Raw genomic sequence first — 57,671 nt, 5'->3', positions numbered from 1 at the left:
GGTAATACCCGTTTCTTTTGTGGACGGATGGGTTCAGAATACTCTGTTTTATTTTGTGATAAAGGAATATTTCTTGGTTTGTTTTTCGCTTTCATATTCTCAAAAAATTAAAGTCTACAATTTCTCTGCAACTCTCAATTTTGCACTTCTAGCTCTTCTATTCTGACTAATTTCCTCTGAAGATGCTACAATAGGTTTAGTAAAGTTTGGCTTTAAAGGTCTAATTAAATTTCCGTAGAAATCTTTTTCTGGTTTACCTTCAAAATTCCCAAACTTCATAAAGTTTTTGACAAGTCTATCTTCCAAAGAGTGATAAGACATGACAACCAATCTTCCTCCTGGCTTCAATACTTCTGCACACTGAGAGAGCATTTCTTCTAACACTCCCATTTCATTATTCACTTCGATTCTTATTGCCTGAAAAAGTTGGGCAAAATAACGATTCTCTTTCCCTTTAGGTGCACAAGAAGAAAGTATACGCATTAAATCGCCAGTGGTTTCAATTGAAGAGTTTAATCTTTCTCTAGTAATTATGGAAGCTACTTTACGAGCATTTTTTAACTCGCCATATAATTTGAAGATTTTAATCAAATCAGCTTCATCATATTCATGAATCAGTTCTTTTGCAGATAACTCAGCAGACTGATCCATTCTCATGTCTAATTCAGCATCAAAACGAGTTGAAAAGCCTCTTTCTCCACAATCAATTTGATGTGATGAGATTCCTAAATCGGCAAGAATTCCATCTACAGGAATTTGATTATGTAATCTCAAGAATCTCTTAAGGTTTCTAAAATTGCTTTGAACGAACAAAAATTGTTCATTTTCAATTTTATCTGCATTTTTTTTCGCGTCTTGATCTTGATCAAAAGCGACTAATTTCCCATTAGAGATTCTTTCAAGTATTGCTTTAGAATGACCTCCACCACCAAAAGTCACATCCACATAGGTGTTTCTATCCTCAAGTTTTAACCAATCGAGGCACTCCTCAAGCATTACAGGTATATGATACATCTTATTTTGAATTCTTTTTACTTTATAATAAGGCTATTCATAGAACAAAACAAACTAGAAATTCAATTTATGAATAGCATTTTCATTACTACTCTTATTCTGTCATTTTCGACCTAAGCCCACAAATTTTCTCTTAGATATAGAATAGTGACGACAAAGATAGAAAAAATGCAATTTCTTATGATTTATAAGGAAGTTAATGTTTTAATAAATTGCATAAAAAAAGCGGTATAAGTAAAAACTTATACCGCTCAATATCTATACTAAGCTTTCGCTTAAGTTATTTCTGATGTCAACTGATTACATCATACCTGGCATTCCACCGCCCATACCTGCTGGAGGCATAGCTGGAGCACCACCTTCTTCTTTCTCAGAAGCAACTACACATTCAGTAGTTAACAACAGAGAAGCGATAGATGCAGCATTTTCTAAAGCCAAACGAGTAACTTTCGTTGGATCAATAACTCCGTTCTCAACTAAGTCTTGGTACTCATCAGTTCTAGCATTGTAACCGTAGTTTCCAGCATTTTCCAATACTTTATTTACGATTACTGAAGCCTCAAGACCAGCATTTTCAAGGATAGTTCTCAATGGAGCCTCGATTGCTTTTCTCACGATTTCAACACCAATTTGTTGATCTTCGTTTTCAGTAGAAACACCTTCCAAAGCAGAAGAAGCTCTTAGTAGTGCAGTACCACCACCAACAACTACGCCTTCTTCAACAGCCGCTCTAGTTGCAGCCAAAGCATCGTCTACACGGTCTTTCTTTTCTTTCATTTCTACTTCAGTAGCAGCACCGATATAGATAATAGCAACACCACCAGCCAATTTAGCTAAACGCTCTTGCAATTTCTCTTTATCGTAGTCTGAAGTAGTATTTTCGATTTGGTGTCTGATTTCAGCTACACGAGCTTCAACAGCAGAAGATTCACCAGCACCGTTTACAACTGTCGTATTATCTTTATCGATAATTACTTTTTCAGCAGTACCCAAGTACTCGATAGTAGCATCTTCCAACTTCATTCCTGTTTCTTCAGAGATTACAGTACCTCCAGTCAAAACAGCGATATCTTGAAGCATTGCTTTTCTTCTGTCACCAAAACCAGGAGCTTTAACAGCTGCAATTTTCAGTGCACCTCTGATACGGTTTACAACCAATGTAGCCAAAGCTTCAGAATCTACATCTTCAGCAATAATCAACAATGGCTTACCTGACTGAGCTACTGGCTCCAATACAGGAAGAATATCTTTCATAGCTGAGATCTTCTTGTCATAGATCAAGATATATGGAGATTCCAACTCAGCTTGCATTTTCTCAGTATTTGTCACGAAGTATGGAGACAAATAACCTCTGTCGAATTGCATACCTTCTACAGTCTTAACTTCTGTTTCAGTACCTTTTGCTTCTTCAACAGTGATTACACCATCTTTTCCAACTTTCTCCATTGCTTCAGCAATCATGTTACCAATCTCAGCATCGTTGTTTGCAGAGATAGTAGCTACTTGAGCAATTTCTTTGTTGTCTTGTACTTCGCTTGAGTTATCTTTCAATTGTTTCACCAAAGATGAAACAGCTTTATCGATACCTCTTTTCAAATCCATTGGGTTAGCACCAGCTGCTACATTTTTGATACCTGCAGTAAAGATTGCTTGTGTCAAAACAGTAGCTGTTGTAGTACCATCACCTGCCTCATCTGCAGTTTTTGATGCTACTTCTTTTACCAATTGAGCACCCATGTTCTCGATTGGCTCTGCCAATTCGATTTCTTTTGCTACAGAAACACCATCCTTAGTCACGTGAGGTGCTCCGAATGATTTGTCAAGAATTACATTTCTACCTTTTGGTCCTAATGTTACTTTAACAGCATTAGCCAATGCATCAACGCCTTTTTTAAGACCGTCAATTGCTTCTGTATTAAAGAAAAGTTCTTTAGCCATCTTATAAATATTTTAAAAAAGATTCTTAATTAAATTGATATTGGAATAGGTTAAAGCTAATACTTAAACAATAGCGTAAATATCAGCTTCCTTCATGATCAAGTAGTCTTTGCCTTCTAAAGCTAATTCAGTTCCTGAATATTTTCCATAAATCACTGTATCACCAACTTTCACAGTCATAGGCTCATCTTTTGAACCAGGGCCTACAGCTACAACAGTACCTCTTTGTGGTTTTTCTTTTGCATTATCTGGGATAATAATTCCAGAAGCAGTTTTTGTCTCAGCTGCAGCAGGTTCAACTAGGACTCTATCTGCAAGTGGTTTAATGTTAACTGTTGACATTTTATTTTAGTTTAAAAGGTATTTTTATTAAAAATATAATTTTCAAATCTGTAGAGATTTAAGCACTTCTTATGCCATTTTAAAAAAATCCGAATATTGTCATATTTACTGACACAATGACGCAAATTAACCTAAAACGTATCTGACAAAAAGTAAAAATAATATGACAAATCACTCATTTACCCAAGGGGTGGGACACTGAAGGGTAGAAACACCAGGTTTGTCACTTTTCTTTTTATTCCCAAAGTCAGAATTTCTAGGGATATCGAAACTGAAAGAAATTTCATGGGAACCTCTTCCTTCATTTGTTAGAGAAGAAATAGTATAATCATAACTATAAGCAATATTAACTGACTTAATTTTAAATCCTATCATACCCGATATCGCATCTTGATTAATACCAGACTCTTCAGCAGACTCTATTATTGGAACACCTCTATACCACATACCTATTAATAAAGGTTTCATTAGAAAATAAGCTCCGAGGCTTAACTGCTGTGTACGCCTTTGTCTTCTGTATTCAAATACAGGAGTTAATATTTTATCATTATAATCTTTAATCATTGATCTCCGACCAGTCCAACCAAGGTGAAATAAGTATCCACCATGAATAGATAATCTGGTTGGCAAAATATCATCTCCTGTACCATCAATCACAGCTATATTAGGTTGATTAAGGTGAAACAAAGAGAAACCTGTCCAAAAATTCTTACCAAAAAATAAATAGCCAAATGAAATGTCTGGATAAAACTTTGACCCTGTTTGAAATGACTCGTTTGGGGGATTAATTGTCCCACTACCATCATCATCCACTTGATCAACTAATAACAATCTACTATAATCTATTTGCCTTTGAGTAATACCTACGTTCAATCCAAAAAACATCCCAAACTTATTATTCAACTGCGCGTGATAAGCATAATTGGCTTGAACTTCAGTATTTGCTAATGGAGTACCAATACTAGCTCCTTGTTCATCTCTTTTGAACAACACTCCTATACCACTATTAAAAGACGGAAAGTAATGATCATATGCAGCTGCATAAGTAATATAATTAGATTCTAAATTTGGCCATTGGTTTCTATAAATTGCAGTAAGCCTACCTTGTTTTGTATTACCTGCAAAAGCAGGATTCAAATTAGTAGGAATCGCATAGAACTGGGTAAAATGGCTATCTTGGGCTTTTATTTCTAGGTTAGAAAAAAGCAATAAGATTATAAATGAGGCTAAGACTAAACTTGATGTATATTTGGGTTTCATAGGTATATTTTTATGGTATTCTTACTTGATTAGAACCATCCAAAGTAACAGTTACCGTTTCCTCATTCCCACTTCCATCATCAACTGTAAGGGTAATCTGACTACCGGATTGACTTGGAGGAAAATCTACAGTAAAGGGTCCACTACTTGTCCCATCAGCCTCAGGTTCAGCCGTTCCTCCGCCAAAATTAAAGTCCCAACTTTGAATACTTTCACTACCGACTCCCTCAATTATATATCTCAACAACCCACAATTATCTCTTGCTGGCTGTACGATCAAACCAGCCCAAATATCATCACACCCACTTCCTGTCTGAATTATTCTAGAATAAGAAGATGTACAATAGCTATTTGAAACTTCTAAGGACACTGTATATTTTTCATCTGGCAAAAGGGTAAATTTAGGTTCTACTGAAGAACTTGATTGCTCACCTCCAGATTCATCAACTACAGACCAGTTGTAAATGCCATACTCTAGTTGCATAGATGGCAAAAAAGAAACCTCTTGTGCATTTGAGGAACAGATTGCCGTATCATTAAAAGAAAAAGTCGCTTCTGGATAAGCTAAAACATCATAGATAAGACTATGTACAACTGAGTCTTCATAATCTTGAGAACTTTTAGAAACTACTTTAATAATCTTCTTACCTGGTTGCGTCCAGTATACTGAATCGGGGATAAAACCATCTGAAGACTGTGGAAATGCATCTCCTTCCGCGCCAAAATACCAAACAACTTCTGCTGCTCCTTGGGCAAAACCTCTCGCCTTACTGGTAAAACTAACGCTATTAAATACACAAGTTTTGCCTGAAGGAGAAATTGCAAAGTCACCGCTTTGATCTGATTCCGTTACCACCCTCACATACTGTACAAACTCTGACACGCAACCTTCCGAGCTTTCCCTAGTCAACTTTACAGCATAAAGACCTCCTGTGTCAAAACTATGATCTCCAATTCTACTTTCAGAGGTACTATCTGCTTCTTGGGCAAAAGGATCTCCAAAATCCCACAAATAAGAATTGGCTAAACCTGACTCACCATTAGGTCTAAAACTTATCACAGAGGACGGCTGAACAAAAATAGTATCTCCATCTGTACTCAATTTTGGATTAGCAGCTATAGATATACCATTTTCAGAACCACCTATCACAACCTCTCTTTCAACTGACTCTGAAAGCCCTCCATTTCCGACCACTAATAATACTGACTTCACTCCTGGTGAGGAATAAAAAACATTAATAGGCCCTCCATTATATGCAAAACGAGGATGAGCACCTTCTCCAAAATCCCATTCCCAACTTGTTACACCTTCTGTATTTTCATGTTCAAAAGTCAAATAAGAATCAACACATGAAACGGTATCTGAGATCGTAAAATTGGCAACTAGATCTCCTTCCCCCCCAGCTGAAGTAATCAAAACATCATAACTCGATGAACAACTGCCATTACTTACTACTAACTGCCCCGTATGATTTCCATTGACTTGAATTAAATGCGAAACATTTGCTTCATTATAAACGACCTCACCTTCTACAAGGTCATTTATAATCCATGTGTAACTAAAGCTACTATTAAAGTTATCTGGGGTTAGTTGTACATTTACAGGTCCATTAGATAGGTCGATAGTTTCAGTAAAATCATTTGAAATTGGAGCTTCTACTACACTAACCTCATAGGTGGTTGTATCCGAAATCCCATTGGTAGATACGATCAATTGAATCTCAAAATCTCCCGCACTATTCCATACAATTTCATGTGGCCCCTGCCCAGTTGCTACGCTTGGCGTTCCTCCACTAAAGGTCCACTCCCATGTATCTAAATCAGTACTGGTAGAAAAGCTATTATCAGAAAACAGAATGGTATCGCCTGTACAAATAGCCCCCGTAGGACTTGCTATAATTCTCGCAAATGGATCATCAGCCTTTGTAAATTGTATTTGAAAAAAACATAATATGAATAGCCCATAAGTCCACAGCCTAAGGTATTTACTTTTATTCATGCTGGGTTTCATTAATGATTAGGTTTGGGTTAGTAGTAAAGGTTATCTTTTGTGTCAACTTACAAAGAGTATTCCTCAATAATAGCCTTGTAAGGTTTCAAGCATAAAGTAACGACTTCAATTAAAAAAATCTTTTTCTGAAACGAACTACATTAGAATACTTCAATAAATTGGTGATTGAAATCAAATCTAGATTAGAATCTGAAAAATCTGTAATGTATTAAAGTTTAAAAAAGCTCAACTTTAGATGCAAATCAATAGAAAGTATGTATACTTACCATTGAAATGGTAATTATATAAATATGAATACACATCCTAAAAATATTCTAAAATACTGCCCTAAGTGTGGACATGATCACTTTATATACCAGAAGGATGACTCTTTCCTTTGTAGCTCTTGTGATTTCAGAATGTATATAAATGCTGCTTCTGCTGTTGCAGCAATTTTAAAGAATGACAAAGGAGAAATATTATTCACAAGAAGAAAGTTTAATCCTTATAAAGGAATGCTTGATTTACCTGGCGGATTTGTTGATCAACTTGAAACCGCAGAAGATGCACTTAAAAGAGAAATATTTGAAGAACTCCAACTTAATGTTAGCAGTATAAAATATTTTGGTTCCTTCCCGAATACATATGAATACCAAGATATAACATATTTCACTTTAGACCTCACTTTTGAAATCACAGTGGAGCCTTATGAAAAAATCGTAGCTCAAGATGATATTACTGAAGCTCTTTTTATTGCTGCTGATAAAATTAAGCTAGATGACATAGGTGCCACATCTATCAAAAATATTACAAAAGCATATCTAAAAAGCTTATCCAAATAAAGAGATTAAACATATTAATTTCACTTTTTCAACTTTCACTTATAACATTAATCACTCGTCGTCATAAATCCTTCATTTTAATATTTTGGACTAACCTATATTTTGTAATTTTCATTGAGACACGTATTCAAAGGCTATAAAAAATACTAGCTAAACCTTTTTCGAGGAACAAGACACTTGAATTTCGATGAGAAACAAAACATTGGATCAATTAAGAAAAGCAGAAGATATGATAGACGGATTGAATGTTGTAGACATTCTAACTGGAGAGAATAACCTATTCAAAAATATCCCCAATGCTTTTCTCATTTTCGAGATTGAAAATAATGAAGTTATTTACTCAAATGAACAAGCCCATCAAATTTTAAATACAGATATACCATCTGAAATTTCGACCTTTCTAAATACACACTTACTCCCAGAAACAAGTACAGAAAAGCAATTCTTCTTTGAGCTTTTACAGAAAAAGAAATCAGAAAATGTAAATATTAATCTCATAATCAATGGGGAGAAAACACCTACAAATATTCAATTATTTGAAATAGGAAGTGGATTAAATCTAGTAGGTGTAATGTTTCATACTCAACACACAAATAGTACAGAAAAGCAATTACAAAAAGGATTAGAATTGAGTCATGAAAACTGGATGCTTTTAGACAGCTACGGTAAAATCCTTAGATATAACGAAAACTTTGAAAGAATATCGACTCAAATATTCTCTGAAAATATATACTTTGGTCTAGATCTTAGAGAAAATACAAAATGGAGAAATAGCATTCTGAAAGCCATCCATGGGCAAAAAGTTATAGAAGTTATCACCCTACAAATAGACAATCAAACTCGAAGTTTTGAAGTTGTTATTTCACCATTAATAACATCAAATGAAGTTTATATTGAAGGAATATTATTATTTATAAAAGAAGTCACTAATAGTCTAAAAGTTGAGGAGCTTCTTAAAAACAGTTTCGATGAGATTAGAAACTTTAAGGTTGCTCTAAATAGAACTTCGTTGGTATGTGTGACTGACCCTAGAGGATATATCAATGAAGTGAATGACTTATTTTGCTCTGAAGCGAAGTATTCCTACGACGAATTAATTGGAGAAAATATAAATAAAGTACTTCCTTCCTTACAATTACCGAATATCTACAAAGAGTTATCTTCTAAAACTAATGAGAATTCTTTTTGGCGAGAAGAGGTTCAAAGCACGGATAAAGCAGGTAACACTTTTTGGCTAGACCTAATGTTTAGCCCTGTATCTAATAAAAAAGGGGAAATATATCAGATTCTTTGTATTGGGTATCCTATAACTGAAAGAAAAAAAGGAGAAATCGAGCGTCAACAACTTATGACTGACCTTATTCAGCATAATAGAAACCTTGAGCAATTTGCATTTACTATATCTCACAAATTACGTGCTCCATTAGCGAGGGTAATTGGGTTGGCTGAATTGTTGAAAATTGATGATTACCAGACCTCACATAAATCTTTTGTAGACAAACTCCTTTCAAGTACAAAAGAACTCGACCTACTTTTGAAAGGACTAATTGAAATACTTTCTTTCAGACAAAATTCAAACCTTGAGAAAAAAACGCTTGATTTAAATTATATCATTCAAACAATAACTAGTAGTCTATCTACTGCTATAAATGAAAATAATGCCGTAATTGAAGTTGACCTAGCTGAAGATGCACGATCACTCAGAAGTATAAAAAGCTATATTGAAAGCATTGTTTACCACCTCATTACCAATGCACTAAAATTCCGAAAAAAATACCTATCACCAGTAATTCACATCAGAAGTTCAAAGGTTGAAAACGGAATTTTATTAGAGATAAAAGACAATGGAGTAGGTATTGACTTGAAAAATAATAAAGAAAAAATATTCTCCATGTACCAAAAACTACACTCTAGCCATGAAGGTAAGGGACTCGGATTATATTTAGTAAAAAGTCAAGTTGATGAATTAAACGGTAATATACAGGTCGAAAGTGCCGTTAACCAAGGTACAATCTTTAAGATTTTCATTCCTACAGAATAACATCAAACGTGAGAATTATTCTTTAATTCTGAAGACCTTCCTGTTTCTCATTTTAAATAAATCTCTTTAGTTTCGTGCCTTATGGCACACAGGCAAAGATTTTATTACTTAATCGAATTCCAATATCTAGGGTTTAGATATCATGGTTGGCAAAAACAGCCAAATGTAAAAACCATTCAAGGAATGGTAGACAAAACAATAAACTTCGTTCTAGAACATGACAATTTCAAAACATTAGGTGCAAGTCGTACAGATGCTATGGTTTCTGCAGAACACTCTGCTTTTGAATTATTTTTATGGGAAAAACTAGACACCAAACTATTCTTTGAGAAATTAAACAAAAACCTCCCAAATGATATTAGAGCGATTTCAGTCAAAGAAACTGATGAAAAATTCAATATCATTCAAAACCCAAAGACTAAAGAATACTTATACTTTTTCTCACACGGTGGAAAAAATCACCCGTTTTGCGCTCCGTACATGGTTTATATGCATGAGAATCTTGACATTGAGTTGATGAAAACAGGGGCCAAACTGTTTGAAGGGACTCATAATTTTCAGAAATACTGTTACAAGCCTTCTGATGCTACCATTTTTGAAAGAGAAATCATCAAAAGTGAAATCATTAAAAACGATATTCTTACAGCTAACTTTTTTCCAGAGGAAAGCTTTGTTTACAAAATAGAAGGTAAAGGTTTTCTAAGACATCAAGTGAGATTGATGATGGGAACATTGTTCAAACTTGGTGCAGGAGAATTATCACTAGATGAAATCAAAGAATCATTAAATGGAGGAGACAATCAAGCTCTAGCATTTATTGCTCCTTCATCTGGACTACACCTTCACAGTACTTTATTTCAATTATAGAACCTTTTACAGCGTCTACTTACTGGTTTATGATGCAAATATTAGTTAACAAGCTATTTTAAGTCAATTTGTTAAAGCTCAATTCTCTGATATTTTAAAAAAAACAATAAATTCGTACCAAATGTAAATTCTATGAAAATGAATAAACTTACCAAAAGTAGTCTACTCATTTTGTTCTATGGTTTAGGACTTTTAAACCTTAGTTCATGTGAGCCAGCTAAAACACAATCAACTAAAACTGAAGCACCATTTATTTGGAACGCTGCAAATATCTACTTCCTTCTTACTGATCGTTTTTATAACGGAAATAAAGAGAATGACAACATTATTCCAAGAAACGAAAATGCTGCAAAGCTAAGAGGTTTCATGGGAGGTGACATCAAAGGTATCACTGAGAAAATCAAAGAAGGATATTTCCAAGACTTAGGTATCAATGCAATATGGTTCACTCCTATTGTTGAGCAAATTCATGGAAGTGTAGATGAGGGCACAGGAGAAACTTATCCTTTCCATGGCTATTGGGCAAAAGACTGGACTAAGATTGACCCTAACTTTGGCACAAAAGAAGACCTTGCTGAACTTGTAAAAGTTGCGCATGACAACGGCATCAGAATTATACTTGATGTTGTGATCAACCACACAGGCCCTGTAACTGACCAAGACCCAGTATGGGATAACAATTGGGTAAGAACTGAACCACAGTGTACATATGATTCATATGAAAACTTCGTAAACTGTACGTTGGTAGAAAACTTACCAGATGTTCTTACAGGTAGTGATGAGAACGTTGAAATTCCTACTCCACTTGTTGAAAAATGGACTAAAGAAGGTCGCCTAGAAAAAGAACAAAAAGAGCTTGATGAATTCTTTGCTCGTACGGGTTACCCGAGAGCTCCTCGTTTCTACATCATCAAATGGCTTACAGATTACATTCGTGAATTTGGCGTTGATGGCTTCCGTGTTGACACTGTAAAACATACAGAAGAAAGTGTATGGGGTGATTTGCACAAAGAAGCTATTGCAGCGTTCAAAGACTGGAAAAAAGCAAATCCAGACAAAGTTCTAGATGATAATGATTTCTATATGGTTGGTGAAGTATATGGCTACAATATCGGAAATGGTAGAAATTTCATGAATGGAGATAAAGAAGTTGACTATTTCGATGAAGGCTTCAATACACTAATCAGCTTTGGCTTGAAATGGGAAGCTAATGAAAAGTCTTATGAAGAAGTATTCGCTTCTTATGATAGTATTTTAAACAATGAATTGAAAGGAAAAGGAGTTGTCAATTATGTATCATCTCACGATGATGGGCATCCTTTTGACAAAATGCGTGAAAAGCCTTTCAAGGCTGCAAACTTCCTATTCCTTGCTCCAGGTTCTGCTCAAGTTTATTATGGCGACGAAACGAACCGTTCATTAGACATTGAAGGAACTGTTGGTGATGCTACACTTCGTTCATTCATGAACTGGGATGAAATCGAAAAGAATAGTGAAAGAAATGGTTTTAAAACTAAAGATGTTCTTTCTCACTGGCAGAAGCTTGGTAAATTTAAAAGCTTACACCCTGTAGTTGGTATTGGTAGACACCAAATGATTACAGAAGCTCCTTATGTATTTAGTAGATCTATTAAATCTGATAAATATTCTGATCAAGTAGTTGTTGGTCTTGATCTTCCAAAAGGGAAAAAAGATATATCAGTTGCTAAAGTGTTTGAAGATGGTCAAAAAGTAAAAGACTTCTATTCGGGTACTACAGCAACTGTAAAAGGTGGTAAAGTAACGATTGACACACCAAATAATATCGTGTTATTTGAAGCGATCTAAACTATCATATAATACAATGAAAAAAGCCATCAATTACTTGATGGCTTTTTTTATATCTATTAGTTAGAATTCATTACTCTACAGTAACTGATTTAGCCAAGTTTCTTGGTTGATCCACATTACAATCTCTCATAACAGCGATGTAATAAGACAATAATTGTAGAGGAATTACAGAGATCATTGGCATCAGCATTTCATGAATATTTGGTACTTCAATAACATGATCTACCATTTTAGGGATAAGAGCATCTCCTTCAGTTACAATTGCTATAACTCGACCTTTACGAGCTTTAACCTCTTGAATATTTGACACTACTTTATCATAAGAACTATCTCTAGTTGCAATGAAAATCACAGGCATTTCCTCATCAATCAAAGCAATAGGCCCATGCTTCATTTCTGCAGCAGGGTACCCCTCTGCATGGATATAAGAGATTTCTTTCAACTTCAACGCACCTTCCAATGCTACAGGGAAATTATAGCCACGTCCTAAGTAAAGACAATTTGAAGCATCTTTATAAATTTCAGCAATACTTTCAATTGCTGAATCTAGTTTTAACACTTGCTCTACTTTAGCTGGTACTTGCTCTAAATCTCTTAGAAGCTCACTTAATCTATTTTCAGAAATAGATTTTTTCTCTTTAGCGACCATTAGAGCCATAGATGTAAGAACTGTCAATTGAGCTGTAAATGCTTTAGTACTAGCTACACCAATTTCTGGTCCAGCATGTGTATAAGCACCTTCATGTGATGCTCTAGCAATAGATGACCCAACTACGTTACAAACACCCAATATAGTTGCACCTCTTTCCTTGGCCATTTCAATAGCTGCTAAAGTATCGGCTGTTTCTCCAGACTGTGAAATCGCAATAATAACATCGCCTTTACCAACTATTGGATTTCTATATCTAAATTCAGAAGCATATTCTACCTCCACAGGTATTCTTGTTAGCTCTTCGAATACATATTCAGCTACAAGACCTGCATGCCAAGAAGTACCACAAGCTAAGATAATAATTCTATTCGCATTAAGTAGATCAGGTAAATGCTGTTGTATACCTCCTAATTTCACATGAAGATCTTCCGCGATTACACGCCCCCTCAAACAATCTTCAATTGATTTTGGTTGCTCCATGATTTCTTTCAACATGAAGTGATCGTAACCACCTTTTTCAATTGCCTCAAGTTCCATATCAAGAGTTTCAATATATGTATCTCTTGCTACGTTACGTATATCTGTAATTGTAATATCTCCTTTTGTAAGAACAACTACTTCTTCATCATCAAGATAAACCACATCTTTAGTATACTCAATGATAGGAGTTGCATCAGATGCTAAAAAGAATTCTTCCTTATCTTCACCCACTCCCACCACTAGAGGTGAACCTTTCCTCGCTGCAACAATTTTACCTGGCTCATTAACTGAGACTAAAACAATAGCATAAGCCCCAACTACTTGTGTTAAAGCAATACGTACAGCATCCTCCAATGAACATTCATTATCTTTTTGTACTTGTTCAATGAAACGGGTTAAAACCTCGGTATCTGTTTCAGAATAGAATTCGTGTCCTTTAGATTCCAATTCTTTTTTAAGAGAACCATAATTCTCTATAATTCCATTATGAACAAGTGCTATTCTACTATCAGAAGATAAATGAGGGTGTGCATTAACGTTATTAGGTACACCATGAGTGGCCCATCTAGTATGTCCAATTCCTACAGAACCATGGGTATCCTGTTCTCCAATTAAGTTTTGTAGATCAGATACTTTGCCTTTACATTTAAAAACTTTCAAGTTTTCATTCATTATGGCAACGCCAGAACTATCATAACCTCTATATTCTAACCTACTTAGACCTTTAATTAATATATCTTTTGCTTCTTTAAAACCTAAATAACCTACAATTCCACACATAATATTTTATTTTTTGGAGTAAAAAATGGGTCTAAAAGATTGTTATCTTTTATTTTTTGATCTCTGTTATCAAAACAAAATTATATAATTTTTTCACTCATAAAAGTCTTTTTAAGTTATGAGGGTTTTATAATTTTTCTTTGTTATCAAGCTGTTAATCAATACAATTATTAAAATACTAATAACCAACACCCATTATATTCAAAAAATAAAAAAGGTCTAGTTAGAATACCTAACTAGACCTTTTAAATAATAATAATTTTTTATTTACTCTGTAGTTTCACCACATTCTAAAGTACCTCCAAATATTGTATAGTACAGTCTCAAATTCAGATTAAGTGGAACATTAGGGTTTAGCCCTGTTGAAGGAGCTAAAGCATCACTTTCTGAATCAGGGAAAGTTAATTTATTTACACCAGTTGAAATTGACGTTGGCAACACAACCATTGGACCTGCATAATTAAAATCCCCACTTTCAATATTATCAACATTATCATCATTATTTGCATTTAGGACATTAAGTCTAGCATTAAAATATGATGTAATATCTATCGTACCATATTGATTTCTAGCAATTGAGAAACTAGACGAAAGAGCTGCATCTCCAGCTTCTGTAAATAGCGTAGATATACTTCCATCTGAAAGTCTACTAATCTGTCCATCATTCTCAAGTTCATCAGTTAATGTTGCAAAAATAATTTGCGATGGTGGAGGAGTATTATTTTTTATGTATTCTAAAGATTGACTAGTACCACTTCTATCTGTTGGGTCCACAGCACTAATACTTAATTCAGCTCTTTGAACTATGATTTTTGTAAGAGGATTATCATCTCCTTCCTCTACAGCTCTATTCAACAGCTCTAATGCTCCATCAAAGTCAATCACAGAGTAGATTGGTGTACCAGCAGTTACTAAACCAGTATTATTTAAGCTTACAGAGCTAAGAGTATCACCAAGATTTAAACTAGCAAGAGCATCGCCTTTATCAAATAAGCTATTGTAAAAACCTGCAATGGACATATCATATGTAAACTCTTTTGGTCTAATTATCCCCTGAACATCTTCAGTAATAATATCACCATTCTCATCTCTATCATTATAAAGTAGTCTAAACTTAGAGTTTGAACCATCAATACCATAGTAGACACCTTCATCTACAATATCAAGAGCAATACCTTTAAATAGATCAATAACTGTAGAATCAGAAATAGTATCTAAAGAAAATAATTGACGTCCTAATGTTTCATCCATTGGGATTCTTAAAAACTTACGCTCAGAAGTTGTCCCATCAGACGAATTTGTAAAAGAATCAATATCTAAATCAGCAAATAAGACTTCTTCATCTATTTCATCAAATCTTAAAAGTTCATTTCCAATTGAATTTTCAGGAATAATTTCAAAATGGTAACGAGGTACACTCACGATAATAGTATCTCCACTTTGATCAACTGTTTCTTGGATGATTTCCAACTCAGTCTCTAACTCTCTTCCTTGAAATTCAATTGCACTTAAAGTATCTCCGTATGAATATCCATTAAAAACTAATAAGAACTCAAAACCAACAAATTCTTCTTGCTCATTAAAAGCAACACCAGAACTAACATTTGGCCTTAAATAAACAGAAGACTTAGTTGTTCCCAAATCTCCTTCTTGTATCTCACCAACTATAGCATTAGATACACTTGAAGTTAATATACTGTCTCTAAAAAACTTTGTAGTTGTTCTAAGACTAAAATTATCTTCAAAGCATACTTTTACATTAGACCCATCACCTAGTTCACTTCCATTTTCCAAAATATCATCCTGATTACAAGATGTATTCAATAGAGATGTTCCAAGAATAAAGGCCCCTAAAAGATTTGCCTTCGACAAAACACGCTTTAATTGGTTTATGTTAAATGTCATACTCATCTATTTTCTCTCTCAAAAAAATCCTATCTAGCTTTTTCACAAAAATAAGAAGCAGAATGACAATTACTTCATTCTTGCTCTTTTTCTTGTACACATAATCTCACAAATAAAAAAAAGCCTTCAGTAATAACCGAAGGCTTAACATTTTTTATACCTAATAAGTCTTATCCCATCAATTCCGTATAGATGTCATAATAAGAACTTGCAAACTCATCTCCAACTTCAATAGTATTGATGCTATCAGAAGCTCCATCTGTTAGAGCATCTAACTTCTCAGTTAAATCAGCATTGGCGTTAGTTACAACATCTGCATATTGAGATCCAATCTTGATAAATGCGTTAAAATCGGCATCTTCCAACAAAGTCAACATACTATCTTCAATATCAACCATCTTCACTTTTTCCTTCAACCCTTGAGGATCAAATTTATGCTCAAAAGAAGTATTGTAGATTGTGTAAACACTCTTAGTGTCTTTGAACATCGGATCGTTCTTATAAGTCGTTTTCAAGTACATCGGAATCATACTTGAAATCCAATCATTACAGTGAACGATATCTGGAGACCATCCTAATTTTTTCACAGTTTCCAACACACCTTTACAGAAGAAAATCGCTCTTTCGTCATTATCTTCGAAAAACTTATCGTCATTTTTCTTATCTGTAAAGACTGATTTACGTTGGAAATAGTCTTCATTATCAATAAAGTAAACTTGCAGTTTTGCTTGCGGAATTGAAGCAACTTTTATAGTTAAAGGCTTTTCCTCTTCGCCTACAGTGATATTAATCCCTGAAAGTCTGACAACTTCATGCAAACGGTTCTTACGTTCGTTGATCAATCCAAAACGAGGGACTAAAATTCGAATTTCCATACCCCTCTCTTGCATTGATTGTGGCAACTTACGCACATAATCAGCAACTTCAGTAGTTTTCAAAAATGGATTAATCTCACTAGAAACGTAAAGAATTTTTAATTTTGACATATTCTGCAGGATTTACATTAATTTAGCCGCAAAGATAAGAGGAAAATGCGGAAAATTCAATCCCTACAGACTACCTAAAGCTCAGTTTATGAGAATTTAAGCGTTAAAATTTATAAATAAGGAGCAAAATATGCACATTTTCAAGGAAACCACTTCATTAAGAAACTTTTTGATAACAGAACAAAATAGTTCCAAAACTGTAGGTTTTGTACCAACAATGGGAGCACTTCATGATGGGCATTTAGCCTTAATCAAGAAGTCTACTGCAGAAAATGATATAACAATTTGTAGTATTTATGTAAATCCGACCCAATTTAATAATTCAGATGATCTTGACAAATATCCAAGAACAATTGATAAAGATATTAACCTTTTAGAGAACGTTGGGTGTACTGCTGTCTTTCTCCCAGATGATACTATTATGTATCCTGAAGGAAAAAATAAAGAAGACCTAATAGAGTTTAACTTTGGAAGTATAGAAACCGTGATGGAAGGAGCCAAACGTCCAGGGCATTTCAATGGTGTAGGCATCGTAGTTTCTAAATTATTTCACATCGTTCAACCTACTAAAGCATATTTTGGACTGAAAGACCTTCAACAGTTTCTTATTATCAGAAAACTCACCAACGCATTATCTTTTCCAATTGACGTGATCGGCCACCCTACAGAAAGAGCCGAGGATGGACTTGCTTTGTCTTCAAGAAACATGAGACTGTCAGAAAGTCAGCGAGAAATTGCACCAATACTTTACAAAGCACTTCAAGAGACTAAAAATATCCTAGAAAGTTCTGAAGACGTTGAAAAAGCGATTGAAAAAGGAACTCAATTGATTGATGAAACAAATCAGTTTCAAATTGAGTATCTAGAAATTACAGATACCAAGTCTCTTAAAAAATTAGACTCATACTCTAAAGGACAAAACTACGCAATTTGTGTGGCTGCATGGTTAGGAAATGTTCGTTTGATTGACAACATACTGATCGAAAATTAGTTTTAATATCGAGCTTAATGCAAAAGTTTGTGAAAATTTCACATATTGCGGAAATATTTAGACAAATTCGTGTTCTAAGGGAGGTTTGGAAATCTACGTTGAGAGTACTAATGACCTAAATTCACCCCTTGGATATTGAAAATTTGAAGTGAATATGTTTATCGAGATATTAAAATCAAAAATACACAGAGTTAAAGTAACTCAAGCAGACCTCAATTATATTGGAAGTATTACCGTAGATGAAGATCTTATGGATGCGGCCAACATCATTGAAGGAGAAAAAGTACAAATCGTGAACAATAATAATGGTGAACGAATTGAGACTTATGTAATTAAAGGCGAAAGAGGTAGTGGCGTTATTTGTTTGAATGGTGCTGCAGCTCGTCGTGTACAAGTCGGAGACGTTCTCATCATTATTTCATATTGTTCTATGGAATTTGAAGAGGCTAAATCTTATAAACCTCTACTTGTTTTCCCTGATGAAAACAACAGAATCTAAGCTTAGCTAAACGGTCACAATGACAAAATCGGATATTTATCATTATATGAATATCCGATTTTTTTGTTAGTCACAATCTATAACTAACATGAATACAAAACTAAAGAAAGCCATACAATACCTAGTTTCCATCGGTTTTTCGGTAGTCCTACTTTGGTATGTTTACAGAGAACAGAGTATAAGTGAAATTATTGAAACACTTGAAAAAACACATTATCAATGGATTTTCATCTCGATTTTTGCAGCTATAATTAGCCATATAAGTCGAAGTTTCCGATGGAAATTAATGCTTGAACCTGGTGGCCATAAAGTTCCTACATTTCGAGTATTCCTTGCAGTTATGACAGGCTATATTGCCAACCTTGTGTTCCCTAGAATGGGAGAAGTTGCAAGATGTGGAGCTCTTCATAAAACAGATAAAGTACCAACTCAGTATGCTTTTGGTTCAGTGATCACAGAGCGAGCATTTGATTTCATTATCATGTTATCGATTATGGTGATTACTGTGTTCATTGAATTTGATAAAATCGGAGAACTCATTTTCGGTCAATTTGAAGGCTTTATTCCATTTCTTCAATCTAAAATGTATTTACTAGGTGGAATAGCAATTGTTGGACTTGCTGGAATGGGTTTCGTAGTTTTAAGATGGAAGAAGCTCATTCAAATCCCACTTTTTAATAAAGTCTTTAATCTTCTTTCTGGTATAAAAGACGGCGTTATCGGGATTTTCAGATTAAGTCCTAAAGCACAAGCAGCATTCATTTTTCATACAGCCGTGATTTGGGCAATGTATTTTATTATGAGTTATGTGATGTTCTTCGCCCTCGACGAAACTGCAAACTTACCTTTATCAGCAGCTTTATCGGCATTTGTAATGGGTGGAGTTGGCATGACCATTCCTACCCCAGGAGGTACAGGATCTTACCATCTACTTGTTACAGCTACTTTAGTTGCTTATGGTTTGGCTGAAAAATCAGCTTCAACGTATGCTCTTGTAATGCACAGCACTCAAACTATTATGGTGGTAGTTGTAGGAGGATTTTCTCTTATTATGATATCACTTTTAAGTAAAAAGACTAAACTAGAGGCATAATGAATACCGAAAATAAAATCATCAATGATCTTAATTCTCTTAAAGAACTAAGACAAAGCTGGAAAGAAGATAATTTAAAAGTAGTCTTCACAAATGGCTGCTTTGATATTGTTCACCTCGGACATATTGATTACTTGGAGAAAGCTAGAAACCTAGGTCAGAAACTCATTATCGGTCTTAATACAGATGAATCCATAAAAACATTAAAAGGAGAAAGCAGACCTATAAATGATGCTTACGCAAGAGCTAGAATGCTTGCTGCATTTCAATTTGTAGATGCTGTTATTCTTTTTGGTGAAGAAACTCCATTTAACTTGATCAATTCCCTTCTACCCGATGTTTTAGTAAAAGGAAATGATTATACCATTGACACAATAGTTGGTGCAAAAGAAGTTCTAGCAAATGGTGGAAAAGTTGAAACTGTAGAACTTGTGGCAGGATATTCGACCTCCAACATTATTAATAAAATTAAAGGAGAATAAATTTTTCTTTTTTTAGCTTCATGTCATGCAACATTGTTGGAGGATAATTACGTATACATGTTGGTAATTAATTTGAAAGAAAATGTATTTATTAATTTTTATATTCTTCCTACTAATAAGCTGGTTGGTACAACGAAAGATGAAACGTACCATGGCCGAGGGCGCTGAGTTACCTTCTGCAAACCAAATTAGTGGAGCCGAAGCAGCACAAATGATGCTGCGTGATAATGGAATCTATGATGTTCAGATTAACTGTATCCCTGGTGATTTCACTGATCATTATGATCCAAAACATAGAACTGTAAACTTAAGTGAGCAAGTATTTTATGGTCGAAATGTAACGGCTGTTTCTGTAGCTACTCACGAAGTAGGACACGCAGTTCAACATGCACAAGCCTACAAACCACTACAGCTCAGAAGTGCAATGGTCCCTGTTTATAACGTAAGTGGAAAACTACTTAATGCAGTGTTTTTCCTATCAATTTTTGGTGCTTTTGCTTTAGGCTTAAATTACCAATTATTACTTACTGTAGTCTGTGGAGCTTACTTTGTCATGACGGCATTCAGTTTTATTACTCTACCGGTGGAGTTTGACGCTAGTCATAGAGCACTACAATGGGTTTCAAATAGAGGCGTTGTGAGAGGTACTGACAATGCTTATGCTAAAAAAGCTTTAAATTGGGCTGCAATGACGTATGTTGTTTCTGCTCTAGCATCTTTAAGTTATTTGCTTTATTACCTTTCAGCTTTAAATAGAGACTAAGAAATCTAATTCTGAATTATATAAAAAGCTCTGTTTTATGGCAGAGCTTTTATTTTTTAGTTACTTGAATAATTCCGTAACATTTTCTCAATTTCTTCTTTGATCTCTTCTTTCAAAGTAATTGGTTCTAATACTTTTACCGACGATCCAAAACCCATAATCCAATTCTTCAACTCATAATTAACAACGACTTTCAATTTAATTCGTGTCTCATTATCATCATCTAGAATTGTTTCTTGAGAAGAATGAATAGGGGCTGATTTTACAAAATTCCCAGAATATGGTGTAAAAGATAAGACAACATCTTTAGGTTCTTCAGATAAGGCTGTTATTCCGTATGTGTATTTAAAGAACTCAATCGGATCAAATTTACTTTCTTGAGCATAGGAAAAGTCTGTCTCCACTTCTTGACAATCCGTGATTCTATCTATCCCAAAAATCCGTACATCATCTTTTTCAGAAATATAACCTACCACATACCATCTGTCTTTATACTCTCGAATCATAAACGGATGAAGGGTATATACACTTGAATCTGAAGCTCCGAATTTCTGATATCCAATCGAAAAGACCTTTTTACTTGTAATTCCTTTTGTCAAAATGTTCAACCATTTGTTTGGTTTTACATAAGCAGATTTTTCAGTCATGATTTTCTTTGTAGCATTCGATCCATCTGCTGCAAAGTTTCTTGAGATAGTAACCCCATCAAGTACTTTTTCGATGGCATCAGAAAATTCATTGATAAAAGGAAAAGACTTGAATTCATTTAGAATAGACTCCACAAATTCAAGAGCCATCAAGTGATCTTCATTAAGATTTACACCACCAAACTGAAAACTACTATCTTCATAATAGTATCCTTTCATTTTTTTATGGTAAGCAATAGGTGCATCAAACTCCAAACGCATAGACTGCAAATCCTTCTCTATCGTAGAAATTGATTTCACTCCAAATTCATGCTCACAAGCTTCTAAAAGCTCATCTTTTGTCGGATAAGGCTTCTGCTTATCTCTGATCATCCGATCAATTAATTTATACCTAAAGAATGCTAGTTTACTTCCTCTCATTTTTAAAAAGTGACTTTTAACAGATCAAAGATTTTATTCTAAGCTCAATTTAGACTTGATGAATTTGGTAGTTTTAAAGTATTCTGAGATGCTATTACACCTTTTAGTTCTTCCAAAAATTGAACATCATTCTCAATAGCTGTTCCGACTACGATAATATCTGCTCCAGCTTCAAAAGCCGCTGTTGCTTTCTTAGCAGACCTTATCCCACCACCGACGATCAATGGAACGCTAAGTTGTTGTTTAACTCTTGAGATCATTTTTTCTGTCACTGGATTTTGTGCTCCACTCCCAGCCTCCAAATAAACCATTTTCATTCCTAACATCTCTCCTGCTAAAGCTGTACTTGCTGCTATATCCGTTTTATCAGCAGGTATAGGCGTTGTATTGCTCATATAAGAAACACTCGTTTGCCTACCACCATCTATCAAAACATAGGCTGTTGGTATCACTTCTTGTTTCATTTGCTTTAACAATGGAGCAGATACCACATGTTGGCCAATTAAAAACTCAGCATTTCTTCCAGATACCAATGAAAGGAATAAAGTTGCATCGGTATACGGGGACAGCTGCGATAAATTGCCAGGGAATAAAACAACAGGGATATCACTGCCCTTTTTTATTTCTATACAAATTGCGTCTACTTGGTTCTTCAACAAAAGACTTCCTCCTATAAAAATATAAGAAACCCCAATTTCCTCAGCCTTCTTAATCAGTCCCGAAACTTTATTAACTTCTATTTTATCGGGATCTATTAAAACTGCTACTTGTTTCCTTTTTAGTTGACAAGCGTCATACATTTTGTTGAGTACATTCATTTACTTTGATAGAAAATTGGTTCAGTATTACATTAAAGTGCTGATTATCTGAATATCGCCCTATTTTGCTCAGCTAAAGTATAAATTTTATACAAAACTCTCGATTTAGGACTTAATATAAATACAAAAGAAATAGGATAATTCAATGCATTCAAACTGAATCTTTGGGATCGTTGTTCTAAAAATGGTCCTGTGCAGACAACTATAATTAAGTCTAGACAGCATTAAGAGCTTCAACTTTACAATTTTTGACTAACAAAATAAATTGAAAACGCAAGATGAGTCACTCACTTAACAAAACCAAGATTGTAGCAACTGTAGGTCCTGCCTCAAATACAAAGGAAAAACTACTAGAACTTGTACATGCAGGTGTTAGCATCTTCAGATTGAACTTCTCTCATGGTGATCACGCCTCTCATCAAGAGGTGATTAACCACATCAGAGAAATTAATGCTACTTTCGGTCACAACATCGGGATTCTTCAAGATTTGCAAGGACCTAAAATCCGTATTGGAGAAGTTGAAAACGGTGCTGTGGAAATCAAAGGTGGCGAAGAGTTAATCATTACGAATAAGCCAATGGTAGGTAATTCTCAAAAAGTGAGTACAACCTACACCAACATCACTAAAGATGTAAAGAAAGGAGACTTCATTTTGATTGATGATGGTAACCTTTCTGTAAAAGTTAAAGAAGTTACTGCTGAAGAAATCAAAACTGAAGTGATTTTCGGTGGAATGTTGAAGTCTAAAAAAGGAATGAACCTTCCTGATACAGATATTTCAGCAGCTTCATTAACAGCAAAAGATAAGGCTGATTTGGAATTCGGATTAACTCAAGACTTTAACTGGATTGCACTTTCTTTCGTGAGATCTGCTGCTGATATCGAGTATATCAAGGGTATAATCAAAGAAAGAGGCTCTAGAGCAAGAGTTATCGCTAAAATTGAGCGTCCTGAAGCTGTTAAAAATATCGATGATATCATTACCGCATCAGATGCAATTATGGTTGCTCGTGGTGATTTGGGTGTAGAAGTTGAAATGGCTGATGTACCTATGATCCAAAAGGACATTGTAAAAAAATGTAATAAGAAAGCTAAGCCTGTAATTATTGCGACTCAAATGATGGAGAGCATGATTACTAATCCTCGTCCTACAAGAGCAGAGGTAAATGATGTAGCCAATGCAGTTATGGATGGTGCTGATGCCGTAATGCTTTCAGCAGAATCTGCGGCAGGTAAATATCCTGTTCAGACTATTCAACACATGCAAAACATCATTCGCTCTGTAGAAAACAAGTCTGACGAGGTTTACAACAAGTCTTATGAGTTCAATCCTCAAGCGGATACGTTTATGGGGAACCACCTTACACAACACGCTAGTAAGTTGGTGGAAGAAATCAAGGCGAAAGCAATTATCGGTATGACTACTTCAGGTTGGACTGCATTCCGTATTTCAAGACATCGTCCGAAGGCACCTATCTATATCTTTACAGATGATGCTCACTTAAGAAATACACTAAACCTTGTTTGGGGTGTTCAAGCTTACCCTTCAAATATTAAAGAGACTTTACGTGACACTTTAGAAAAGCACGTACAGTTCTTGACTGATAAGGGTGATTTGACTGAGAATGATATTTATATCAACATCGCGGCATTCCCTCATGGAGAAGGACATAAAACTAATCTTCTTAAAATTGGCCAAGTAGGTGTTACTCCATTTTAAAGACAGATAAAAACATAATTATTTGAGGCGATTCCATTTTTGGGATCGCTTTTTTTATGATTCGAAGGCTAAAACTAAAATAAATCACATTTAGTAAAATTTAACAGAGAGATGATTAAATTGAACTTTAAAACTTCTGCAATTCGACACATCATCTTTTAGAGCTGAATTTCAAAGATTTAATTCAGTTACAGCCTACCTATTGTAAGGTCTTAAGTCTTATAATATGTAAAAAAGAGAAATCAACGAATAAATTTGAATCAGCTTCTGAGGGATGCAAATTGCAATATTGTAGCGAAGTCTTTTTTTTTGTACTCGGCAATGTTGTTTTTTCAGAATTGCAATTCAATCAAATTCCACATTTTATAATCTGGGTATGAAAATCCTTGACAGATACATCTTAGGAAAATACTTTAAAACATTCCTTTTTGTAGTGTTTTTGTTAGCTGTAATTATTCTAGCAGTTGACTACACTGAAAAGTCTGATGACTTCATCAAAAATAATTTGTCATTTGGGCAGGTTATGAGCGATTACTACGTCTATGTAATCATTCACTGGCTAAGTACCCTAAGCCCTATCTCAGTATTTATTGCAGTAGTATTTTTTACAGCAAACCTAGCTCAGCACACTGAGATTGTTGCAATGCTAAATGGAGGAATGAGTTACAGACGACTTATTCAACCTTACCTTATTGGTAGTGTACTTTTAGCTTTACTTACTTTCGTAAATGTAGGTTGGCTGGTTCCAAAAGCTGCAGAGAAAAAGGTTGAGTTTGAGAAAGAATACATCAAGAGTAAATATTACTTCTCAGATAGAGACATTCATTTAAGAGTTAGTGATTCTTCATATTTATACATGGAGAGTTACAACAATAATATTAACCGTGGGTATCGTTTCACACTTGAAACAATTGATAGCCTTCAATTAAAAGAGAAAATAACTTCAGACCGTATTGAATGGGATTCTACAAAACAAATGTGGCATGTAAAGAAATACACTACATACTCATTTGAAGGAGAAGATATGACAATCTCAAAAGGAAAAGACTTAGATCTAGACCTCAATGTCAAACCTAAATACTTCCAAAGTAGATATAAGCTCGAAGAAACTCTTACTATTCCTGAATTGAATGATTTCATTGCTTCAGAGAAAGCCAGAGGTGTTGCTAAGCTTGGGAAATATTCAAATGCGATCCAAGAACGATATGCATATCCTTTTGCCATGATCATTCTAACCATACTTGGAGTAGTTATTTCATCGAGAAAAACTCGAGGAGGTAGCGGTCTCTTAATTGCAGTAGGTTTCTTATTAGCCTTTGCTTATATCCTGATGGTAATCATGAGTAGAAGTTTTGCTGACGCTGGTTCACTATCACCCGTTGTGGCTGCATGGATGCCAAATGTAATCTGTAGTGCCATTACAGCAGCTCTTTACTACAACGTTCCGAAGTAAATTCTAAACAAAATATTAAAAATATTGTAATACCATAGCAGCTAGTCTGCTATGGTATTTTTTTTAGGTTTACTTATACCTAAAATCTTCTATATTTGCGGAATTAAATCAGAATTCACTCACAAAATTTTTAGTAAGTAATGCTTAAAGATCAACTCAAACTTCACTTGATCGTTTTCATTTGGGGGTTTACGGCTATTCTGGGGAAAGAAATCAGCATCAACTCTACTGAGCTTGTGATGTACCGTACGTTGTTTTCAGCTTTAGGATTAGGTATAGTATTATTTTTATCTGGAAAAAAGGAAAAGCTATTAGTAAACCGCAAAGGTTTGCTAAAACTGATAGGTACAGGCTTTTTAGTAGGATTGCACTGGATATGTTTCTTTATCGCAGCTAAATTAAGCGTGAGTGTCTGTTTAGCAGGTATTGCTACTTGTTCTTTGTTTACTGCATTTCTAGAACCGATAATTAAACGTCAACGCGTAAAGGTTTATGAGATTATACTGGGAATGTTTACTATTTTTGGATTATATCTAATTTTCAAATTTGAGTTCAATCATGTTGGTGCATTAGGTTTTGCATTGGTAGCATCAGTTCTTGCAGCTACATTCTCGGCTTTCAATACGCAGCATACAAATGATTATGCCCCTACAGCAGTCACATTCTATGAAATGCTTGGTGGTTTCCTAATAAGCCTAGCACTGATGCCTATTATGGATAACTATTTCCCTGCTGAAGACGGTGCTTTATTCCACAATTTAAGCATGAAAGATTGGGGGCTTTTAATGTTACTAACTCAAGTTTGTACAGTTTATGCATTCTATGTTTCTATTGAACTGATGAAAAGAATGACTGCCTTCCAAGTTAGTTTAACCAATAATTTAGAGCCTGTATATGGTATTATTATGGCATTAATATTCTATCCTGAGAGTGAAACTATGTCAGTTGGATTTTATATGGGTACAGCTGTGATCTTAAGCTCTGTAATAGCATATCCTATTTGTAAAAGATTAGCAGCTAAAAGCATCTTCGCTTTTGGTAAATAGATATATTAGTTAGTTACATAAGGTTTATATAAAATTAGAGCCATAGCATACAAATGCTATGGCTCTAATTTTATAATTGGATATTAAGGATTTCTTTAGACTGCAATTAATGCATACACTTCAATAAAAAAGGCCATACCACAAAGTGATATAGCCTTATAAGTAAACCTAAGTTATTATGATTACATTTTTGTTATTGTGTTTAAAAGTCTCCTTCCATTCCACCTCCGCCAGATCCGCTAGGTCTTTTACCTCTTTTTGGCTTATAGTTATTAATTCTATAGCTCAAGCTCACTGAATATGAAGGTAGCATTTCAAAATTTCTGTAGCTGTCAAAGTCTGGACCGTATGTATATTGTTCTCTATTCATTGTTCCCAAAATATTTCTAGCCATTACATTCAAAGAGAACTTACCATCCATAAACTGTTGACGGTATCCTAGGTCTAATGAAACCATATCTTCTCTTTCTCCTTGTGCAGTAACAGTAGGCGAATAGTATCTTGAAGAAATTTGTAAACGGCCAATTTTACCAAGTTTTAAATCATTGCTAATATTAGCAGTCCAGTTAAAAGAGCTTCTACTGATATCTTGCTCCTCAATTTTCCCTTCTATACTATATGAGAATAAATTTGTAGCCAAATTCATATGCCACCATTTCACGATTGGTGTCGAGTACATGATTTCCACACCTCCAGTAGATTCCGTTCCTACATTAATTGGATAAGAAATTCGTTTGCTTGGGTCTTCCTCATAAACCAAAGTGATTCTTTGAATATTGTTATGCTCAATTCTGTAGTACCCTTCTACACTTAGGGTTGCATTTTTAATATTCTTCTGATAGCCTAGTTCATATGAATCAATAAACTCAGGAAGCAAGTCAGGATTACCTCTACGAACATTAAAAGCATCCGAATAAGTCAAGAATGGCTCTAAGTACCAACTTCTTGGTCTATTGATCTTTCTACCATAACTCGCCATTAATTGTTGTTCTTTAGGCAATTGATATGAGAAATGGACAGTTGGGAAAAGATCAATTCTATTAATGTGTGAATCGTCTTCAGGCAATTCCAAAATCTTTATTTGTCGATCAGTGTATTCAGCTCTAAGCCCAAACTGATAACCTAACTTATTTTTCTTTCCAGAGAAAATACCATAAGCTGAATGAATATCTCTTGAGTAGGTATTATTAAAACTAAATTCATCTTGAAGTACCCACTCACCATCAGAACCATCTTTTAAGAACAATTCATTATAGCCTTCTGCTCTCTCCAATCTAGCTTGGTAACCCGCTTCAAACTTATTATCACCAAGAGGTAAAATATAGTCAAGCTTTAGACGTAGACTTTTATCTTTATCATACTCAGTACCATATTGTCCTTCTTTGTAATAGCTACCATCTGAGTTTTCAAAGATATTTTCTGTAGATTCATCTTTCTCACTAGTTCTGAAATAAGCACCAAAGCTTAGCTCGTGGCCTTTTTTATCTTTGAACTTATGTACATAATCTAAATCAGCCGTATAGTAATTATTCTTAATCTCAAAAAGCTCATCTGAGAAGAACGAATTACTAAAGCTAGGCACTCCATTTATTATTTCTTCATCTATAAAATCAGACTCTTCGGTTCTATTCATTCCCCACTGACCTTTCGAAAACATCAATGTGAATAAGTCATTTTTTGTAGCATCAAAATCAAATCCAGCTTTAATATTGTATGGAGTAAATGCTCTTCCTGCATCTCCTTTTGCACTCTGAACAAAGGTTGTATCTCCTCTATATGTATTCGTTATATTTGTACTCGTACCATTTCGGCCATAGTTATTGTAATCCCCTCCTAAATAGAAATTGAATTTCCCTGTTTTATAACTGAAAAGGGCATCTGATCCATATCGACCTTGGTTACCGCCATGTACATTGGCAACACCACTGAAACCACCCATTTTTTTCTTAGTAATGATATTGATAATACCTGAAGTACCATCAGGGTCATACTTGGCAGAAGGGTTTGTGATAACTTCAATACTCGCAATAGATGATGCTGGAAGTTGTTTTAAGGCGTCAGAACCCGAAAAAACCGATGGCCTGCCATCAATAAACACTGTAAAATCACTACTTCCTCTCAAACTTACTTCTCCTTCAGCATCTACTTGAATAGATGGTAAATTTTCGAGTACTTCTACAGCAGTTCCACTCATTGCTGTAGCAAGGTTACTTACATTGATCACCTTACGATCAATATTATACTCTACTTTTGGGCGATCGGCTGAAACTGAAACTTCCTCTAACTCTGTAGCAGATGACTTAAGTACAATTTTACCTACTCGTTTTGCTTCAGTCCCCATATCAAAACTATCAATACGAGTAGTTTCATATCCCATAAATTTGACTTGGATGTAATAGTTTCCTTCATCAATCTTTGAAATTCTAAAGAAACCCTTCTCATTGGTGATTCCTCCACCAATGACTTTATCGTCTGAGGATTGGTGTAAAACAACACTTGCAAACTCTATAGGCGTGGTACCATCCTCCTCTACTACTTTACCGAAAATTGTACCGTTAGACATTGGGGGCATTCCTCCAGCTCTTGGACCTTGTGCAAAAGCAAACTGAGTAAAAGCTAAAAAGAAGCTAAGTAAAATTAATTGCAGTTTCATTTATCAAAAAAAGTTTATAAGGCTGTGAAATAAGACACTGAATCTTCTGTATTCACTTTTCATTTTTCTACAATTCAAAGATGTTGCTTAGAAAATGAAATAAGAGTTAAGTAGGGGTTAAAGCCACTAAAGCAAAGGTTAAATGTGTTAGGAAAGTGTTAAGTCGGCATAAAACTGAAACAATTATCAGTTAATTTTATCTTCGAATGATTCTAGAATCGCATGAAAAGAAAATATCAAGTATACGGGATTATTTTTTTAGCTACTGTTGCTACTGTTAGTTTGCTAGCCATTCAAGTCAATTGGATTGGGGATTATTATACGGTAGAAGAGCTTAGGTTTAGAAAGAAAATATCTAATCTGTTAGATGATGCTATCGATGAGGTTGCAAGTGATAATCTTGAAATGGGTACCAAAATCGCACATTTCTTGATGAGTCACGATTCCCTCTATAATGGGCCTCTTTGTAAAAAAGAACTTCAAGAAATTGAAAATGACATCATAGAAAGAGTCACTTTAGCATTATATAAAGTCGGTATTCATGATCCTTTTTACCTCAGCTTTATCAAAATCAATCATGCTCCCTACAGAAGACAAGTGATTTGGACTTCACAAGATACACCCGTGACTGAATCCCAAATGGAATTTTATAGGAAGCATAGCGACTATTTCTACATGGAAAGCCCGCAAGAGTACCTAGATTACCAAAGAGACTTAGGCATAAAAGCTATTTTCTTGGGAATTAGGTTCGATAATGGATTCTACAATCGTGTACTTGAAAGAGAAACGGATAAATTTATACTTGTCCCATTTCTTTTTGTTGCTATTCTGATCTCATGTTTGGCTTATACAATCGTGATTATCAACAAACAAGAACAACTTGATGAAATTAAAAACAGCTTCATCAACAATCTCACACATGAGTTAAAAACTCCAATTTTCTCGATTTCATTGGTGACTAAAGTATTCAGAAAATCTATCGCAGATTCTAAGAATGAAAAACAGTTCAAATACCTTGATCTAATTGAAAAAGAGAACAATCACTTGAAAGACCATGTCGAAAAAGTGCTACAAATCACACAAATGGCACATGGAAAAAAGATCGAACTAGAGTCTACGCATTTTGAAATTGTAGAATTGATTGACGAAACGCTTGAACCATTTAGACTCATTGCTCAAGAAAATAAAGGAAAGCTGGAATTCCATTCCTCAGAAGAACTTATATTTGTACATTCAGATAAAACACATATTAAAAACATCATTCACAACCTTGTTGACAATGCTTTAAAGTATTCTGAAAACGAACCAGAGATTGATGTTCAGGTAGAAAAAGAAGGTTTATTCTACCATATTACTGTCAAAGATCATGGAATCGGAATGACGAGCCGTCAGCAACAACACGTTTTTGATATGTTCTACAGAGTACCTACCGGAGACTTACACAGAGTGAAAGGTTTTGGTTTAGGCTTAAGCTATGTAAAACTAGCCGTAGAAGCTCACAAAGGTGAAATCAAGCTGAAAAGTGCTCCAAACAAAGGAACTACTGTAGAAATTAAACTACCAATACAAACCGTTTAAGACATGTATCAGATCTTATTAGCAGAGGACAACGAATCATTAGGATATATCTTAAAAGAATATCTAGAATTACATGATTTTGAAGTGAATTGGGCAAAAGATGGTGCTGAAGCTTTTCAAGAATTCTCTAAAAGATCTTTTGATCTCTGTATTTTAGATGTGATGATGCCACAGGTTGATGGTTTTGAGTTAGCTAAGCAAATACGAACTGAGAATGAACTAGTTCCTATTATTTTCCTTACAGCAAAATCGCTTAAAGTAGACAAACTTAAAGGCTATAAAATCGGGGCTGATGATTATATTGTTAAACCAATTGACGAAGATGAGCTTTTAGCCAGAATTAATTCCCTTCTAAGACGAGCGAGTTTGTATGCAAAACAAGCATCGCAACCTACTCCACAAACTATTCATTCACATATTTTCAACATCGGAAAATTTAAATTTGACTTTAAGAACCAAACGCTATTCTCCGATACAGAAAAATACACTGTAACCATAAAAGAAGCGGAAGTTCTAAAAATGCTTTGTGAGAATATAAATAATCTCTTGAGCAGAGAAGAAGCGCTTACGACAATATGGAAAGAAAATGACTATTTCAGTCGGAGAGCCATGGATGTTCATATTTCAAAACTCAGAAAATATCTAGCCTCAGATCCGAGTGTCAAAATTAATAATGTTCATGGTAAAGGCTTTGTGTTAGAAGTAACAGATTAAGATTTTAAGCTTTGGGATAGGATTTGAATCGCTTTGTGTTCTGTAATTAATACAAATCTCAAATCCAATTCCATGAAATCAATAAAACTAGCTATACAACGATTAACGGTTCTCTTACTCTTTATCCTTTTTACGCAGTGTGGTAGTTTCAGAAATTTCGGTACCACAACCGTTTTGTTACTCATTTCAGAAAGAGAGGAAATGAGTCATATGTATGAACTCATCAAAGAAGCCGAACTAACCGATTTACTCCTTTCAGATACGCCACATACATTCTTAATTCCGACCAATGCAGCTTTTGACAACATTCAACCTGCTATCATGGAAGAATTCATGCCTGTTGGTGATGATAAATCTGCTCTTCAAGCATTTATTAAAAATCACTTTTTAGTAGATGAATACAATTTTGAAGCACTTTCTGATATGTACACTGCCGAAAACATGATTGGAGATGCACTCACGCTTCGAAACTCTGTAAATGGAATTATGGTCAATCAAGCTCTCATCATAGAAAATGATCTTTTTGCTGATAATGGTACTATTCATGTATTAGATCAAATACTTCTTCCTACCCCTGGTTACTTAGAAAAATAGATAAAGCTTTAAAACCATTTTTTTTTTTAGCAGTTTTAATGAAAATATTTTAATGATTGATCTTATGAAATTGCACTTTTACCTTCCGTTAATCACGGCAATCCTATTTTTTGCTTGTACAAATTCTGAAAACGGAAACAACGAAACAGCTTTAGAAACAAACTTTTCAAATGGGATTTGGAGAGGGACTATAATAAATGACCATAATAAAGAAGTCCCATTTTTATTTGAAGTAACGGGAGAAGCAGAAAAATCTATTTTCCTTATAAACGGAGAAGAGAAACTACTTTTAAATGAAGTAAAATCAAAAGAAGACTCGTTAGTCATTCCAATGTTAGTTTATGATGCTGAAATCGTGGCTAAATTAGAAGACAATACCTTAAACGGATATTACAATAGACTTGGTGCTTACAAACTAGCTTTCAAAGCAAATTTAGGTAATGAAAGCACTACAAGGTTCGAAGTGAAAGAACAACCTACGCAAAAGCTTTCACCAAAATATGCAACTTCATTTTTCTATGATAATAGAGACCCCAAAACTGCAGTGGGACTCTTTGAGCAAAATGGAGAGAAAGTGACAGGTACATTTATGTCAGAAACAGGAGATTACCGTTTTCTTGAAGGTGTATTAGATGGTAATGCATTAAAGCTTTCTGCTTTTGACGGCTCACACATTTATAGATTTGAAGCTACAGTTGATGGTGATTCGATCAAAGATGGAATTTTCTGGTCAGGAAAAAGTTGGGAGCAAAAGTGGAATGCTCAAAAAGATGACAATGCTAAACTACGTGATGCATCGACACTGACCTCACTTAAAGAAGGGTATGAAACGATCGAATTCTCCTTCCCTAACGAAGAAGGTAAAATGATTTCTCTTTCTGATGACCGTTACAAAGGAAAGGTTGTTATTCTACAAATTCTAGGAACTTGGTGCCCTAACTGCATGGATGAAACAAAATTCTTAGCTCCTTACTATGATAAAAATAAAGACAAAGGAGTAGAAATTATTGGTTTAGCTTTCGAAAATGCAGACAACTTGGAAGCTGCAGCGCCAAAGCTTAAGCGTATGAAAAACAAATTGGGAGTCAACTACGAATTATTGTATGCAGCCAAAAGAGAATCTGGTGCTACTGAAAAAGCACTTCCAGCTATCTCTAAGGTCATGTCTTACCCGACTACTATTTTCATAGATAAAAAAGGAAAAGTAAGAAAAATTCACACTGGTTTCTCTGGTCCTGGAACAGGAAAATACTACGAGGAATTTCAAGAAGATTTCAACCTATTTATGGATAAATTGATTGAAGAAAAAATGTAATCATATTCTTCATCCTTAATCAATGCCTTCAAGTTTAGACATCTAATTCTTGAAGGCATTTTTTATTACGATTTATGATGTAAGAATAAATTATTACCCTTATAGCCAATTCTATAATTCTTTCTCTTATACAATTAAAAAGTTACGAAATAAGAGTTTTAAGGCATATTTATCTATCTTTGGTTTAATTGTTTATATATAAAGTTAACGTATATCGCCCTATGATAAAGTCGATGACCGGTTTTGGAAGAGCACAAGTTGAAAATGAACAAGTTAGTGTTCAAGTGGAGATCAAAACCTTAAACTCCAAAAATGCTGATATCATTGTGAGAATGAGTAGCGTGTTTTCTTCAAAAGAAATTGAGGTCAGAAATCAGATTTCATCTGCACTCAAAAGAGGGAAGATATTGATCAACGTAAACTATACAGCTAAAGACGATAGTATATCTAAAGCTAGTATCAATAAAGAATTGGTTAAAAATTACTTTAAAGAATTGAGTGAAGTAGCACAAGAGCTTAATGTCGCTTCTTCAAATGATCTTTTAAAGATTGCTTTGGAAATGCCAGATGTCATGAATAAAGAAGTGAATGAAGATAGCGTAGAAAGCGCATGGAAATTCATTTCAGAGGCTGTAGGTCTAGCAATTTCAAATTGTGACCAATTCAGAATTGATGAAGGTAAGGCGCTAGAAGCTGCATTTAAAGATAATATTTCAAAGATATCTACATACCTAACTAAAGTTGAAGAAAGAGACCCTCAACGACTTATCAAAATCAGAGAAAAGCTCAATCAGCAAATCAAAGAAATAGAAAATAATGAAAACTTTGATCCTAATCGTTTTGAGCAAGAACTGATTTACTACATTGAAAAGTTAGATATTGCTGAAGAAAAGGTTCGATTAAAGAATCATTTGGAATACTTTATCGAGAACCTTTCAGATAAAAATGCTAGTGGAAAGAAATTAGGATTTATTTCTCAAGAAATTGGAAGAGAGATCAATACAATTGGCTCAAAAGCTAATGATCTTGAAATTCAGAAGCTAGTAGTAAACATGAAGGAAGAGCTTGAAAAAATCAAAGAGCAAGTTCTAAATGTGCTCTAAGACTATTTTTATAGAAACTAATGCCCTATTTTAATGATAGGGCATTAATTTTGATTGCCATTTAACCTTTATAACTAACCAAATAATTGCACTATGAACTGCTTAATCGTTGATGACGAAGGTGTATCACGCCTTGTAGTAAAAGATTTTATAGAAAGAACTGAAGGCTTAAACTTCATTGGAGAATTTGACAATGCTGTCGATGCATTTCGTGAGATAAAAAATCTGGATGTAGATATTTTATTTTTAGATATCGAAATGCCAAATATGACAGGTATTGAGCTTGTTCAAATTCTTGAAGATTTACCTGAAGTCATCTTGATTACAGGTCGTAATGATTTTGCATCAGAAGCATTTGATTATCAGCTTACAGATTACCTAATCAAACCTATCAATTACCCTAGATTTCTTCAAGCCGTTGAAAAAGCTCTAACTAATATCTCTAAAGGCACTCCAAAGGGTAATTTAAATGAAGACTTTTTTATAAAAACAGATAATAAAATTGTCCGTATCAATCCGAATGATATCTATTTCATAGAAGCACTTTCTGACTATGTGATTATTAATGTTTTAGATAAAAAATTCATTGTACATTATACAATGAAAGGTCTTGAACGAAAGTTGCCACAAAATTTTATACGAGTACATCGTTCTTTTATCATCAATATGAGAAAGATGGAAGCCATAGAAGATTTAAATGTGGTAATGCCTCAAAAACATATTCCTATTGGTGCGTCCTACAAAAATAACTTTATGGATCAGCTCAATTTTCTATAGCTTTTAGGTTGAGTTTTCTTTCAATGATGAGAAATAATGTCAAAGTGTATTATTTCTCATAAATGTCACTTCCCAATCTTAGAACTTACCTCTTGAGGTAAATTCTCCAAACGCAACTTTAGAATTTTTGACTTAACTTCTTCTGAAACTAACCCAATCAGAAAATGAAGCTGCGTTATACTTTCCTATTCACACTCTTATATTTCTCATTTACAAACCTTAAAGCTCAGGACACCAATCTGAGTTTAGGAGCGCACATTGGAATAACAAGTACATCTTTGACAAATACATCTTCAGCACTAGATGTAAGAGCCAATGCAGGTGCACTTTTAGGTTTTAGAATAAAACTTGAAAAACGCTTCTTTATTCAAACAGGTTTTGACTTCTATGGCTCAAGCATAGAATTTGATTCTTTTGAAAGCCCTTCGCTAAATGAGGCTATTGAAGACGATCTCGCTTATAATAACTTTGACATTCCATTATATATAGGTTACAATTTTTGGTATAGTAAAGACAAAGAAACTTATTTCAGAGCCAGTGCTGGTGGTGCTCTTTCTATATTTAACGATGTCAGAGATAATGATTTAGCCCTTAGAGGAAGCGATTTCAATCAATCTGTAGGCTTTCTAAAGTTTGGACTTGGAATGAATCACAAGTTCATCACCTTCGATATTTACTACGATTTAGGAATGAATGACCTATTAAAACGAATAGATGGGAAAGTAAGTCGATTTTCTTTTACGGCTGGAGTCCAATTTATTGTTATAGAGGAACTATTTTAAAGAATAAAGAATGCTTAAAACATAAAAAACTTACAGAGCTAACTTTTTTTTAAAGACCTCATGTTTTTCAGTCAGACAAGCAAAAAACTGAAAAAAATTAACCTACAACCTAACAAACTATTATCATGAAAAAGGTCTTTATCTCTGTGGCTGTATTTATTACTACACTAACAAGCAGCTTCGCAAACAACCCTAACCCTCCGAAATGGGATGGAACTCTCCTTGTAAACAAAGACGATGGTAAGTACACTATTTTCGTAGATCGAACACTAGACCTAGAGCTAATGGAAATTGTAGCTAAAGTCAATGGCGAATTGTACAACCATGATGTTGAAAAATCAGGACGTATCTTCGTAATTGAAGATGATGGAAACATGGGTTGGATTCAAGTAAAACAAGAAGATCAATCTGTTTCTTCTGTATCACTTGCAAGCTTCATGAATAGCCCTCTTGACTATATTTATGGTAGATTGGCAGCCATGGATATGAAAGAAGAAGATGGAATGTACGCTAAAACATCTTCAAAAAGTGCGGAAGCCACACAACTCGAAAAGCAACTAAACTATCCTTCAGACAATCTTTCTGTTTCTGAAAAAGTAAGTACTTCATCATCAGCAGCTATGATGGAAAGCTCAAATATGATGAAAGAGAGCTTAGAAAATGCTGGAGTACACCCAAGTTCAGGGTCTTCATTAGAGATTCAGGAAGGACAATATAGTGACAACATTAACTTAGAAAAGAATGATTCAAATCTACTAGACACTCCTACAATTGACTCAGAAATTGATCAGCCTGAATTCAAAAAAATGCGAGCATTCAGTACTGACATTCAGACAGGTTACAATCAATTCATGACTGATTATGACCCACTAAACTACAATCTTAAAAAAGGTGATGAAGTCCCTGAAGATGTTAAGCTTACAGCTGCATTCATGGATGAAAACTACACAATTGTTGAAGATTATGGTGAGTGGTTAATCGTTGAGTCTAAAAAGAACAATAAGAAGTATGCTTTCAACGGATATCATATCTTCAAATTTGACAAAGAAGCATTTGACATCACCTACAATCATGAAGAAGAGATAGAAAACTTTATGGTAGAAAACAGCATCAGTTTCAGACCAATTGATCGAAGAAACTTAGGCGTTTTTGTAGCTAACCAACAAGTTGCAAAGCTAAAACATAAAACACCTTATAAAGTCTCTATCGTAAATAATACGATGTCCATTCAAGGAAAGAAACTCAATGAATTATCTTTTGTCCAAGATGGAAAACACTGTGTTGTAAAATCTGGAAAAGATAAGGAAACAAAAGTATTACTAGATTCACCAAACTCGAACACCTTGGCTGAAAAAAAATCTTACTATCGCCACTATTTCGGGGCTAAATAAACAAGCAAACTTTCTCTGTAGAAAAAACCTCCTATCTTTTTAGGGGGTTATTTTTTTGTTGTACTATTATTGAATAATAATAGAAAAAGGGAATTGCATATTATTAACCTAATATATTTATTACGATAAGCTCACGAGTGATCAGATATTAGAAAAATCAGATATATTTACTTCAAATAAAAACCTTATTTCCCAATTCAACCCATTGATTTCAAAGAACTGAACTTTGGAATCTTTTTCAACAGAATGAAGAAAGCTTTCAGAACTTTTAAATATGAAATACTGTACACATTTGTACTATTATTTAGTGGTTTGACAAGAGTTTTACCTCGTTTCGCAGCCTTACAACTCTATAGCGTTATTGGGCGTTTGAGTTATTTAATGTTTAAAAAAGACAGAGAAGTAACACTCAAAAATTTACAGTTTGCGTTTGGCGCTGAAAAAAACACACAAGAAATCAATAAAATAGCGAAACGTTCATGGATAAATCTATCTAAAAGTTTGATGGAATTTGTGAGGTATAAAAACATCAAATCCATTGAAGATTATAAGAAGTTCATCGAAATAAAAGGTTTAGAACATGTTGAAGAAGCACAAAAAAGAGGACAAGGTGTTTTTATAATGACATCTCATTTTGGTCCTTTTGAAATATGCCTTTACATTTTCGCATTATTAGGATATAAAATTGCTTCAACAGGTAGCCCTCTTAAGTATAAAAAACTCCACGACCTTTTAGTTGAAAATAGAAGTCGAAATGGTGCAGAATATTTTGAAAGAAATAAAGCTTCAATTAAGATGCTACGTCAACTAAAAAGTGGAAACTTGATGGGGGTGCTAATTGATCAAGACACAAGTAAAATACAACATACCTTTATCAACTTTTTTGGGAAAGAATGTGCAACCCCTAGTGGTCCAGCAACACTCCTCGTTAAAACAGGAGCTGCAGTTGTTCCAATGCACATCATTCGTAACGAAGATGATTCCTTGATACTTGAAATACAGCCATACAGAACTTATCAAAAAGATGATGATGTAAAAGCTGTAACACAAGAGCTTCATAACTTGACGGAAGAAATTGTCAGACTTCACCCAGATCAGTGGGTATGGATGCATGACAGGTGGAGAACTCGTCCATCAGAACCAAAAATTGAAAATCCCGTATAAAGGGTAAAATGTCATTTTATGACCTAAAATGACAACCTAATAATACAATCAATCAAAATAAACTTCGCGAAGAAAATCTACTTTAAGAACACTCTTAGAGAACGATATTCTTCGAAACTTACAAACTACAACTTCATGAATTTTAAAAGAAATTTTAAAAAGCTTAAGTATGAAGCTTTATACCTATTTATCCTGCTCATAAGAAAAATCACATGTGCATTACCTCGTAAAGTAAGCCTTTCTATTTACAGTAATCTAGGAAAATTAGCATTCAACGTATTTAAAAAGGAACGGGCAATAACAATTAAAAATCTATCATTTGTATACGGAGATAGTAAATCTGAGGAAGAAATATTGGCACTAGCTAAGAATTCATGGATTAATCTATCAAAGAGTATCATGGAGTTTATTCGCTATAAGAACATTAAAGACCTCAAAGATCTTGACGAATATGTAGAGGTAAAAGGTGCTCATTATTTAACACAAGCACAAAACTATGGCAAAGGTGTTTTAGCTTTAACCTCTCATTTAGGACCATTTGAAATGTGTCTATATTACATAGCAATGAAGGGCTATAACATTGCGTCAACAGGAAGTCCTCTAAAACACCCAAAGCTTCAAGAACTGATGGTGGAAAATAGAAGTCGAAATGGCGCGAGTTTCTTCGATAGAAAAAAAGCCTCTATCCGAATAATCAGACAACTGAAAGCTGGAAACTTCATGGGTGTTCTTATTGATCAAGACTCCAATAAAATGCAGAATACATTTATAGATTTCTTTGGAAAAAAATGTGCAACTCCAAGTGGCCCTGCCCTTATGGTATTAAAAACTGGTGCAGTTGTTTTACCAATTCATTGTTACAGAACTGAGAATGATAAACTAGTTATTGAGGTCGAAAAACCAAGAGTATTTAAACCTACTGGAGACCTTGAATCTGACATTCAGGAAGTAACCCAAGAAATGCATAATTACACTGAAAAAATGATTAGGAGATTCCCTGATCAGTGGGTATGGATGCATGACAGATGGAAGACTCGTCCACTAAATATTGAAAGAAAATTGGAAGCAAAAGCATCATAAACAAAAAAGCACATTGTATTGACTACAATGTGCTTTTTTTATCTACTTTTTTAAACTTACTTTAAATAAAGTAGATATACATCATCAACAGATTTATCATTTTCATCTGTAAACTCAAAAGGGCCAAAAGACTTTCCCTCATCAAATTTAGCCTCTAGCTTAAAATGGTACTTCAAATATTCTGAAGCAGCAAACATTGCATCTTTCAAATCTGAAGCTACAACCATTATCTGATTAGACTCTTGGTTATAATCAACAATATCTTGATCTATTCTTTTATCGTATCTCATGATCTTATTTTACCTCATAAACAAAAAGGATTGCCAAATCTGACAATCCTAATTTTAAAGTATACTTCTATTACCCAAAGTACCTTACAAAGTTTTTATTGGTTTCCCAAAGCTCAATACAATGAAGATGAGCATTAGGAGCAATTTCTTCAATTTTAGGTGCTAGAATCTTCCAGAACTCCATCACAAGTGTTTCACAACTTGTCATTTTCCCTTCTAGGAAGTCTACATCCATATTTAAATTCTTATGATCAACTTTATTGATGATGTGTTCTTTTACCAATTTCCCAAGGTGTTTCATATTCATGACATAACCTGTATCTGGGTCTGGCTCTCCTTCTACAATTACAGTCATCTCAAAGTTGTGTCCATGCCAGTTTTCATTGGCACAAGGCCCAAAAAAAGCTTCGTTTTCTTCTTTTGTCCACTTCGGATTGTATAGCTTATGGGCTGCGTTGAAATGTTCCTTTCTACAAATCTGAACCATCTTTCCTCTGATAATTTCGTTCGGAGTGCAAAACTACAAATAAATAGTCTAATTTTTTCAGCTCATTCACAAAAAAAGGCACTCTTTATAAAAAGAGTACCTGAATATGAATACTTTATTAGCTCTGAATAGTCACATTTTAACTTCTTTCCAATGCCATATGATATGCATTACCATAGAATCTACTCAAAGATTCCCAATCAAAATGAGTTGAAGACTCTTCAACAGAGTTTCTAAGGGCAATACGTTCCCTCCTATCTTTTTGCGTAAACTTGAACAACGTATCTGTCAAATCATCTGCTGAATTATGGTAGTTACCATGCTTACGATTGTTTACATAAATACCCGCATAATCATTTTGTTCTAGATGATTCAATACGAAATCACCGAAACCAGATAGGTCGCTTGTTACAGCTGGAATACCACTTGCTACACATTCTAGCGGTGTATACCCCCATGGCTCATAATAACTTGGGAATACACCCATGTGACAACCTCGAACAAACTGTGAATAATCCATACCAAACAACGGATTCATAGAAGACACAAAGTCTGGATGATACACAATTTTCACACGATCTTCGGGTCTATTGATTAAACCTGACGATCGAATGAAATTCAAAATTTCATCTTTATGATCATCTACAAGGTTATGTGTCACTACTGAAGGTAATTTATCTGACCTCCAAGCCTGTACAGTTCTTCTCAACTTCAAACGTAAAGACTCATCTACCATTTCTTGCATATGTGGTAGCTGATTCTTTTGTTGAGAAGTAGCCATATAGAACAACCTATTCCCTACTTGTTCTTCAATATCATCACAAATCTGTCTAATTTCCTGCATCACTGCTCTCGAATGAAGACATTCTGCATTGATAGAATAATAAGGTCGTTTTGTAATAAAGAAGAAAACGATTGTTTTATCTGAATTCATTTCCTTCAGACGATGATTTAAGCGAGCTAAAGCTTCTAAGGTTAAATCAAAGCCTTTATTCTTATATTCATACCTTCCTGAAGTAAAGAAGTATAAAGTGTTATCTAAATCAAAACTATAACTTTGGAAGAAGTGTCCCATCACAAACTGGTCAATCTTCTGCTTATATGTACGATGAAGATTTTGGAATTCGTGTAAGGCTTCAAACTTCTCAATATTAATACCATTAGGAAGGACACAGTCTACTTTTCTACCAACCAAATACTCGCACTCTCTTGCTGTTACTTCTGATACGGTTGTGAAAATATGCGCTCCATGGGCCGCAGCTCTTTCAATAGCAACCTGACTTTCTATATTGAAATGTGTCGCCTCACTTTGCCAATCATAAGTTCCATTCACCAAATTCGTATAGAACTCAGGATCATTCATTGCTAAGTAACGCCCTAAGATGGTTGCATGAGTTGTAAAAACTGTAGTAATCGGAATATCTTCTCTTCTCAGTTCTGGAATTACAGTTCCAACCATCCACTCATGAAAATGACCTATAAGATTTTTATGATCGTGATTTTCTTCGTGTAAGGCTTTAAAGAATACAGCAATTTGTTGTCCTAAGGATAATACTTGATCGATAAGGTGATCACCATCTCCACTAGGAATATAGTGTGACTCCCATAGACTTTTCTTGAGATTACCTAGATTATCTAACCCAAAATTCGGATTTAAAAGAACAACTTTTGGTCGTCCTGAAACTAACCATCTTCCATAGTGAACCTCAAAACCCCAGCTTCGCATTCTATTAACTGCTCGCCCGATTAAAGTATCAGACTCATCAATAGGATCAAATACCGCGGATACATCTTTATGTACATAAGGTCCAATTAGACAATATCTACTTTGCCCCCATTGGGAAAGGGCAGATTCTACTTTGGATTTAATAACAGTATGGATACCTCCAACTTGATTACATACTTCCCAAGCCACTTCAAAGAGCTGACTATCTTTTATTTGACTTGTACTTAACCCATAGGTGTTTTTCTTGCTTTGTGGCATTATCCAGACTAATAGTATAGGTTGAAAAATTGACTAAGACTTTAAAAAAGTTAGAAAAAGTGGATTTCGTGACACAATAAACCGACTTCAACTACACTTCTATTTCACCTATGAAAATAAGAGGATTAAGTATCTTTTAAAAGTTTGTTATAAAATAAGTTTACTTTAAAAGCATATTCATTTCTTCAAAAGATACAAGATCTATAGTTTTAGTATGAATACTTCCTTTTGTCTCTATCGCAAGTTTCAAGTATTCAGGGTTAATCTCTGCTTTGATATCTGTATTTTCGGGAATTCGGGAAAGTACAATTCTGATAGGTCTATTCAATTGGCTTAAGAGTGATAAATCACGCATAGGTGATCTGTTATCTGCAATCAACACTAATTCCTCTACATCTGGAAATTCTTCTTGGGCTACAATTAATGCTTCAATATCATTTTCAGGGATATCACCTCCATCTCCTCTTTCTTTCACTTCAGCCATTTTCTCTATCACCTCAATTATCTTACTGGATTTAAGCGTATAAATCCCTCCTGTTTCTCCAATTACTTTTTCATAATCATATTTATAATCTCCATCATTGAAGAAAACATAGCCTTTAATTTTCTCATCTTGGTGTTGATCAATCTGCCACTTAAGAACCTGCAATGTATAATCATACATACTGCCTGTCCAATCTGAAACAATAGCTACAGATTCCCATTCACTAGACATACGCTCAAGAACCGTGTATGAAGAAGAATCTTCAGATAGTTTCATTGACAGAAATTGATCTGTCACTTTATCAAAACGCTTATCAACATATTTTTTGCGTTTTATCTGTTCCTCAGTACTTAAAGTCTTTTTGGGAGTATAAAAGATATTGAATCCATGAAATAAAGTAGAGGCTGTTGCCCTAGTTCGTCCTTTCGTTTGAGCAATCAAATCCCATTTAACAGAGGCATCATTCAATATATTTGGAAAAAGGAAACTTAGTGCATTTAATCGAGATGTATTTAGATCTGATAAATCTAAACCAACAGGGTAATCTGTATAAACTAGATGTATGCTATCAATCTGACTCGTTTCTATCAATGCGGCATCTTTAGGATTCAATACAATAGATTTCCCAAAGTCCATTTCAAGAAAAATACTATGATCATACTCTGTACCCTCATAGATTTCTACACTTTGAAATGGAAGCTGATCTATTGTTTTTTCTTGACCGTAAATAATATGACAAAAAAGAAATAAGATTAAGAATCCAAAAAGTCTCATACACTAGTTATTTAAAATGAAGAGATAAGGTAATAAATGTATATCACCTTATCTCTTATCACAATTAAATTATATCAACCAAAATTCATACCTCAAACGCTAAATAATCTCTTATTCAGCATTTGCAATTTCATCTAACTCCATCCAACGCATCATCTTCTCATCAATCAGCTCCATTAACTCCCCTACTCTTTCTGAGAGTTTAACTAATTCTTCATGATCAGTGATTTCGCCAGAACCGAGTTTTTCATTTATTTCTTCCTTCTCAGTTTCTAAAGTCTCGATTTCTGCTTCTAAGGCCTCATACTCTTTTCGTTCTTTGTATGAAAGCTTTTTGGCTTGAGGCTTCTTCTGTTTTTGCTCTTTGTCCTGTTCTACTTTTTTGGCTTCCTTCTCAAGACGTTTCTTCTCTCGCTCTTGCTCATCTAAGAAATCTCTGTAATCAGAATATTTCCCATTAAAGTCTTTCACTTGACCTTCTCCTTCAAAAATAAATAAGTGATCTACCAATTTATCCATGAAATAACGGTCGTGAGAAACGACAATCAAACAACCATCAAATGTCTCTAAGAAATCTTCCAAGACACTTAATGTCATCAAATCCAAATCATTGGTTGGCTCATCAAGAATCAAGAAGTTTGGATTCTTCATTAAGATGGTAAGCAAATACAATCTTCTTTTTTCTCCACCACTAAGCGTAGAAACATAAGAATATTGTTGCTCTGGAGGGAAAAGGAATGTATTCAGAAATTGAGAAGCTGTTAATGTTCGTCCTCCAGCCACAGGGATTACATCTGCAATTTCTTTGATAACATCAATGACACGTTTATCATCTGAAATTTGCATTCCACTCTGTGAGAAGTAACCATAAACAATAGTCTCTCCTTTTACGAGTTCACCAGAGTCCGCTGACTCAAGTCCCATGACAATATTTAGGAATGTAGATTTACCTACACCATTCTTTCCTACAATTCCGACTCTTTCTTTTCTCTTGAAAACATAATTGAAGTCCTCAAGAATTTTCTTATCGTCAAATGCTTTGTTCAGATTTTCAATCTCAAGGATTTTCTTTCCCATTCGATTCATCTGAACACTCATTTCCAACTTTTCTTCTTTCTTACCTGAATGTGCTTTCTTTTTCAAATCTTTGAAAGCATCCATTCTGTACTTGGCTTTGGTTCCTCTTGCCTTTGGCATTCTTCGAACCCAATCCAATTCTTTACGCATCAAGTTTTTAGCCTTATCAACTTCGGCTGCTTGTTGAGCTTCTCTTTGCGCCTTATTTTCTATATAATATGAGTAATTTCCTCTATGCTTATAGATCGTACCATCAGAAAGCTCGATGATTTCGTTGCAAATACGATCTAAGAAATAACGGTCGTGAGTCACAAGAAGCAAAGTCATTCTACTTCTTGTAAGGTACTCTTCCAACCATTCGATCATATCCAAATCCAAGTGGTTGGTAGGCTCATCAAGAATAAGGAAGTTTGGTTCTTCAATCAAGATACGAGCTAAAGCAACTCTTTTCTTTTGCCCTCCTGAAAGACGATCTACTTTTAAGCTCACATCATGAATATTGAAAGTCGATAGAACTTGACGCACACGAGCTTCAAAATCCCAAGCTTTCAGCTCCTCCATTTGATGAGTAGCTTTTTCTAACTTCTTCAGTCCTTCTTCAGAATAGTCTTCTAAGCCAACAATATGTTGATACTCTTTTAGCGCTTTGACCTTTGGCAAATCAGACTGAAAGATAAAATCTATAACTGTTTGACCTTCTTCAAATTTAGGGTCTTGCTCTAGATATCCTATTGAAATATTCTGATTGAAAGCTACCTCTCCACTGTCTGGCATATCTTTTCCAATCAAGATATTTAGTAAGGTTGTTTTTCCAGAACCGTTTTTAGCAACTAAAGCACATTTCTGCCCTTCTTCCAATCCGAAAGAGATGTTCTCAAACATTGGGAACTCTCCATAATATTTTGTTAGGTTTTCTACCGATAAATAATTCATATCAAAATTCTTTCTAAGCCAAACTCTTTCTTACGCCTTGTCTTCATTCAAATACTGCCACATCAGTTTGGCTGTACGTTTTGAAGTTCCTTCTGTCTCTATTTTGGCTTTCATTTCTTTATAGTCTCGTAGAATTCTATCTCTATTTTCTCCCAAAACTAAATCTAGTTCTTTCTTCAAGTTTTCAGAAGTATACTCTCCTTGAATTAACTCTTTTACAATCTCTTTATCTGCAATTAAATTAACTAAGGAAATGAATTTCACTTTAATTAGAGATTTAATTACAGCATATGTAACTCCACTAGTAGTATAACACACAACTTGAGGAACATCAAATAGAGCTGTTTCTAAGGTAGCTGTTCCCGAAGTTATAATTCCTGCATGAGCATATGAGAACAGATTGTAAGTATTGTCAAAGACAATCTTGATATTTCTTTCCCTCACTTCTTTATAAACCTCATCAGGTAACTGCTTCACTCCTGCTACTACAAACTGATAATCGGGATATTTATCAGTCACAGAAAGCATAGTTGGAAGAATTTTAGTCACTTCTTGGTATCGGCTTCCTGGAAGAATAGCAATGATAGGTTTTTCACCCAAGCCTTCTTTTGCCAAGAATTGTTCATCTTTTTCAAATTGTCCGATAGCATCGAAGAGTGGATTTCCTACATAATCAACCTCAAAGTCATACTTCTTGTAGAATTCTTTCTCAAAGTGCATGATCACAAACATCTTATCAACTAAGCGTTTGATCTTCTTAGCTCTTCCTGTATTCCAAGCCCAAACTTTTGGCGAAATATAATAATAGGTTTTGATCCCTGCCTTTTTTGTAAACTCAGCTATTCTAAGGTTGAAACCTGAATAATCTACCAAAATAACTACATCAGGTTGGTAAGCTGCTATATCCTTCTTTACATTTTTGATATTCTTTCGGATAGTCATCAGGTTTTTGACTACTTCCAAAAATCCCATAAATGCCATATCCTTATAATGCTTCAAGAGTTCAACGCCTTGAGCCTGCATCTCATCACCTCCACAACCTCTAAATGTCGCATTTGGGTCAACTATTTTCAATTCTTTGACCAAATTAGAGGCATGCAAATCACCTGACTTCTCCCCTGCAATGATGTAGTATTTCATATTAAAATGACTGATTCAAAAAGTGCTTTTAAAATTCTGAAGACAAAAATATTCTAAAAGCTTGAATATCTCCCTATCCAAGTCAGCTTTCCCGAACACTTTTTTACTTTTTTGAGGTTTCATTTGGATAAAGAACTATTCCCAAATGGAAAATGAAAGATTTCATTTGATTCCTAATATAAAGTCGACCTCTCTTTTAATCACCTCCCCCTCTATAACATTGTACTTTTCTAAAGTTAGCTAGGACTTGAAGCTGAATTTTAAAGGACACAACAGATAAATGAAAAATTCATCCTACGTAAGGAACTACGTACTTTTATTAACAGTTATTAAGTAAATGAATCAACAAATTTATAGCATGACCTCAAACTCTTAATCCCCAATGAGAGCCTTCACTACTTTACTACTTCTATTATTGACTGGCACATTGTTCGCTCCATCTGTAAATAAAAGTGCAGAAAAAGAGATAACACACAATGATGTGAAATCATTTGTATACAAATGGTTTGCGAACATAGAAAAGAAAGAAGACCGTAAGTTTTTTCACAAACATCTTCCTAAAGAAAAAATTGATATGTTATTCCCTGACTTTCCAATTCGTACAACTGAAGAATTTGATCGGTGGTATGAGATGGAATTAGACAAACTAAGCTGGAACTCCCATGATATTTCAGAACTGAAAGTAAATGGGAATGAAACGCTTGGTTGGAAAATCAGTATTGATTTGACTTGGGAAACAAAAACTGAAAACAACAAAGCAAACTACTTGAATCAGACTCATACTTGGGATGTAGTAGCTGATAACAAACAAAACTTCGTCATCAAGAAATTTAGGGTTAAGAATAAAGAAGTAAAAAATCCATATGCTCAGCAAGAGCAAAACACAAATTGGAAAGCTGTTTTTTGAATGGCAGAAGATAGTACTAAGACAAAAGAATTTTACCAAAGTAAGTAAGACAACTCCTTAAGAATATGATTAAGGAGTTTTATTTTTTAAGACAATTAAACCTCATAATCAACACCATACAACTCCCTTCAGATTTTTTAGAATTTCATATTCACCAAATAAAACACTTTTAAAGGGCACTAATCCCCTATCAAAACTGCTTATTTTCATATATTGCCACGTTTTTATATTCATTTAAGCTAAACACAAAATTTCATGATCAGAAAAACGATGATCACACTCATGTTGGTGTGTAGTTCGCTTTTAGGATTCTCACAGGATGTTATGACTCCTGAATTACTGTGGGAACTCGGACGTGTAGGTAATGTACAAGTATCACCAGATCAAAAAACGGTATTGTATAGTGTTACCTATTACGATGTTCAAGAAAACAAAGGAAACGGCGATTTATATACTTTGAACTTGGAAACAAACAAAGTAACGCAAATCACAGAAACTCCTTATTCTGAATTTAGTGCCACTTGGAGAAGCAATGAAAAAATCGCTTTTCTTTCAGCTAAATCTGGAAGTGTACAATTGTATGAAATGAAAGCCGATGGTTCTGAACTTACTCAAGTAAGTGATATTGAAGGTGGAATTTCTACATACAATTATTCTCACAATGGAGAATTCCTAGCATTCTCGAAAGAGGTTAAAATTGATGAGACAACTGCAGATCTTTATCCTGAATTGAAAAAAGCTGAAGCTGTTGTTATCGATGACTTGATGTACCGTCACTGGGATCATTGGTCAGATGCTTACTACAGCCACGTATTTTATGCACCTATCGTAGATGGAAAAGTTTCTTCTGAAGCTAAAGACATTATGGAAGGTGAGCGTTTTGACGCTCCGACACAACCATTTGGTGGTGGAGAAGATATCACTTGGTCTGCTGACGATTCTAAAATCGTTTATGTTTCTAAGAAAAAAGCAGGTAAAGAATATGCCGTATCTACAGATACAGAGCTTTATTTCTACGACCTTGAAACAGGTAAAACTGAGAAGTTTGAAAACGGAGAAAAAGGTTATGATACACATCCTGTATTCTCTACCGATGGAAGTCGCTTGGCTTGGTTAGGAATGGCAAGAGACGGTTATGAGTCAGACAAAAATGTATTGTACGTTTATGACTTCAAACTTGGTAAAAAAGTAGCCGTAACAGGTAACTGGGATGAAACTGTAAGTAGTTTTATCTGGGGAAAGGATAATCGTACGTTCTATTTCTTAGCTCCTGTAGAAGCAACTTATCAACTTTTCGAAGTGAAACTTCCTAAGAAAATTGAGAAAGAAGAAATTGCTGCAGAAGACATCCGTATGATTACGAAAGGAGAACATAACTATGGTTCTTTAGCTGTTGCAGGAAATAAACTTATCGGTCTGAAGCAGTCTATGAAAGCTGCTAGCGAGATTTACAGTGTAGATATAAAGTCTGGTGAAGAGACTAAACTTACTACTGTAAACGACGAAATCTACAATACTATTGATAATGTAACGGTAGAGAAAAGATGGGTTCCGACTTCAGATGGCAAGAAAATGTTGGTTTGGGTTGTTTTACCTCCAAACTTTGACGAAAACAAAAAATACCCAGCCTTATTGTACTGTCAAGGTGGCCCTCAATCTCCAGTATCTCAATTCTATTCATTCCGTTGGAACTTCCAATTGATGGCATCTAAAGGTTATGTAGTTATTGCTCCAAACCGTAGAGGTCTTCCTTCTTTCGGTACAGAGTGGAATGAAGCTATTAGCCAAGATTGGGGCGGTCAGTCTATGGAAGACTACCTTGCTGCTGTAGATGATGTTTCAAAAGAATCTTATATCGATAAAGATAATATTGGTGCAGTAGGTGCAAGTTACGGAGGTTACTCAGTTTATATGCTTGCTGGTATCCACGAAGGTCGTTTCAGTGCGTTTATTTCTCACTGTGGTCTTTTCAATATGGAAAGCTGGTACGGAACTACTGAAGAGATGTTCTTTGCAAACTGGGATTTGGGTGCTCCTTACTGGGAATATCCTCAACACAAGACTTACACAAAATTCTCACCTCATAGATATGTTCAAAACTGGGATACTCCTATTTTGGTCATTCATGGAGGAAAAGATTTCCGTGTTCCAGAATCAGAAGGGATGCAAGCTTTCCAAGCTGCACAATTGCGTGGAATTCCTTCAAAATTCTTATATTTCCCGAATGAAGGACACTGGGTACTTAAGCCACAAAACGGTTTGATCTGGCATTCAGAATACTTCAAATGGTTAGACAAATGGTTAAAGTCTGATCAGCAATAATTTACCAAATCTGTATCTCAACAATTAGAAATATAAAGCCCCGCTGACTTCGGTCAAAAGGGCTTTTATCTTTTTTAGACTTTTCGAGGTTTTTCTATCTACTCAGAAGAAATTCACAAAAATTTAACATTGAAAAAATCTCTTTTGAAGTGATGTAAGTACTAGGATAAATGATCTTTCACAGTGGGTATAATCGTCCATTGATTTGATTGTACTCTTGACTGCGTCCGCCAATTTTCCTTGATGAAAAAGAATGTTGCACTCGCGAAAAAATCAAGTCCCATTCGATCATCCTCTCCACAAATCATCCCAAGCTTCGCACGATGGGACAAACCTCCCTCTTATGCGATTAGTGGGCTGTTTGCCTCAAAAGCGGAGAAGCGGTAGCTAGTGCGTTGACCGTTTTTTATGTGGCTTGATTTTTTTGCGCGAGTGCAACATTCGTTTCTTTGATCAAGCAAAGAAATGAAGGCTACAATTTGAAAAAGAAACACAATCTTCACTGTATATGAATTTCTATGAATGGAAAACAAGCCTATTTTCCTATGTCCACCTAATTAATCCACCAATAAATTCATCCATATAAAGGTGTAAATCCTCCTTATTTTCTAAACTCATCAAAATCTGATTTTACTACGTTAACTCTTCCTTTTTATAAAAACTCTTATAGAAAAGGTAGATCACAAATGTATGTGGCAAAGTAAGGATAGATAAGAATATAAGAATCAAAAGTATGTTTGATATTCCAATCACATCACTTCTCAAAACCATTATTCCCACAATAGAAAAACAAATACTGATTGCAGAATACGGAAAGAGAAGTTTTATGAACTTTTGAAATGAAAAATCGGCTATTTTTTGGGCTAAAAATTCATACTCTTCGTACAATACTCTACAAGAATGCCAAATAGTAAAATAGATCGTAAATGCGATCAACAACGGTAAAAAGTAGAAAATTGCTAGCAGTAAACTCAAAATGAATACCTCAGTGAAAAGCCTTTTCACCCCTATTCTTTTTTTCTTCAAATGAAATAACAGAAGTAATACTGTAAGACTTAGACTTAGCACAAATATAAGTAGAAATACATCATGTTGAAATATGAAACTTGATGATGCTAGCGTTTCAGATTCTTCAAATAGTTGAACCACTTCAGACAAGTTAAAAAGGACTAAACCTGATAGTAAAACCATCCCCCAAGACAATGCTAGAAAGTTATGTGATGCATCTGTTGAATTTGGAAGATCCGAAAACTGAGATTGCCCAAAATGGTAAGAAGATAATATTAGAAATGCGATAAGGCTAGGCGTAGGAAACAAAATCCAAAAAACAAGATAAACAGCCATTAAGCCCAAATAGATAGTATTGAAACGCAAAGTGCTAAATCTTTTTTCTTGCTTTTCATATAAAATATGGTCTATAGCGCCATGAGGTATTCCGAGAAATAGAATACAAATAATGGATAAATTCACCTGCATATCGCTATGCAGGGAATTTATCCAAGGAAAGAAAGATAATAAAATGATTGATATACAGGTAAAGATGATATTTCGCTTGTTCATTTTCTGTCAGATATTAAGCGAATCTATGCCGTGGCTACACTTCCTTTATTCTTTGAGGTTTCACTCATCGCAATTGAATAAACGACTAGACCAAAACCAATTTTATTAATAGCATCACCAATATTATAAATTAAGTCCATATCACGCACAGAGAGTAAAGCAGCCCCATCGGGTCCTAACCAACCACCTGGCATTGCCATATATCCAATTGGATAAATAGCCCAACCAGCAAATACAAACCATGCTAAAGCTCTAATACCTTTCTGTACTGCTACTGAATTTGACTTTTCTGCCAATTGTTTCGCTTCACCAAACCAAGCACTATACAGAATGTAAATGTATCCTAGTGTTGATAAAGTACCCCACAGTACAGAATGTCCCATACTTCCATCGGTAAATGCTTCTCCGATGTACCCACAAACTAACATCCATACAGAAGCTACGATCAATTTCCACATAAAGGAAATCTTTGCTCCTGCGGGCTTCAATAATAAATAGAACTCTACACACATGAGCGGAACTGTCAATGTCCAATCAATATACCTTAAGGCTGTTGGGTTTTCACCTGTAGCAGAGTAATAATCTCTCATGTAGAAGTAATGCACTGCTGCAATACCTGTAATGAGTCCAGAAACTAACAAAGAAAGTTTCCACTTATCGTCTACTCTTGTTCTTTCTAAGAAAAAGAACACACTCGCAGCAAACATAGCCATATACCCAGTGAAGAAAGTAAAGGCTACCGGGTCATCCTTTGCTATTGTAATAATCTCAAGAAACATCATAGTAGAATGGATTTAAATGAACAATAAATGTCAACTTTATCTCAGACATTAACTTGAATTTATCCTTGATTATAAAGGAATTACATCTATAACTACCCCTCCCCTATATAATGTTTTAAAAAAAAGTAAATTAAACACTTGTAATTAATAAAAGCTCAAAAAATAATCATGATCAATGTTATGGGATTTAGTATTTATAATTGTTTTACCTCATTTATAAAACCATGATAATTGCAAATAAAAAAAGACGCGATTCCTCGCGTCTTCATGATTGTTAGATAACTCTGTAATGTGTATCTATGCTTTAGTCTGATAATATTTCACCAAACCTTTATTGATATTTTTAACGATAGAAGGTCCTTCATATACAAAACCCGTATAAACTTGTACCAGAGATGCTCCTGCTTCAATTTTTTCAATTGCATCTTCTGCGGTGTAAATACCTCCAACTCCAATAATTTGAAGCTTACCGTTGGATTTCTGATTCAAATAACGAATTACCTCTGTAGAACGAGATTTTACAGGTTTACCACTCAACCCACCAGCTCCTATTTCTGTTACTTTATTCGTATCAGTTTTCAATCCTTCTCTGCTGATTGTAGTATTTGTAGCAATCACACCTTCAATTTTTGTATCTGCTACAATCTCAATGATATCATCAAGTTGAGAATCTGTCAAATCTGGAGCAATTTTCAAAAAGATTGGTTTTGGCGTACCCTTCTTTTCATTTAGAGCTTGAAGTGTACCCAATAGTTGAGTTAATGGCTCTTTATCTTGAAGCTCTCTCAAGTTTGGTGTATTTGGAGAACTTACATTGACCGTAAAGTAATCCACATGATCAAAAAGAGCGTTGAAACACTGAATGTAATCATTCACTGCTTCTTCATTTGGAGTCACCTTGTTCTTACCAATATTTCCTCCAACAATCACATTCCCTTTTCTAGCTTTAAGGTGTTTAACTGCAGCTTCTACACCTTCGTTATTAAAGCCCATTCTGTTAATCAGACCTTCGTCTTCTACAACTCTGAAAATTCTTGGTTTCGGATTTCCAGGTTGACCTTTTGGTGTCAGCGTACCAATCTCTATAAAACCAAATCCTAGATTCGCTAATTCATCGATGTGTGAAGCTTCTTTATCAAAACCTGCAGCCAAACCTACTGGAGATTTGAATTTCAAGCCAAATAAGTTCTTCTCAAGTGAAGGATGCTCATAAACAAAAAGTGAACGAGAGATACTTGAGACAAATGGAAGTTTCATTGACCACTTCAAAGTTCCGAATACCACGTGATGAATTGTCTCCGGTTGGAATAAATATAAGAGGGGTCTGATAATTGATTTATACATATTGTAGTCTAGATATTAATGAGGCAAATTATCAGGACGCAAAGATAAGTAAGTTTACATTAGATTACCAACTACAAATAATCCTAAATAGTAATCTTTTCAGATTATTTCCCTCAAAATTTGTTTACTAAAGTAGACAAGACTTAGTATTATTTGTAGCTAATTCAAAATAATACCACCAATAACAAAACATCAACAAAAGAAAATTTCTTCCATTAAAGGAAAAAATTATTTAAACAGAATAATATTCGCCAATTTAAATAATTAATAATCTATCTTATAGTACGAATATTGTACAAGCAAAACGATTAGTAAGTAGATTCAATTTATAGGTGTACTTAATAAACTTAAAGCAGGTTTCACTCAGTTTAAATTGTATTTTTTTTTGTTTATTTTGGTTTAATATTCTCTACCTGTACCAACCACAATGAGAGGTAGAAACTAAACCATGTTGAGAATTTAAAGATTATTCGCAGTGATTATACAAGACCATATGCAAACAAAATCAGATCTCAATAAGACAGAAATTCTGAACGACTATCGCCTAGTTTTAGAGAGTCGTCATGCCAGCTTAGTAGGTAGAAAAGAAGTCTTTATGGGGAAAGCCAAGTTTGGTATTTTCGGAGACGGTAAGGAGTTGGCACAGATAGCCATGGCAAAAGCTTTTAAGAACGGAGACTTCCGTTCAGGCTACTACAGAGACCAAACTTTTATGTTTGCGATAGGCGAACTAACTATCCAAGAATTTTTCGCTCAACTATATGCCCATACTGATGTTGAGGCAGAACCTTCTAGTGCAGGACGTTGTATGAACTCGCACTTTGCTACTCGTAGTATGAACGAAGACGGTTCGTGGAAAAATTTGATGGAGCAAAAAAACTCTGCTTCTGATATTTCTCCTACAGCAGGTCAAATGCCAAGACTTGTAGGTTTGGCTTACGCATCCAAACTGTATAGAGAAAACCCAGAATTAGCATCTTATACTCAATTTTCTAATAAAGGTAACGAAATCGCATTCGGTACTATCGGTAATGCATCTGCTGCGGAAGGACTATTCTTCGAAGCAATTAATGCTGCTGGTGTTTTACAGGTTCCAATGCTAATGTCTGTTTGGGATGATGGTTACGGTATTTCTGTACCGAATAGCTACCAGATGACAAAAGACAATGTGTCTGAAGTCTTGGCTGGTTTCCAAAGAGATGAAAATACAAAGGGCTATGAAATCATAACCGTAAATGGTTGGGATTATGTAGCACTGCAAGAAGCTTATTTTAAGGCTGAAAAAGTTTGTCGTGAGGAACATGTACCTGCTCTTATTCACGTAAGAGAAATCACACAGCCCCAAGGACACTCTTCATCGGGTTCTCATGAGCGTTACAAAAGTAAAGAACGTTTGGAATGGGAAACTGAATATGACTGTATTGTTCAGTTCAAGAAGTGGATCTTAGAAAATGAGCTTGCTACAGAAGAAGAATTAGCTCAAATTGACAAAGATGCTCAAGATACAGTAAAGAAAGCTCGTCAAGCTGCATGGAAAGCATTCCTTGCGTCTATGAAACCTGAGCATGAAGGCGCCTTAGCTTTAATTGATAAAGCAGCAAAAGCATTCCCTCAGCATACTGAAATTGCTCAGATTTATAACGAATTGAAAAAGGCATTGAATCCAATCCGATTGGATGCGATCAAAGCTGTTAAAAATGTATCGCGTATTCTTCGTTTTGAAGAAGGAGCTATTCGTGAAGATATCAGAGCTTGGCTTAAAAATGCTGAAGAGGTAAATCACGAAAGATATAGCTCATATTTATATAGCGAGTCTCCAAATTCGGCACTTAACGTAGAACGCGTAGCTCCAGAATACACAGGAGAAGAAAGCCCAATGGTAGATGGTCGTGAAGTAATGCAAGCGACTTTTGATCATATTTTCGCAAGAGATCCTAGAGTTTTTGCTATTGGAGAAGATGTAGGAAAAATTGGTGATGTAAACCAAGGTTTTGCTGGTCTTCAAGATAAATATGGTGAAATCAGAATCACAGATACAGGTATCCGTGAACCTACAATTATCGGACAAGGTGTAGGAGCTGCACTCAGAGGGTTGAGACCAATCACTGAAATTCAGTATTTGGATTATATCTACTATGCTCTTCAGACACTTACTGATGATTTAGCGTGTCTGCAGTACCGTACGAAAGGTGGACAAACTGCCCCATTGATTATCCGTACACGTGGTCACCGCTTGGAAGGTATCTGGCATTCAGGTTCTCCAATCGGAATGTTGCTTCACTCGCTGAGAGGTATCTATATCTTAGTACCTCGTAACATGACCAAAGCAGCAGGTTTCTACAACACAATGTTGAAATCTGATGATCCTGCAATTATCATTGAATGTTTGAATGGGTATCGCTTGAAAGAACAACTTCCAGCCAACCTTGATGACATGTGTGAACCAATTGGTGTTCCAGAAACAATCAGAGAAGGTAAAGATGTTACTATCGTAACTTACGGCTCGATGTGTAGAATCGTGATGGAAGCTGCAGATCAACTTTCTAAGTATGATATTGAGGTAGAAGTTATTGATGCACAATCACTACTTCCATTCGATAGACATCATCAGATTGTAGAATCAATCAAGAAAACAAACCGTGCAGTATTTGCTGACGAAGATGTAAGTGGTGGTGCATCTGCATTTATGATGCAAAAAGTTGTAGATGAGCAAGAGGCTTACAAATATCTTGACTCTAAACCAATCTGTATTTCGGGTAAAGATCACCGTCCTGCTTATGCATCAGATGGAGATTATTTCTCGAAACCAAATACAGAAACTGTTTTTGATACTATTTATGATATGATGCACGAAGCTGATCCAAAAAAATACCCAGCATTGTATTAGACATTTGGAGCTAAATTTGTGTTATAATATCACATAGATATGATTTCCCCTTTTTATCTTTTTAAAAAGGGGATTTTCTTTGACTAACATACTAAAATCAAAAATGAGAAAAAGTATTATTAGCCTACTCATTGCGCTATTCACAACAAGCATTGCATTTGCCCAAAGTAAGAGCAGTTTCCCGCTGATGGAAGTTGAAAACCTCAAAGACAAGGTGATGAACATCCCCAATGACTGCAAAGGTAAAATGACGATCATAGGTCTTGCTTACTCCAAAAAATCTGACGACTTACTCAAACAATGGTATCAACCTTTCTACGATACTTTCTTAGCAAAACCAACTGGAAATGAGCTTTTCCCAAAAGATGTTTATGATGTAAATATGTATTTTGTGGGTATGATCAGAGGGATTAACAAAACAGCTTCAGGAAAAATTGAAAAGGCTATGAAGAAAAATGTTATTCCCGAAATGCACAAGAATGTAACACTGTACCGTGGAGGTATTAAAGATTATAAAAAGCCTCTTGGATTAGACGGTAAAGACCTACCATACTTTTATGTATTAGACAAGAATGGAAAGATTGTTTACCAAACAAGCGGAGCTTATAACAAAAGAAAATTCAATGAAATTCTTGAAATATTAGATCAAGAATAATAAAAGTAAGACTGTCTTATTTGAATGAGACAGT

At 34.8% G+C, this 57,671-nt stretch carries 47 protein-coding genes (1 of these 47 running past the window's edge); 26 read left to right on the top strand and 21 right to left on the bottom strand.

What is annotated here, in order from left to right; all coding sequences use genetic code 11:
• The 6 genes from BC781_RS13735 to BC781_RS13710 all read right to left on the bottom strand — a co-directional run.
• Positions 1–95, bottom strand: the beginning of a protein-coding gene (locus BC781_RS13735; RefSeq protein WP_109618673.1) for an FtsL-like putative cell division protein. 283 nt of this gene lie to the left of the window's left edge; 95 of the gene's 378 nt are visible here — the first part of the coding sequence; the start codon lies at positions 93–95; its stop codon lies off the left edge, out of view.
• Positions 96–114: 19 nt separating this feature from the next.
• Positions 115–1,014 carry a 16S rRNA (cytosine(1402)-N(4))-methyltransferase RsmH gene (rsmH, locus tag BC781_RS13730; protein WP_109618670.1) on the bottom strand — a complete coding sequence of 300 codons (900 nt, stop codon included), beginning with the start codon at positions 1,012–1,014 and terminating at the stop codon, positions 115–117.
• A 300-nt stretch (positions 1,015–1,314) separates the two neighbouring features.
• The gene (groL, locus tag BC781_RS13725) at positions 1,315–2,952 is read right to left on the bottom strand and encodes a chaperonin GroEL (RefSeq protein ID WP_109618668.1); all 1,638 of its coding nucleotides are present in this window, start codon (positions 2,950–2,952) and stop codon (positions 1,315–1,317) included.
• A gap of 63 nt (positions 2,953–3,015) precedes the next feature.
• Positions 3,016–3,294 carry a co-chaperone GroES gene (locus BC781_RS13720; protein WP_109618666.1) on the bottom strand — a complete coding sequence of 93 codons (279 nt, stop codon included), beginning with the start codon at positions 3,292–3,294 and terminating at the stop codon, positions 3,016–3,018.
• A gap of 171 nt (positions 3,295–3,465) precedes the next feature.
• Complete coding sequence (locus BC781_RS13715; RefSeq protein WP_109618664.1) at positions 3,466–4,554, bottom strand: PorP/SprF family type IX secretion system membrane protein; 1,089 nt, start codon at positions 4,552–4,554, stop codon at positions 3,466–3,468.
• A 10-nt stretch (positions 4,555–4,564) separates the two neighbouring features.
• Positions 4,565–6,553: a PKD domain-containing protein gene (locus BC781_RS13710; RefSeq protein ID WP_109618662.1), complete on the bottom strand. Its 1,989-nt coding sequence runs from the start codon at positions 6,551–6,553 to the stop codon at positions 4,565–4,567.
• 302 nt (positions 6,554–6,855) lie between these two features.
• Between BC781_RS13710 and BC781_RS13705 the strand changes: the two genes are divergently transcribed.
• The 4 genes from BC781_RS13705 to BC781_RS13690 all read left to right on the top strand — a co-directional run bounded on the left by BC781_RS13705 (position 6,856) and on the right by BC781_RS13690 (position 12,121).
• Positions 6,856–7,386 (top strand): NUDIX hydrolase, encoded by a 531-nt coding sequence (locus tag BC781_RS13705; protein ID WP_109618659.1) that lies wholly within the window; start codon positions 6,856–6,858, stop codon positions 7,384–7,386.
• 187 nt (positions 7,387–7,573) lie between these two features.
• The gene (locus tag BC781_RS13700; protein WP_109618657.1) at positions 7,574–9,427 is read left to right on the top strand and encodes a sensor histidine kinase; all 1,854 of its coding nucleotides are present in this window, start codon (positions 7,574–7,576) and stop codon (positions 9,425–9,427) included.
• 81 nt (positions 9,428–9,508) lie between these two features.
• A complete protein-coding gene (locus tag BC781_RS13695; protein ID WP_109618655.1) occupies positions 9,509–10,294 on the top strand; it encodes a tRNA pseudouridine synthase A in 786 nt (261 codons plus the stop codon).
• 132 nt (positions 10,295–10,426) lie between these two features.
• The gene (locus tag BC781_RS13690; RefSeq protein ID WP_245935617.1) at positions 10,427–12,121 is read left to right on the top strand and encodes an alpha-amylase family glycosyl hydrolase; all 1,695 of its coding nucleotides are present in this window, start codon (positions 10,427–10,429) and stop codon (positions 12,119–12,121) included.
• 73 nt (positions 12,122–12,194) lie between these two features.
• Here BC781_RS13690 and glmS read toward each other — a convergent pair whose 3' ends face one another.
• The 3 genes from glmS to BC781_RS13675 form a co-directional block, all read right to left on the bottom strand.
• On the bottom strand, positions 12,195–14,036 hold the full coding sequence (gene glmS, locus BC781_RS13685; RefSeq protein ID WP_109618653.1) for a glutamine--fructose-6-phosphate transaminase (isomerizing): 1,842 nt from the start codon (positions 14,034–14,036) through the stop codon (positions 12,195–12,197).
• Positions 14,037–14,303: 267 nt separating this feature from the next.
• Entirely contained in the window at positions 14,304–15,941 is a 1,638-nt protein-coding gene (locus tag BC781_RS13680) for a DUF4270 family protein (protein ID WP_158281478.1), read from the bottom strand.
• 170 nt (positions 15,942–16,111) lie between these two features.
• On the bottom strand, positions 16,112–16,927 hold the full coding sequence (locus BC781_RS13675) for a glycogen/starch synthase (protein WP_109618648.1): 816 nt from the start codon (positions 16,925–16,927) through the stop codon (positions 16,112–16,114).
• 130 nt (positions 16,928–17,057) lie between these two features.
• On the opposite strand from BC781_RS13675, the gene panC reads away from it, so the two are divergent.
• The 5 genes from panC (at position 17,058) to BC781_RS13650 (ending at position 20,755) form a co-directional block, all read left to right on the top strand.
• Complete coding sequence (panC, locus tag BC781_RS13670) at positions 17,058–17,918, top strand: pantoate--beta-alanine ligase (protein ID WP_109618645.1); 861 nt, start codon at positions 17,058–17,060, stop codon at positions 17,916–17,918.
• Positions 17,919–18,072: 154 nt separating this feature from the next.
• Positions 18,073–18,417 (top strand): aspartate 1-decarboxylase, encoded by a 345-nt coding sequence (panD, locus tag BC781_RS13665; RefSeq protein ID WP_109618643.1) that lies wholly within the window; start codon positions 18,073–18,075, stop codon positions 18,415–18,417.
• Positions 18,418–18,505: 88 nt separating this feature from the next.
• Positions 18,506–19,510 (top strand): lysylphosphatidylglycerol synthase transmembrane domain-containing protein, encoded by a 1,005-nt coding sequence (locus BC781_RS13660; protein WP_109618641.1) that lies wholly within the window; start codon positions 18,506–18,508, stop codon positions 19,508–19,510.
• Positions 19,510–19,992, top strand: a complete 483-nt coding sequence (rfaE2, locus tag BC781_RS13655) for a D-glycero-beta-D-manno-heptose 1-phosphate adenylyltransferase (protein ID WP_109618639.1) — start codon at positions 19,510–19,512, stop codon at positions 19,990–19,992. Before BC781_RS13660 ends, rfaE2 begins: the two co-directional genes overlap by 1 nt.
• 82 nt (positions 19,993–20,074) lie before the next feature.
• The gene (locus BC781_RS13650) at positions 20,075–20,755 is read left to right on the top strand and encodes a zinc metallopeptidase (RefSeq protein ID WP_109618638.1); all 681 of its coding nucleotides are present in this window, start codon (positions 20,075–20,077) and stop codon (positions 20,753–20,755) included.
• Positions 20,756–20,811: 56 nt separating this feature from the next.
• Here BC781_RS13650 and BC781_RS13645 read toward each other — a convergent pair whose 3' ends face one another.
• Both BC781_RS13645 and BC781_RS13640 read right to left on the bottom strand, forming a co-directional pair.
• Positions 20,812–21,822: a helix-turn-helix transcriptional regulator gene (locus BC781_RS13645; RefSeq protein WP_109618636.1), complete on the bottom strand. Its 1,011-nt coding sequence runs from the start codon at positions 21,820–21,822 to the stop codon at positions 20,812–20,814.
• Between the two features lie 44 nt (positions 21,823–21,866).
• Positions 21,867–22,640, bottom strand: coding sequence for a geranylgeranylglyceryl/heptaprenylglyceryl phosphate synthase (locus tag BC781_RS13640; RefSeq protein ID WP_109618634.1), 774 nt, complete (start codon positions 22,638–22,640; stop codon positions 21,867–21,869).
• A gap of 278 nt (positions 22,641–22,918) precedes the next feature.
• Between BC781_RS13640 and pyk the strand changes: the two genes are divergently transcribed.
• The 3 genes from pyk to BC781_RS13625 all read left to right on the top strand — a co-directional run bounded on the left by pyk (position 22,919) and on the right by BC781_RS13625 (position 26,860).
• The gene (gene pyk / locus BC781_RS13635; protein WP_109618632.1) at positions 22,919–24,361 is read left to right on the top strand and encodes a pyruvate kinase; all 1,443 of its coding nucleotides are present in this window, start codon (positions 22,919–22,921) and stop codon (positions 24,359–24,361) included.
• A gap of 376 nt (positions 24,362–24,737) precedes the next feature.
• Complete coding sequence (locus BC781_RS13630) at positions 24,738–25,814, top strand: LptF/LptG family permease (protein WP_109618630.1); 1,077 nt, start codon at positions 24,738–24,740, stop codon at positions 25,812–25,814.
• Positions 25,815–25,954: 140 nt separating this feature from the next.
• Positions 25,955–26,860 carry a DMT family transporter gene (locus tag BC781_RS13625; RefSeq protein WP_109618628.1) on the top strand — a complete coding sequence of 302 codons (906 nt, stop codon included), beginning with the start codon at positions 25,955–25,957 and terminating at the stop codon, positions 26,858–26,860.
• A 202-nt stretch (positions 26,861–27,062) separates the two neighbouring features.
• On the opposite strand, the gene BC781_RS13620 is transcribed toward BC781_RS13625, so the two are convergent.
• A complete protein-coding gene (locus BC781_RS13620; RefSeq protein WP_109618626.1) occupies positions 27,063–29,513 on the bottom strand; it encodes an outer membrane beta-barrel family protein in 2,451 nt (816 codons plus the stop codon).
• 222 nt (positions 29,514–29,735) lie between these two features.
• Between BC781_RS13620 and BC781_RS25660 the strand changes: the two genes are divergently transcribed.
• The 10 genes from BC781_RS25660 to BC781_RS13575 all read left to right on the top strand — a co-directional run bounded on the left by BC781_RS25660 (position 29,736) and on the right by BC781_RS13575 (position 40,011).
• Positions 29,736–31,091 (top strand): sensor histidine kinase, encoded by a 1,356-nt coding sequence (locus BC781_RS25660; protein ID WP_211323805.1) that lies wholly within the window; start codon positions 29,736–29,738, stop codon positions 31,089–31,091.
• Positions 31,092–31,094: 3 nt separating this feature from the next.
• Positions 31,095–31,805 carry a response regulator transcription factor gene (locus BC781_RS25655; RefSeq protein WP_211323803.1) on the top strand — a complete coding sequence of 237 codons (711 nt, stop codon included), beginning with the start codon at positions 31,095–31,097 and terminating at the stop codon, positions 31,803–31,805.
• Positions 31,806–31,877: 72 nt separating this feature from the next.
• Positions 31,878–32,399, top strand: coding sequence for a fasciclin domain-containing protein (locus BC781_RS13610; RefSeq protein WP_109618624.1), 522 nt, complete (start codon positions 31,878–31,880; stop codon positions 32,397–32,399).
• A 64-nt stretch (positions 32,400–32,463) separates the two neighbouring features.
• Positions 32,464–33,714, top strand: a complete 1,251-nt coding sequence (locus BC781_RS13605; protein WP_109619398.1) for a peroxiredoxin family protein — start codon at positions 32,464–32,466, stop codon at positions 33,712–33,714.
• Between the two features lie 221 nt (positions 33,715–33,935).
• Positions 33,936–34,817: a YicC/YloC family endoribonuclease gene (locus tag BC781_RS13600; RefSeq protein ID WP_109618622.1), complete on the top strand. Its 882-nt coding sequence runs from the start codon at positions 33,936–33,938 to the stop codon at positions 34,815–34,817.
• Positions 34,818–34,910: 93 nt separating this feature from the next.
• Positions 34,911–35,594, top strand: coding sequence for a LytR/AlgR family response regulator transcription factor (locus tag BC781_RS13595; protein ID WP_109618620.1), 684 nt, complete (start codon positions 34,911–34,913; stop codon positions 35,592–35,594).
• A gap of 164 nt (positions 35,595–35,758) precedes the next feature.
• A complete protein-coding gene (locus BC781_RS13590; RefSeq protein WP_109618618.1) occupies positions 35,759–36,376 on the top strand; it encodes an outer membrane beta-barrel protein in 618 nt (205 codons plus the stop codon).
• A gap of 125 nt (positions 36,377–36,501) precedes the next feature.
• A complete protein-coding gene (locus BC781_RS13585) occupies positions 36,502–37,767 on the top strand; it encodes a hypothetical protein (protein ID WP_109618616.1) in 1,266 nt (421 codons plus the stop codon).
• A gap of 246 nt (positions 37,768–38,013) precedes the next feature.
• Entirely contained in the window at positions 38,014–38,931 is a 918-nt protein-coding gene (locus tag BC781_RS13580; RefSeq protein ID WP_109618614.1) for a lysophospholipid acyltransferase family protein, read from the top strand.
• Positions 38,932–39,066: 135 nt separating this feature from the next.
• Entirely contained in the window at positions 39,067–40,011 is a 945-nt protein-coding gene (locus BC781_RS13575; protein WP_109618612.1) for a lysophospholipid acyltransferase family protein, read from the top strand.
• A gap of 56 nt (positions 40,012–40,067) precedes the next feature.
• Here BC781_RS13575 and BC781_RS13570 read toward each other — a convergent pair whose 3' ends face one another.
• The 6 genes from BC781_RS13570 to lpxB all read right to left on the bottom strand — a co-directional run bounded on the left by BC781_RS13570 (position 40,068) and on the right by lpxB (position 47,180).
• Positions 40,068–40,301 carry a hypothetical protein gene (locus BC781_RS13570; protein WP_109618610.1) on the bottom strand — a complete coding sequence of 78 codons (234 nt, stop codon included), beginning with the start codon at positions 40,299–40,301 and terminating at the stop codon, positions 40,068–40,070.
• A 70-nt stretch (positions 40,302–40,371) separates the two neighbouring features.
• Positions 40,372–40,788 (bottom strand): 6-pyruvoyl trahydropterin synthase family protein, encoded by a 417-nt coding sequence (locus tag BC781_RS13565; protein ID WP_109618608.1) that lies wholly within the window; start codon positions 40,786–40,788, stop codon positions 40,372–40,374.
• Between the two features lie 139 nt (positions 40,789–40,927).
• On the bottom strand, positions 40,928–42,772 hold the full coding sequence (locus tag BC781_RS13560; RefSeq protein WP_109618606.1) for a glycosyltransferase: 1,845 nt from the start codon (positions 42,770–42,772) through the stop codon (positions 40,928–40,930).
• A gap of 160 nt (positions 42,773–42,932) precedes the next feature.
• A complete protein-coding gene (locus BC781_RS13555; protein WP_109618604.1) occupies positions 42,933–44,030 on the bottom strand; it encodes a hypothetical protein in 1,098 nt (365 codons plus the stop codon).
• Positions 44,031–44,141: 111 nt separating this feature from the next.
• Positions 44,142–46,040, bottom strand: coding sequence for an ABC-F family ATP-binding cassette domain-containing protein (locus BC781_RS13550; protein ID WP_109618602.1), 1,899 nt, complete (start codon positions 46,038–46,040; stop codon positions 44,142–44,144).
• A gap of 30 nt (positions 46,041–46,070) precedes the next feature.
• Entirely contained in the window at positions 46,071–47,180 is a 1,110-nt protein-coding gene (gene lpxB / locus BC781_RS13545; RefSeq protein ID WP_109618600.1) for a lipid-A-disaccharide synthase, read from the bottom strand.
• 382 nt (positions 47,181–47,562) lie between these two features.
• On the opposite strand from lpxB, the gene BC781_RS13540 reads away from it, so the two are divergent.
• Together BC781_RS13540 and BC781_RS13535 are read left to right on the top strand one after the other, a co-directional pair.
• Entirely contained in the window at positions 47,563–48,087 is a 525-nt protein-coding gene (locus tag BC781_RS13540; RefSeq protein ID WP_109618597.1) for a hypothetical protein, read from the top strand.
• 255 nt (positions 48,088–48,342) lie between these two features.
• Positions 48,343–50,409 carry a S9 family peptidase gene (locus BC781_RS13535; protein WP_109618595.1) on the top strand — a complete coding sequence of 689 codons (2,067 nt, stop codon included), beginning with the start codon at positions 48,343–48,345 and terminating at the stop codon, positions 50,407–50,409.
• Between the two features lie 633 nt (positions 50,410–51,042).
• Here BC781_RS13535 and BC781_RS13530 read toward each other — a convergent pair.
• The 3 genes from BC781_RS13530 to BC781_RS13520 form a co-directional block, all read right to left on the bottom strand.
• Positions 51,043–51,879, bottom strand: a complete 837-nt coding sequence (locus tag BC781_RS13530; RefSeq protein WP_158281477.1) for a Brp/Blh family beta-carotene 15,15'-dioxygenase — start codon at positions 51,877–51,879, stop codon at positions 51,043–51,045.
• 113 nt (positions 51,880–51,992) lie between these two features.
• Complete coding sequence (locus BC781_RS13525) at positions 51,993–52,751, bottom strand: bacteriorhodopsin-like (protein ID WP_109618591.1); 759 nt, start codon at positions 52,749–52,751, stop codon at positions 51,993–51,995.
• Positions 52,752–53,048: 297 nt separating this feature from the next.
• A complete protein-coding gene (locus tag BC781_RS13520; RefSeq protein ID WP_109618589.1) occupies positions 53,049–54,095 on the bottom strand; it encodes a quinone-dependent dihydroorotate dehydrogenase in 1,047 nt (348 codons plus the stop codon).
• Between the two features lie 493 nt (positions 54,096–54,588).
• On the opposite strand from BC781_RS13520, the gene BC781_RS13515 reads away from it, so the two are divergent.
• Together BC781_RS13515 and BC781_RS13510 are read left to right on the top strand one after the other, a co-directional pair.
• Positions 54,589–56,982: an alpha-ketoacid dehydrogenase subunit alpha/beta gene (locus tag BC781_RS13515; protein WP_109618587.1), complete on the top strand. Its 2,394-nt coding sequence runs from the start codon at positions 54,589–54,591 to the stop codon at positions 56,980–56,982.
• 103 nt (positions 56,983–57,085) lie between these two features.
• Positions 57,086–57,637, top strand: a complete 552-nt coding sequence (locus tag BC781_RS13510) for a hypothetical protein (protein WP_109618585.1) — start codon at positions 57,086–57,088, stop codon at positions 57,635–57,637.
• Positions 57,638–57,671 lie beyond the last annotated feature (34 nt).

Origin of the sequence: Sediminitomix flava (assembly GCF_003149185.1) — a bacterium.
Taxonomy (GTDB): Bacteria; Bacteroidota; Bacteroidia; order Cytophagales; family Flammeovirgaceae; genus Sediminitomix; species Sediminitomix flava.
The sequence above is the reverse complement of the archived record's forward strand: the minus strand, read 5'-3'. Positions and strand labels throughout refer to the sequence as shown.

What these genes read in the sequence shown, in the direction of transcription:
- BC781_RS13700 (WP_109618657.1), top strand. Translation starts at nt 7,574, where the DNA reads ATGAGAAACAAAACATTGGATCAATTAAGAAAAGCAGAAGATATGATA.
- BC781_RS13590 (WP_109618618.1), top strand. Translation starts at nt 35,759, where the DNA reads ATGAAGCTGCGTTATACTTTCCTATTCACACTCTTATATTTCTCATTT.
- BC781_RS13570 (WP_109618610.1), bottom strand. Translation starts at nt 40,301, where the DNA reads ATGAGATACGATAAAAGAATAGATCAAGATATTGTTGATTATAACCAA.
- BC781_RS13645 (WP_109618636.1), bottom strand. Translation starts at nt 21,822, where the DNA reads ATGAGAGGAAGTAAACTAGCATTCTTTAGGTATAAATTAATTGATCGG.
- panC (WP_109618645.1), top strand. Translation starts at nt 17,058, where the DNA reads ATGCACATTTTCAAGGAAACCACTTCATTAAGAAACTTTTTGATAACA.
- panD (WP_109618643.1), top strand. Translation starts at nt 18,073, where the DNA reads ATGTTTATCGAGATATTAAAATCAAAAATACACAGAGTTAAAGTAACT.
- BC781_RS13535 (WP_109618595.1), top strand. Translation starts at nt 48,343, where the DNA reads ATGATCAGAAAAACGATGATCACACTCATGTTGGTGTGTAGTTCGCTT.
- BC781_RS13675 (WP_109618648.1), bottom strand. Translation starts at nt 16,927, where the DNA reads ATGTCAAAATTAAAAATTCTTTACGTTTCTAGTGAGATTAATCCATTT.
- BC781_RS25660 (WP_211323805.1), top strand. Translation starts at nt 29,736, where the DNA reads ATGAAAAGAAAATATCAAGTATACGGGATTATTTTTTTAGCTACTGTT.
- BC781_RS13705 (WP_109618659.1), top strand. Translation starts at nt 6,856, where the DNA reads ATGAATACACATCCTAAAAATATTCTAAAATACTGCCCTAAGTGTGGA.
- BC781_RS13630 (WP_109618630.1), top strand. Translation starts at nt 24,738, where the DNA reads ATGAAAATCCTTGACAGATACATCTTAGGAAAATACTTTAAAACATTC.
- pyk (WP_109618632.1), top strand. Translation starts at nt 22,919, where the DNA reads ATGAGTCACTCACTTAACAAAACCAAGATTGTAGCAACTGTAGGTCCT.
- BC781_RS13550 (WP_109618602.1), bottom strand. Translation starts at nt 46,040, where the DNA reads ATGAATTATTTATCGGTAGAAAACCTAACAAAATATTATGGAGAGTTC.
- BC781_RS13560 (WP_109618606.1), bottom strand. Translation starts at nt 42,772, where the DNA reads ATGCCACAAAGCAAGAAAAACACCTATGGGTTAAGTACAAGTCAAATA.
- BC781_RS13540 (WP_109618597.1), top strand. Translation starts at nt 47,563, where the DNA reads ATGAGAGCCTTCACTACTTTACTACTTCTATTATTGACTGGCACATTG.
- BC781_RS13515 (WP_109618587.1), top strand. Translation starts at nt 54,589, where the DNA reads ATGCAAACAAAATCAGATCTCAATAAGACAGAAATTCTGAACGACTAT.
- BC781_RS13650 (WP_109618638.1), top strand. Translation starts at nt 20,075, where the DNA reads ATGTATTTATTAATTTTTATATTCTTCCTACTAATAAGCTGGTTGGTA.
- BC781_RS13555 (WP_109618604.1), bottom strand. Translation starts at nt 44,030, where the DNA reads ATGAGACTTTTTGGATTCTTAATCTTATTTCTTTTTTGTCATATTATT.
- BC781_RS13585 (WP_109618616.1), top strand. Translation starts at nt 36,502, where the DNA reads ATGAAAAAGGTCTTTATCTCTGTGGCTGTATTTATTACTACACTAACA.
- BC781_RS25655 (WP_211323803.1), top strand. Translation starts at nt 31,095, where the DNA reads ATGTATCAGATCTTATTAGCAGAGGACAACGAATCATTAGGATATATC.
- BC781_RS13720 (WP_109618666.1), bottom strand. Translation starts at nt 3,294, where the DNA reads ATGTCAACAGTTAACATTAAACCACTTGCAGATAGAGTCCTAGTTGAA.
- BC781_RS13525 (WP_109618591.1), bottom strand. Translation starts at nt 52,751, where the DNA reads ATGATGTTTCTTGAGATTATTACAATAGCAAAGGATGACCCGGTAGCC.
- BC781_RS13715 (WP_109618664.1), bottom strand. Translation starts at nt 4,554, where the DNA reads ATGAAACCCAAATATACATCAAGTTTAGTCTTAGCCTCATTTATAATC.
- rfaE2 (WP_109618639.1), top strand. Translation starts at nt 19,510, where the DNA reads ATGAATACCGAAAATAAAATCATCAATGATCTTAATTCTCTTAAAGAA.
- BC781_RS13710 (WP_109618662.1), bottom strand. Translation starts at nt 6,553, where the DNA reads ATGAATAAAAGTAAATACCTTAGGCTGTGGACTTATGGGCTATTCATA.
- BC781_RS13600 (WP_109618622.1), top strand. Translation starts at nt 33,936, where the DNA reads ATGATAAAGTCGATGACCGGTTTTGGAAGAGCACAAGTTGAAAATGAA.
- rsmH (WP_109618670.1), bottom strand. Translation starts at nt 1,014, where the DNA reads ATGTATCATATACCTGTAATGCTTGAGGAGTGCCTCGATTGGTTAAAA.
- BC781_RS13625 (WP_109618628.1), top strand. Translation starts at nt 25,955, where the DNA reads ATGCTTAAAGATCAACTCAAACTTCACTTGATCGTTTTCATTTGGGGG.
- BC781_RS13565 (WP_109618608.1), bottom strand. Translation starts at nt 40,788, where the DNA reads ATGGTTCAGATTTGTAGAAAGGAACATTTCAACGCAGCCCATAAGCTA.
- BC781_RS13660 (WP_109618641.1), top strand. Translation starts at nt 18,506, where the DNA reads ATGAATACAAAACTAAAGAAAGCCATACAATACCTAGTTTCCATCGGT.
- BC781_RS13520 (WP_109618589.1), bottom strand. Translation starts at nt 54,095, where the DNA reads ATGTATAAATCAATTATCAGACCCCTCTTATATTTATTCCAACCGGAG.
- glmS (WP_109618653.1), bottom strand. Translation starts at nt 14,036, where the DNA reads ATGTGTGGAATTGTAGGTTATTTAGGTTTTAAAGAAGCAAAAGATATA.
- groL (WP_109618668.1), bottom strand. Translation starts at nt 2,952, where the DNA reads ATGGCTAAAGAACTTTTCTTTAATACAGAAGCAATTGACGGTCTTAAA.
- BC781_RS13605 (WP_109619398.1), top strand. Translation starts at nt 32,464, where the DNA reads ATGAAATTGCACTTTTACCTTCCGTTAATCACGGCAATCCTATTTTTT.
- BC781_RS13695 (WP_109618655.1), top strand. Translation starts at nt 9,509, where the DNA reads ATGGCACACAGGCAAAGATTTTATTACTTAATCGAATTCCAATATCTA.
- BC781_RS13680 (WP_158281478.1), bottom strand. Translation starts at nt 15,941, where the DNA reads ATGACATTTAACATAAACCAATTAAAGCGTGTTTTGTCGAAGGCAAAT.
- BC781_RS13640 (WP_109618634.1), bottom strand. Translation starts at nt 22,640, where the DNA reads ATGAATGTACTCAACAAAATGTATGACGCTTGTCAACTAAAAAGGAAA.
- BC781_RS13610 (WP_109618624.1), top strand. Translation starts at nt 31,878, where the DNA reads ATGAAATCAATAAAACTAGCTATACAACGATTAACGGTTCTCTTACTC.
- BC781_RS13580 (WP_109618614.1), top strand. Translation starts at nt 38,014, where the DNA reads ATGAAGAAAGCTTTCAGAACTTTTAAATATGAAATACTGTACACATTT.
- BC781_RS13575 (WP_109618612.1), top strand. Translation starts at nt 39,067, where the DNA reads ATGAATTTTAAAAGAAATTTTAAAAAGCTTAAGTATGAAGCTTTATAC.
- BC781_RS13510 (WP_109618585.1), top strand. Translation starts at nt 57,086, where the DNA reads ATGAGAAAAAGTATTATTAGCCTACTCATTGCGCTATTCACAACAAGC.
- BC781_RS13620 (WP_109618626.1), bottom strand. Translation starts at nt 29,513, where the DNA reads ATGAAACTGCAATTAATTTTACTTAGCTTCTTTTTAGCTTTTACTCAG.
- lpxB (WP_109618600.1), bottom strand. Translation starts at nt 47,180, where the DNA reads ATGAAATACTACATCATTGCAGGGGAGAAGTCAGGTGATTTGCATGCC.
- BC781_RS13595 (WP_109618620.1), top strand. Translation starts at nt 34,911, where the DNA reads ATGAACTGCTTAATCGTTGATGACGAAGGTGTATCACGCCTTGTAGTA.
- BC781_RS13690 (WP_245935617.1), top strand. Translation starts at nt 10,427, where the DNA reads ATGAAAATGAATAAACTTACCAAAAGTAGTCTACTCATTTTGTTCTAT.